This is a genomic window from Anoxybacillus ayderensis, assembly GCF_000833605.1.
In the GTDB taxonomy this organism is placed as follows: Bacteria; Bacillota; Bacilli; order Bacillales; family Anoxybacillaceae; genus Anoxybacillus; species Anoxybacillus ayderensis.
In genome coordinates, this window is the sequence record NZ_JXTG01000006.1 from 57,672 (window position 1) to 112,260 (window position 54,589).

Genomic DNA, 54,589 nt, shown 5'->3' on the forward strand with positions numbered 1-54,589 from the left:
GAAATTCAACTAGCCGACGATGTGCGCACATTACTGCAAAACATTTATAAAAAGATCGACGAAAAAGGATTTGAAATTTACGCCCTCAACAAACGCTTACTCAGAGTCGAAGCCTCTATCGAGCAACTACAATCGCAAGTGTAATCCAGCGAAGAAGCTGGTTTTTTCTTTTTTCCCATCCCCTTTTCCGTATGAGTTGTCACCTTTTCTTGTAAGTGATATGATGGTAATTAGCGACTATATAAGCAAGGGGCGTTTTTGTATGCTTGGAATGTTAAAAAAAGTGTTTGATCCGAATAAACGACAAATTGCGCGATTAGAAAAAATCGCGAATGAAATTGATGCGCTCGGTCCGCAAATGGCGCAGCTTTCTGATGACGAATTGCGTCAAAAAACAGAGCAATTTAAAGCTCGTCTTGAAAAAGGAGAAACGCTTGATGATTTGCTTGTTGAAGCGTTTGCGGTTGTTCGCGAAGCAGCAAAGCGCGTGCTTGGCATGTATCCGTATAAAGTGCAATTAATGGGAGGCATCGCGCTTCATGAAGGCAACATCGCTGAAATGAAGACTGGGGAAGGAAAAACGTTAACCGCAACGATGCCTGTCTATTTAAATGCATTAACAGGAAAAGGCGTCCATGTCGTGACGGTAAACGAGTACTTAGCTAGCCGCGACGCGAACGAAATGGGCAGATTGTATCAGTTTTTAGGCTTATCTGTCGGACTAAATTTAAGCAATATGTCGCGCGAAGAAAAACAAGCGGCTTACAACGCCGATATTACGTACGGAACGAATAACGAATTCGGTTTCGATTATTTGCGCGATAACATGGTGTTATATAAAGAACATATGGTACAACGTCCGCTTCATTATGCGATTATTGACGAAGTGGACTCGATTTTAATTGATGAAGCGCGTACACCGCTCATTATTTCAGGTACAGCGCAAAAGTCTACAAAATTGTACATTCAAGCGAATGCGTTCGTTCGCACATTAAAACGGGATGTCGATTATACGTACGATGAAAAAACGAAAAGCGTGCAGCTCACGGAAGAAGGAATGAACAAAGCAGAGCGCGCGTTTGGAATCGATAACTTATTCGATTTAAAACATGTGACGTTAAACCATCATATTAACCAAGCATTGCGTGCGCACGTTGTCATGCAGCGCGACGTCGATTATGTCGTTGAAGACGGAAAAATCGTCATCGTTGACCCGTTTACCGGTCGCCTCATGCGCGGACGCCGATATAGCGATGGGCTTCATCAAGCGATCGAAGCAAAAGAAGGGCTTGAGATTCAAAATGAATCGATGACGCTGGCGACGATTACGTTCCAAAACTATTTCCGTATGTACGAGAAGCTTGCGGGGATGACGGGAACAGCGAAAACAGAAGAAGAAGAGTTTCGCAACATTTACAATATGCAAGTTGTCGTCATCCCGACAAATAAACCAGTCATTCGTGATGATCGTCCAGACTTAATTTATCGCACGATGGAAGGAAAGTTTCGTGCAGTTGTCGAGGATATTGCGGAACGTCATGCGAAAGGACAACCTGTCCTCGTCGGTACGGTGTCGATTGAAACGTCTGAATTGTTGTCAAGCATGTTAACGAAGCGCGGCATTCGCCATAACGTATTAAATGCGAAAAACCATGCGAAAGAGGCAGAAATTATCGCCCAAGCAGGTCAAAAAGGTGCGGTAACGATTGCGACGAACATGGCAGGACGCGGAACGGACATTAAACTTGGCGAAGGTGTGCGCGAGCTTGGCGGTTTAGCGGTCATCGGGACAGAGCGTCACGAAAGTCGCCGCATCGATAATCAGCTGCGCGGTCGTTCTGGTCGTCAAGGAGATCCGGGGGTATCGCAATTTTACTTGTCGCTTGAAGATGAACTGATGCGTCGCTTCGGTTCAGAAAATATGATGGCGATGATGGATCGTTTAGGTATGGACGATTCACAGCCAATTCAAAGTAAAATCGTTTCAAAGGCGGTTGAGTCGGCACAAAAACGTGTCGAAGGAAATAACTTCGATGCACGTAAACAACTATTGCAGTACGACGACGTATTGCGTGAACAACGCGAAATTATTTATCGTCAACGTTTCCAGGTGCTTGATTCAGAAAACTTGCGCGATATTGTTGAAAAAATGATTCAATCGGTCATCGAGCGCGTCGTGCGCATGCACACGCCAGAAGATGAAATGCCAGAAGAATGGAACGTGCAAGCAATTGTTGATTATGTGCAAGCGAACCTTCTTTATGAAGGGGATGTGACGATTAACGACTTGCGCGGTAAAGATCCGGAAGAAATGATTGAATTCATTTGGAATAAAGTGCGCGCACGTTATGACGAAAAAGAAAGCCGCATTCCAGCCGAGCAAATGCGCGAGTTTGAGCGCGTCATCGTCTTGCGTGCTGTCGATATGAAATGGATGGAGCACATTGATGCGATGGAACAGCTGCGCCAAGGTATTCATTTGCGTGCGTACGGTCAAATTGATCCGTTGCGTGAATATCAAATGGAAGGATATGCGATGTTTGAAGCGATGATCGCTTCCATTGAAGAAGAAGTCGCACGTTACATCATGAAAGCGGAAATCGAAAACAACCTTGAGCGACAAGAAGTGGCAAAAGGTGAGGCGGTCCATCCGAAAGAAGGCGAAGAAGTGAAGCGCAAGCCGGTGAAAAAAGCGGTGGAAGTTGGTCGGAATGATCCGTGCCCGTGCGGAAGCGGAAAAAAATATAAACATTGTTGTGGACGATAAGTGAGGGACTTTTCCCTCGCTTTCGTTATGTTGCGTTCGTGATGACGTTTGAATACAATAATGGTTGAGGTGAATGACATGATCGATTTAGTAGAAATTAAGCAAGAGCTTGAGAAAATGGCTAAGCGATTAGCGGATATTAGGGGGTCTCTTTGACCTCGAAACGAAAGAAGCGCGCATTGAACAGCTAGAAGCACAAATGGCTGCCTCTGATTTTTGGGACGATCAAAAAGCTGCACAAGCGGTCATTAGTGAAGCAAATGCACTAAAAGATTTAGTTGGTGAGTTTCGTTCGCTTGAAGAGCGATTTGAAAATTTAGAAGTGACGTACGAGCTTGTTAAAGAAGAGCCAGATGAAGAATTGCAAAAAGAGCTCGTGTCTGAGGCGAAAAAATTATCGAAAGACTTTAGTGAATTTGAACTGCAATTGTTGTTAAATGAACCGTATGATAAAAATAACGCCATTTTAGAACTTCATCCTGGCGCAGGTGGAACAGAGTCGCAAGATTGGGCGTCGATGTTGTTGCGCATGTATACGCGCTGGGCGGAGAAAAAAGGATACAAAGTGGAAACGCTCGATTATTTACCGGGTGAGGAAGCAGGAATTAAAAGTGTCACGTTGTTAATTAAAGGGCATAATGCATACGGATATTTAAAAGCGGAAAAAGGCGTCCATCGCCTCGTGCGCATTTCACCGTTTGATGCTTCTGGTCGCCGTCATACGTCGTTCGTTTCGTGCGAAGTTGTACCTGAATTTGATGACAACATTGAAATTGATGTGCGTCCAGATGAAATAAAAGTCGATACGTATCGTTCGAGCGGTGCCGGCGGTCAGCACGTCAATACGACAGATTCGGCTGTACGCATTACACATATTCCAACAGGCATTGTCGTCACATGCCAATCAGAGCGTTCGCAAATTAAAAACCGCGAAAAAGCGATGAATATGTTAAAGGCGAAATTGTATCAAAAGAAATTAGAGGAGCAACAGGCGGAGCTCGCAGAAATTCGCGGCGAACAAAAAGAAATTGGCTGGGGAAGCCAAATTCGTTCTTACGTGTTTCATCCGTACTCGCTTGTAAAAGATCATCGGACAAATACCGAAGTCGGAAATGTGCAAGCGGTCATGGACGGAGAAATTGACGTCTTTATCGACGCATATTTACGTTCGAAATTAAAACAAGGATAAGGTGTCCGACATGGGCACCTTTTTGTGTATTGACCCCTGAAAAAAGAGCGTGATAATCTGGACATAACGAAAGGAGGGAGTAACATGGCAGTAGACAAAAAATTGCTCCATGAGATGATTGAACAGTTAAACGAATCCGATCAACAATTAGCCTACGAATTTTTATTGCATTTACTGCAAAAAGCAAAAAAAGATCATAAATGGTGGGATGAAATGGAAGAAGTAAGCGAAGAAGAAGCGTTGTTAACAGAAGAAGAAAAACGCCAGTTACAAGGAGATGAAGGATATGTGACTGGTGGTGATGCAAAACGTGAATTTGGCTTACAAATTGATTTACCGTAAGGAAGCGGTAAAATTTCTTGCTAAGCAGGAGAAAGAAGTACAAGAACGGATCGCTATAGCGTTAAAAGGATTGCTTTACATTCCTCCTCAAGGAGACATTAAAAAAATGAGAGGACACCAAGGTTTGTACCGTTTACGTGTTGGCACATACCGCATTCTTTTCCGCATTGATCACCACGAGCAAATGATTTACATCGAGGCTATTGGAAATCGAGGAGATGTATATTAACTTCACTATATTAAATCATTATTGCGTTAATTCGATGTCATTTACTTCCTATATCGGGCATGCTATACTCACGAGGGAAGGTGAGAAGCATGCGAAAAAGAAGCAACATAACAAATCCATTTGTTGAAAAAGTGCTCGAATACGTATACATTCTTGTCGGCTCGGCTGTTGTGGCCGTTGCGTTCAATTTATTTTTACTTCCGAATCGTGTTGCATCAGGTGGGGTAAGCGGCATCAGTACGATTTTACATGCGACGCTCGGTTGGCAGCCAGCATACGTACAATGGGCGCTTAACATTCCGCTATTTATCGCAGGTGTGCTATTGCTTGGAAAGCAGTTTGGTGTAAAAACGTTAGTCGGTACCGCCTTTTTACCGTTTGTCGTTTATTTGACACATGACGTGGCACCGGCAACGCACGATCCATTGCTTGGGGCACTGTTTGGCGGCATTGGCGTCGGCGTAGGACTAGGCATCGTTTTCCGTGGTCGCGCATCGACAGGTGGAACAGATTTAGCTGCTCAAATTATTCATAAATATACAGGTTTATCGTTAGGGACGTGCGTCATTTTAATTGATGGTTTAATCGTTTTAACCGCAGCGTTTGTGTTCGATTTAGAACGGGCGCTATATGCATTAATTGCGTTATTTGTAACGAGTAAAACGATTGACTTTGTCCAAGTTGGTTTTGGCAATTCAAAAATGGCGATGATTATTACAACGAAAGAAGAACAAGTGCGGGAAGCGATTTTGCATAAAATTGACCGCGGTGTGACAAAACTACATGCATACGGTGGATATACAGAAAAAGAGCGCACGATGCTTATGTGCGTTGTGGCACAAAGCGAGTTCACAAAATTGAAACAATTAGTGAAAACCATTGATCCGTCTGCATTTGTCGTCGTTATGGATGCAGCGGAAGTGCTTGGCGAAGGATTTAAACGTGCCTAACGTAAAAACGATGCGATATAATAGAAGTGTATGAAAATGTTGACAAGGGGGATTTCGTATGAAGAAGAAGCTACTTAGCTTATTTGCTGGCACAGCGATCATTTTGGCTGCCTGTGGCGGAGGGGATAGCGCGAGCGAGAAACCAGCCAACGGTGGCGGGGATACAGCTTCAGCCGCAGAAGCCGCTTACAAAAAATCATGTGCAAGCTGCCATGGACAAAACTTAGAAGGTGGCGTTGGTCCTGCACTTGATAAAGCAGGTGGAAAATTTTCGCAAGAAGAAATTAAAGATATTATCGCAAACGGTCGCGGCGGTATGCCAGGTGGTCTACTCCAAGGCGACGATGTCGATAAAGTAGCGGAATGGTTAGCAGCGAAAAAATAAAGAGGATGCCAATGGGAGCATCCTCTTTTCGTTTGTAACACTCTTGAAATATAACTGTAAATAAAATTCGCCCCCTTTTTGTCGGAAATGATGATATAATGGACGAGGTAAGAATTTTGCAGGAATATGTAGAAAAACATCGAATACTTAGGTGGTTGCTTATGATTGAAATGCAAGATGTATATAAAACGTATCCGAACGGAGTCATTGCATTAAACGGAATTTCCGTTCGTATTAAGCAAGGAGAATTTGTATATGTCGTCGGTCCGAGCGGCGCTGGGAAATCGACGTTTATTAAAATGATGTATCGCGAAGAAAAGCCGACAAGCGGAAAAATTATGATTAACGGTGTCAACTTAGCGAATATAAAAGACAGCAAAGTGCCGTTGCTTCGCCGAAACATCGGAATCGTCTTTCAAGACTTTAAGCTTCTTCCCAAGTTAACCGTATATGAAAACGTCGCGTTTGCTTTGGAAGTTATTGAAGAATCGCCAAAAAACATTCGCAAGCGCGTCATGGAAGTGCTTGACTTAGTGCGGCTAAAACATAAAGCGCGCTTTTATCCAGATGAATTATCGGGCGGAGAACAGCAGCGCGTGTCGATTGCGCGTTCGATCGTCAACAATCCGTCGATTGTCATTGCCGACGAACCGACAGGAAATTTAGATCCGGATACATCGTGGGAAATCATGGACATTTTCGAGCGCATTAACGATCGCGGAACAACGATTGTCATGGCAACGCATAACCGTGAAATCGTCAATACGATTCGCAAGCGCGTCATTGCGATTGAACGCGGGAAAATTGCGCGCGATGAAGTGAAGGGGGAATATGGCTATGAAACTTAACACCCTTCGCCGTCATTTTCGTGAAAGTTTAAAAAGTCTCGGACGAAACGGTTGGATGACGTTTGCGTCCATTAGTGCTGTCACGGTAACGCTTTTGCTTGTTGGCGTATTTCTTGTCATTATGCTCAACATTCAACATATAACGAAACAAATTGAGCGCGACGTCGAAATTCGTGTGCACGTCGATTTAAGTGCGACAGAAGCAGATAAAGATGCGCTCAGAGCGAAGTTAGAAGCTCTTTCTGGCGTCGAAAAAGTGACGTATTCATCGAAAGACGAAGAATTGCAAAAGTTGATTGAAAGTTTCGGAGAAGACGGAAAGTCATTCCGCTTATTTGAACAAGATAACCCGTTAAGCGATGTATTTATCGTAAAAGCGAAAAATCCGCTTGATACAGAAAAAATTGCAAAGCAAATTGAACCGTTGCCATCTGTCGGCAAAGTGAAATACGGAAAAGGGCAAATTGAAAAACTATTTGCCGCAACGAAAACGATTCGCAATGTCGGATTAGCGCTTATTATCGGGTTGTTATTTACAGCGATGTTTCTCATCTCGAACACCATTAAAATTACGATTTTTGCCCGCCGTCGCGAAATCGAGATTATGAGATTAGTAGGCGCGACAAACGGATTTATTCGCTGGCCGTTTTTCCTTGAAGGGCTATGGCTCGGCATTTTCGGTTCGATCATTCCGATCGCTATCGTTCTTTCCGCTTACTCGTACGTATTTGACTTGTTGTATCCAAAGTTGAAAGATACATTTTTTCAACTTCTCCCGTTTTATCCGTTTGCATGGCAGCTGGCAGCTGTGCTCGTCTTATTAGGAGCATGCATCGGTATGTGGGGAAGCATGATGTCAGTGAGACGATTTTTAAAAGTATAGAAAGAGAGAGGGGTTTACGGTGCGAAACAGATGGGGAACGATCGTGGCAGTCGTGATGCTGTTTACAAGTGTTGCTGCGCCTGCATATGCGGTAACAAATCGCGACATTCAACAAAAAAAGCAAGAAATTAAAAGCGTGCAACAAAAACAATCATCGCTCGAAAGCAAGTTAGAGCAGTCGCAACAAGAAATTGAACGGTTAAAAGCAGAACAGAAAAAACTGGATGCGGAAATTAAAAAGCTCGATTTAGCGGTAGAAGAAACGAGCGCCAACATTCGTGCGAAACAACAAAACATTGAGGAAACGAAGCAACAAATTGTTGCGCTGAAAAAAGAAATTGAAGAAGTTGCTGCCCGCATTGAACAGCGCAATGAGTTGCTGAAAGAGCGCGCGCGTTCATTGCAAGAAAGCGGCGGTGTCGTGAGCTATTTAGACGTCTTACTTGGGGCGAAAAGTTTTAGCGACTTTATTGACCGTATGAGCGCAGTTGCGACTATTTTTGAAGCAGATCGTCAAATCATTAAAGAGCAAGAAGCAGATAAGGCGTTAAAAGAAGCGAAAGAACAACAATTAAACGATCAGTTAGTTAGCTTACAAAAACAGCTAACGGAGCTTCAACAATTAAAACAGACGTTGAATGAACAAATCGCGGCAAAAGAAAAATTAATGGCGCAGTTAAAAGAAGAACAAAAACATGAAGAAGAAAAACAACTCGCTTTAGAAGAAGAAAAAGAGTTGCTTGAAAAACAAGAAGCGGCAATGAAAAGCCAATTGCAAGAAATGATTCGCCGTCAAAAAGAGCAAGAAGAAGCACGGAAACGCGCATTAGCGAGTCGCGGTTCGTCTGAAGGCGATGGGGGCAGTTTGCCGCCTGTGTCAGATGGGGCGTTCATGCGCCCAGCAAACGGTCCAATTACATCGACATTTGGGCCGCGTTGGGGTGAATTCCATTACGGCATTGACATCGGTAAACGCGGTGCTAGCGTTCCTGTCGTTGCGGCAGCTGATGGCTACGTGTATCGCTCATACTATTCATCAAGCTACGGAAACGTTATTTTTATCATGCACTATATTAATGGACAAGTATATACGACAGTGTATGCTCATTTAGAATCACGTCTTGTTGGCGAAGGACAAAACGTCAGCAAAGGACAAATGATCGGCTATATGGGCAACACTGGTCGTTCGTTCGGTGCGCACTTGCATTTTGAGTTGCATCGCGGCCCTTGGAACGCATCGAAATCAAATGCAGTAGACCCACTAAAATATATTCCATTCTAAAGCACAGCTCGTTTGCTGTGCTTTTACGTATTGGTTGAGAAAATGGCGCGATCGGTGTAAAATAAATACATCTTTATCATAGTTATGAACGGTACAAGCTACTCATATAATGAAAATAAACAGGCATCGCACACGGTGTGATGCCTTTCATGTATCGAAGGGTGAGGAGGCAAACAATGAACAAAAAAACAATCGCAGCACTCATGGCTTTATCGATGTTGTTCGGTTCAGGAGTGACGTATGTCGGCATGCAGTCGCTTTCTTCCGATACGTCAACGATGACGATCAATATCCCAACGACAACGGAGAAGCCGGCGAATGAAGAGCTTCAAAAAATTGAACAAGCATACAGCATGATTAAACAAAAATACGTTCATGATGTCGATGACAAACAGCTCATCGACGGGGCAATTCAAGGAATGATCGCGACGTTAAAAGATCCGTATTCCGTTTATATGGATAAAGAAACAGCGGAACGATTTAACGAGTCGCTCGATTCTTCTTTTGAAGGAATCGGAGCGGAAGTAAGCATGATTGACGGCAAAGTGACGATCGTTGCTCCGTTTAAAGGATCGCCGGCAGAAAAAGCCGGGCTTCGTCCGAACGATCAAATTATTAAAGTGAATGGCGAAAGTTTAGAAGGGCTTGATTTATATGAAGCGGTATTGAAAATTCGCGGGAAAAAAGGAACGATCGCTCGCTTAGAAGTCGTTCGACCGGGAGTAAGCGGCGTATTGACGATCGAAGTCGTGCGCGATGAAATTCCAATTGAAACAGTATATGCATCAATGAAAGAAGTAAATGGCAAACAAATCGGCTATATCGAAATTACATCGTTTGCGGAAAAAACAGCGGAAGATTTTAAAACGAAGTTAGCGGAATTTGAGAAAAAAGGCATCTCAGGGCTGGTCATTGATGTACGCGGCAATCCGGGCGGCTATTTACAAAGTGTGGAAGATATTTTAAAAGAGCTTGTGACAAAAGATAAGCCGTATGTACAAATTGAAGAGCGCGACGGCGATAAACAACGTTTCTTCTCAAATATGACGAAGAAAAAACAATATCCTATCGTCGTTTTGATTGATAACGGAAGCGCGTCAGCATCGGAAATTTTAGCGGCGGCGTTAAAAGAAGCGGGCGGGTATATGCTCGTTGGTGAAAACACGTTTGGAAAAGGAACAGTTCAACAAGCGTTGCCAATGAATGACGGAAGCCATATTAAATTAACGTTATACAAGTGGCTGACGCCAAATGGAAACTGGATTCATGAAAAAGGAATTGAACCGGATGTTAAAGTGAAACAGCCTGACTTTTTCTATGCGCATCCGCTTCAAATCGGTAAGCCTTTAGCATATGACATGAATAACGAACAAGTGAAAAGCGCGCAACAAATGTTAAAAGGTCTCGGTTTTGATCCAGGGCGTGAAGATGGCTACTTTAGCAAACAAACAGAACAAGCCGTTCAAGCGTTCCAAAAAGCAAACGGTTTACAAGCGACAGGGAAAATTGATAAGCAAACAGCGAATATGTTGCAAACAAAAGTGATGGAAGCAGTTCGCGACGAACGATACGACGAACAATTGAAAAAAGCATTACAACTCATTGGAAAGTAAACAAACTCCCCCTCGCCTTCATAGGCAGGGGGAGTTTTTATAAAAAGAAGCTGATGATGCCGCGTCGTTTTTGTTTTGTTGGTTGTTCGATGATCGGTTCGGTTTGTTTTTGCCGTTCAAGTTCAACAATGCGTTGTTCGAGCTGTTGGATATATTGGAGCATTTCTTCCATTTCGCGTCGATGTTGCAGCAATTGAAAAGAGACGACGTCATCTGCTTTTTGTTCTATTTTTCGTTCAAGTTCATCGAGCCGTTGTTCTATGTGTTCTTTTTCTTCTTCATCCACGCCGAGAAATTTATATTTTTCTAATTGTTCGATCGCTTCGTTCGTAAATACATAATGTCCTGCTTCATTTTTTGTGCAAGGAATGTTATATTTTTTCACCCATCGTTGTACCGTTTTCGTCGACACCCCAAGACGCTTCGCTACTGCGCTCGTTTTTAACTCCATCGTTCCACGCTCCTTCCGATCATATATGAACAAACAGTTAGACACTTTTCATAAAATTCCTTGTTCGTTGACAAAACTAGTGTTCATTCGGCAAAGAAAGTGAATTTTCGTCAACCATAAACGTTTGAAATTTGTTACAATACAAAATAGACGATCGGAAAAAATGGAGATGATGGAAATGGAATGGGGATTGGCATGGCTGAAAGCGTTCGGAACGTTTTGGCTACAACCGTTATTATATTATGCGGTCATATTTGCATTGTTTATTGGCTGGCGTCGCGTGCAACGAGAACGGCGAGATTTTCATACGCGCGTGTACCGAACATCGCGTGAGTGGCGTGCCCTGATTCGCTCGCGTAGCTGGTTCGCGCTCATTTTTTCGCTTGTGACTGTTGGGGCTGGGGTTGTTCTCCCGAATGATACGCTCGTCTTTTGGGCAATGGTGACGATCGTATGCAGTTTGTTTATGCAGCTTCGGTTGTTGTCGGCTGCATATGTCGGAAGCATCGTCATATTTACCGTTAGTTTTTTTGCGCAAACAGAGTGGGCGCAGCCGTTTTTTGCGCGTTTTTTCCCACATATGACAGAAACGAATGTGACGGCTGTCGCGTTTCTGATCGGGTTGCTTTTGTTTATCGAAATGTGGCTCGTTCATCGGGAAGGAGCAGAGTTAAGTTCTCCTCGTCTTGTGACGAGTAAGCGAGGGCTTGTCATCGGTGAACAGTTCGTTCAGCGGCTTTGGCTTGTGCCGTTGATCATCCCTGTGCCGGGGGATGGCGTGCAATCGTTTGCGGCGTGGTGGCCAATTATTTCTGGTGGCGATACGTATTCGTTCGTGCTCGTTCCGTTTTTAATTGGTTTTTCACAACGTGTGCAAACGGGACTACCTGTCCATTTAGCGAAATGGACGGCAAAACGCATCGGTTGGTTAGCGTGTGTCGTCAGTTTATTGGCGATCGGTAGCTACTGGGTGAAGCCGCTCGCGATCGTTGCTGCAGTAGTAGCTATTTTATGGAGAGAATGGATCGCTTTATCAGCGAAGTTATATGAACAAAAATTTCCGCCATATTTTACGAAGCGAATGAGCGGACTTGTCATTTTAGGGGTGTTGCCGAACACGCCAGCGCATAAAATGGCGCTCTCAGTCGGGGAAGTGATTGTAAAGGTGAACGGCACACCAGTCGCAACGGAAGATGAGTTTTACGCGGCGTTGCAACAAAATCGAGCGTTTTGTAAGCTAGAAGTACTAAACGAAAGCGGGGAAGTTCGTTTTGCGCAAACGGCTTTATTTGAAGGCGAACATCACGAACTCGGACTGTTATTCGTAAGAGATGAGGGATAGCTATGTGGTTTGTGTTAGCATTAATTGTACCGGCGTTGTTAGTCATTTTGTTTACGCGGGTTACGTATAACCATTATGTCGGTACGTTGCTTACTGTCGCTTTGTTAGTGGCGTCATACGTGAAAGGATATACGGATCAGTTGTATGAAATTGTTGCGGATTTGGCGTCGCTCATTGTCGGATTTTTATATGCAAAACAAATGGTCGAGAAACAAAAACAATCGTAAACCTGTCCAAATGGGCAGGTTTTTTCATAGAATATCTGTTCGTATTTTTCGCTTTTCGTTTCATTTGTATGGTACAATACGAAGTAGAAATGAAGTGGAGGGACCGTTGTGAGCACATTTCAATTAGTATCCGCTTATGAGCCGCGTGGCGATCAGCCGAAAGCGATTGAGAAGCTTGTCGAAGGAATTCAGCAAAGGAAAAAGCATCAAACGTTGCTTGGGGCAACAGGAACAGGAAAAACGTTTACGATTTCAAACGTCATTCAACAAGTAAATAAACCGACGTTAGTCATCGCTCATAATAAAACGTTAGCGGGTCAGTTATATAGCGAGTTTAAACAGTTTTTCCCGAACAACGCTGTTGAATATTTTGTTAGCTACTACGATTATTATCAGCCGGAAGCGTACGTGCCGCAAACGGATACGTACATTGAAAAAGATGCGAGCATTAACGATGAAATTGATAAATTGCGCCATTCCGCGACGTCTGCGTTATTTGAACGGCGCGACGTCATTATTATCGCAAGCGTTTCATGCATTTACGGTTTAGGTTCGCCGGAAGAATATCGTGAACTTGTCGTTTCGCTTCGCATCGGTATGGAGATGGAGCGCGATCATTTGCTTCGTCGGCTTGTCGACATTCAATACGAACGAAACGATATTGATTTTCGTCGTGGGACGTTTCGGGTGCGCGGAGACGTCGTCGAAATTTTCCCAGCTTCTCGCGATGAACATTGTATTCGCATTGAATTTTTTGGTGATGAAATTGAGCGTATTCGCGAAGTAGATGCGTTGACGGGACATGTGATGGCGGAACGAGAACATGTGGCGATTTTTCCAGCCTCTCACTTCGTTACGCGCGAAGAAAAAATGAAACTGGCGATTGAAAATATTGAAAAAGAACTAGAAGAGCGGCTTCGCGAACTGCGCGAGCAAGGAAAATTGCTTGAAGCGCAACGGTTAGAACAGCGGACGCGCTACGATATTGAAATGATGAAAGAAATGGGCTTTTGTTCAGGTATCGAAAACTATTCGCGCCATTTAACGTTGCGACCGCCTGGTTCGACGCCTTATACATTATTAGATTATTTTCCTGACGACTTTTTAATTGTCATTGATGAATCGCATGTGACATTGCCGCAAATTCGTGGCATGTATAACGGCGATAAAGCGAGAAAAGAAGTGCTTGTCGAACATGGCTTCCGCTTGCCGTCAGCGTTAGATAACCGTCCGCTCACGTTTGAAGAATTTGAGCAAAAAGTAAATCAAGTCATTTACGTTTCTGCCACACCGGGTCCGTACGAGTTGGAACATTGTCCAGAAGTTGTCGAGCAAATTATTCGTCCGACAGGGTTGTTAGATCCGACGATTGATGTGCGACCGATCGCAGGGCAAATAGACGACTTAGTTGATGAAATTCAAAAGCGCATCGCTCGCAAAGAACGGACGCTTGTGACGACATTGACGAAAAAGATGGCGGAAGACTTAACCGATTATTTAAAAGATATTGGCATTCAAGTTGCTTACTTGCATTCCGAAATTAAAACGTTAGAGCGAATTGAAATTATTCGCGATTTACGATTAGGCAAATACGATGTGCTTGTCGGCATTAACTTATTGCGTGAGGGGCTTGATATTCCAGAAGTATCGCTCGTTGCTATTTTAGATGCCGATAAAGAAGGATTTTTACGCTCTGAGCGTTCGTTAATTCAAACGATTGGACGGGCAGCGCGCAACGCAAACGGTCATGTCATCATGTATGCCGATACGATCACAAAATCGATGGAAATCGCGATAAACGAAACGAAGCGGCGTCGCGCCATTCAAGAAGCGTACAATCGCAAGCATGGCATCGTGCCAAAAACGATTCAAAAAGACATTCCAGATGTCATTCGTGCGACGTTTGCTGCGGAAGAAAAAGAAACGTATGAAACAAAAGACGTTCGCCATTTATCGAAAGAAGAACGTATTGCGCTCATCGCCAAACTGGAACAAGAAATGAAAGAGGCAGCGAAAGCTCTTCATTTTGAACGGGCTGCTGAGCTGCGCGATCTCATTTTAGAATTGAAAGCTGGGGTGTAACGAATGGATCATATTGTCGTCAAAGGAGCGCGTGCGCACAATTTAAAAAATATTGATGTCGTCATTCCGCGCAACAAACTTGTTGTGTTGACGGGGTTATCTGGCTCTGGAAAATCATCGCTTGCGTTTGACACCATTTATGCGGAAGGACAACGGCGCTATGTCGAGTCGTTATCGGCGTACGCCCGCCAATTTTTAGGGCAAATGGACAAACCAGACGTCGATTCGATTGAAGGGCTGTCGCCTGCCATTTCCATTGACCAAAAAACGACGAGCCGCAATCCGCGTTCAACGGTCGGAACGGTGACGGAAATTTACGATTATTTACGTTTACTGTTTGCGCGCATCGGTCGCCCTGTTTGTCCAACGCATGGCATTGAAATTACGTCGCAAACGATTGAACAAATGGTTGACCGCCTTATGCAATATCCAGAGCGGACGAAGATGCAAATATTAGCGCCTATCGTTTCCGGACGAAAAGGAACGCATGTGAAAACGTTAGAAGAAATAAAAAAACAAGGGTATGTGCGCGTTCGCGTCGACGGAGAATTGCGTGACGTATCGGAAGACATCGTGCTTGAGAAAAATAAAAAACATTGTATTGAAGTCGTCGTAGATCGCATTGTGATGAAAGAAGGTATTCAGCCACGCCTTGCCGATTCGCTTGAAACGGCGTTAAAGCTTGCAGAAGGCAAAGTGCTCGTCGATGTGATCGGACAAGAAGAATTGTTGTTTAGTGAACATCACGCTTGTCCGCATTGCGGCTTTTCGATTGGCGAACTAGAGCCGCGCCTATTTTCATTTAACAGCCCGTACGGCGCATGTCCATCATGTGACGGATTAGGGGCAAAGCTTGAAGTCGATCTCGATTTAGTCATTCCTAATAAAGAGCTGACGCTTCGTGAACATGCGCTTGCTCCATGGGAACCGCAAAGCTCGCAATATTATCCGCAATTGTTAGAAACGGTATGTCGACATTACGGCATCGATATGGACGTGCCTGTAAAACAGTTGCCGAAAGAACAGCTCGACCTTTTATTGTACGGATCAAATGGCGAAAAAATATATTTTCGTTATGAAAACGACTTCGGTCATGTGCGTGAAACGTATGTGGAATTTGAAGGGGTCGTGCGAAACGTTGAACGCCGTTATCGTGAAACGACGTCCGATTACGTACGGGAGCAAATGGAAAAATATATGACCGAACAGCCGTGTCCGACGTGTCATGGCAACCGTTTGAAAAAGGAAAGTTTAGCTGTGTTCGTTGGCGGCAAACATATTGGCGAAGTGACAGCGATGTCGGTGAACGAAGCGTTAACGTTTTTTGAAACGCTTCACCTAACGGAAAAAGAACAAAAAATCGCCCATTTGATTTTACGTGAAATTGTTGAACGGCTCGGTTTTTTAAAAAACGTCGGACTCGATTATTTAACGTTAAATCGCGCTGCAGGAACGCTTTCGGGAGGAGAAGCGCAACGCATTCGACTAGCGACGCAAATTGGCTCGCGCTTAACGGGTGTATTATACGTGTTAGACGAACCTTCTATTGGTCTTCATCAGCGCGATAACGATCGATTAATTGCGACATTGCAAAGCATGCGCGATTTAGGGAACACGCTCATTGTCGTTGAGCACGATGAAGATACGATGCTTGCGGCAGATTATTTAATTGACATCGGGCCGGGAGCCGGAGCACACGGCGGACAAGTCGTTGCCGCTGGAACACCGGAAGAAGTAATGAACGATTCGCATTCATTAACGGGCCAATATTTATCAGGGAAAAAATTTATTCCGCTTCCGATTGAACGGAGAAAGCCAGACGGTCGTTGGCTTGAAGTAATCGGGGCGCGAGAAAACAATTTGAAAAACGTCGATGTTCGCATTCCGCTCGGACTGTTTGTTGCGGTGACAGGCGTATCCGGTTCAGGAAAAAGCACGCTCATTAATGAAATTTTGCATAAAGCGTTAGCGCAAAAATTACATCATGCGAAAGTGAAGCCGGGAGAACATACAGACATTCGCGGCATCGACTATTTAGATAAAGTGATCGACATTGATCAGTCGCCAATCGGGCGGACGCCGCGCTCGAACCCTGCGACATATACAGGCGTCTTCGATGATATTCGCGATTTATTTGCGACGACGAACGAAGCGAAAATGCGCGGATATCAAAAAGGGCGGTTTAGCTTCAATGTAAAAGGCGGTCGTTGTGAAGCGTGCCGCGGGGATGGAATTATTAAAATTGAAATGCACTTTTTGCCTGATGTGTACGTGCCGTGTGAAGTATGTCACGGGAAACGGTACAACCGCGAAACGTTGGAAGTGAAATATAAAGATAAAAACATTGCGGAAGTGCTTGATATGACAGTCGAAGAGGCGTTGACGTTTTTCGAAAATATCCCGAAAATTAAACGAAAGCTACAAACGCTTTACGATGTCGGGCTTGGCTACATGCAACTCGGGCAGCCGGCCACGACGCTTTCTGGAGGCGAGGCGCAGCGGGTGAAGTTAGCATCGGAGCTACATCGCCGTTCAACAGGAAGAACGTTATACATTTTAGACGAACCGACAACGGGTTTGCATGTTGATGATATTGCCCGTTTATTAAACGTTTTACAGCGGCTCGTTGAACAAGGGGATACGGTGCTCGTCATCGAACATAACTTGGACGTCATTAAAACGGCAGATTATATTATCGACCTTGGACCAGAAGGTGGAGATGGCGGCGGACAAATCGTTGCGGCAGGTACGCCAGAACAAGTTGCACAAATAGAGCAATCATATACAGGACGGTACTTACTACCGATTTTACAACGCGACCGCGAACGCATGCGTCAACGTATACCGAGCGTATAATGCGCTCGGTTTTTTTACGAAACTTTCTTTTCCATCAATCGTATATATAAGTAAAGGGAAAGGGGAAGATATGGATGGAAGGAAATAAATTGCTTGCGGCGTTATGTTATTTCAGTGTATTTTTTGCTCCGTTTTTATTTCCGATTATCGTTTATTTTGTCACGAAACATGAACGAGTAAAAGAGCATGCGAAAAAATCATTATTGTCTCATCTCATCCCTATTGCGATTGTCATGATAGCGTTTGGATTGTTTTTTATATTCACAATCGTTGGAGTAGACGGATGGATCGGCCTTCCGTTTATCGGGATCGTTGTTGGCGGCATTGTACATGTGATTGTCATTGTTTGGAATGTTATAAAAGGTATACAAGTGATACAGGAAGCGGGAGGGATATATGAATGAAAAAGCTTGTGCGACCTCGTCATCATCGCATGGTTGCGGGCGTGTTGAGCGGATTAGCAGCTTACATGAACATGGATGCAACCGTCGTTCGTTTATTGTTTGTCGCGTTATTATTGATTACCGGCGTCATGCCGTTTGCGATTTTATATGCGCTTGCAGTGTTAATTATTCCAAGTGAGGAGAACATTGTATGAGATGGGTTGCACATATCGCAATCAACGCTGTTTTATTGCTGGCGCTAGCCGGATATTTTGACTCCATTTATTTATCAGGCGTTGGGGCAGCGCTCGTTGCCAGTGTCCTTTTGTCTTTTCTCAATACGTTCGTTCGACCGCTACTTGTTTTACTAACGCTTCCTGTCACTGTATTGACGTTTGGATTGTTTTTGTTCGTCATTAACGCAATCACATTAGCGATGACAGCATGGCTCATGGGAAGTTCGTTTCAAATTGGCGGCTTTCGTACTGCATTATTTGCATCGCTTGCTATTTCTTTATTTCACTTAATCATTGAGTCAGTGAGAAAAGAAAAGTAAAACGTTCCGCTTCGTGCGTGAGCGTTTTTATTTTTACGTGAAAGTGTTACAATGAGAAAAGGAAGAAGGAGGGATTCATATGCCGAAAGTGCGGACAAAAGATTTAATTGATGAGTTTCAATTTGAACTTGTAAGCGGGGCGGAAGGGATTCATCGCCCGATTACAACGAGTGATTTATCTCGTCCGGGCATTGAAATGGCCGGCTATTTTGCATATTATCCAGCGGAACGTGTACAATTGCTCGGCATGACAGAACTATCGTTTTTTGAACGATTAACACCTGTAGAAAAGCGATTGCGCATGGAAAAGTTATGTACCGATATTACCCCTGCGATTATCGTCTCACGCGGATTAGAAGTGCCAAAAGAACTGATTGAAGCATCAGAGAAAAAAGAAGTGCCGGTGATGCGTTCAACGATGAAGACGACGCGGCTTGCTAGCCGTCTGACAAACTATTTAGAAAGTAAGTTAGCACCGACGACAGCTGTGCACGGTGTGCTCGTCGATGTGTACGGTGTCGGCGTGCTCATTACAGGGAAAAGCGGTGTCGGAAAGAGTGAAACGGCGCTTGAGCTCGTGAAGCGCGGACATCGCCTCGTGGCAGATGATTGCGTCGAAATTCGCCAAGAAGATGAAAACTTATTGATTGGTAGCGCACCAGAACTGATTGAACATTTACTTGAAATTCGCGGACTTGGCATCATTAACGTCATGACGCTATTTGGAGCAGGAGCGGTGCGCCCGCATAAACGTATTTCGCTCATCATTGATTTAGAATTATGGGATCCAAACAAACAATATGATCGTCTCGGTCTTGAAGAAGAAAAGGTAAAAATTATTGATACGGAAGTGACGAAATTGACGATCCCTGTTCGCCCGGGACGAAATTTAGCGGTCATTATTGAAGTGGCGGCGATGAATTTCCGTCTAAAACGGATGGGCGTGAATGCGGCGGAAGAATTTTCTGCTCGTCTGGCGGATGCGATTGGCGATGCGGAACATGATTATGAATGAGAGGATGAGTAGGAATGTTCATGCATATTGAACCGCTCGATCGTGTTTTTTTCCAGCTCGGTCCAATTACAATTTACTGGTACGGTGTCATTATTGCGACGGGTGTATTGCTTGGACTTTGGCTAGCTACGCGAGAAAGCGAGCGGTTAGGTATACGAAAAGAAACGTTTGTTGATCTTGTATTAATTGCTGTGCCGATTGCGATTTTATGCGCACGTGCGTATTACGTTATTTTTCAATGGGACTACTATTCCAAACATATAAGTGAAATTCCGCAAATTTGGCACGGTGGCTTGGCCATTCATGGCGGTTTAATTGGTGCAATTGTGACAGGTGTCATTTTTGCGAAAAAGCGAAAATTGTCGTTTTGGAAATTAGCTGATATTGCAGCCCCGAGCATTATTTTAGGGCAGGCGATCGGACGTTGGGGCAACTTTATGAATCAAGAGGCGCACGGTGGGCCGGTGTCGCGTGCGTTTTTAGAAAGTTTACATTTGCCAGATTGGATCATTAATCAAATGTACATACAAGGGCAATATTATCATCCGACATTTTTATATGAATCATTATGGAACATGCTCGGTTTTCTCCTTTTGCTTGCGTTGCGGAGAAGAAATTTAAGGCGAGGAGAGTTATTTTTCACGTACATCATTTGGTATTCAATCGGGCGCTTTTTCATTGAAGGATTGCGCACAGATAGCTTAATGTTGACGGAAACGATTCGTATGGCGCAGTTTATTTCACTGTTGCTTATTGCATTTGCGGTTGGAATGATCGTTTTGCGCCGCATGCGCGGCTTAGCAAACGAGCGGTACAACGATTAAGGGGGAGAGCGGCATGTTTCAAAGGGGTTTGTTTGTTGGATTGAAAACGACATGGACGCTCGGAAAAGTCATTTTTCCGATTACCGTCATTGTGACATTGCTACAATACTCCCCCGTTTTGCCTTGGGTGACAAACATGTTGACGCCGATAATGCGTTGGATCGGTTTACCGGGGGATGCTGCACTCGTTTTAGTGCTCGGCAATTTTTTAAATTTATACGCTGGCATTGGTGCGATGTTAACGATGGATTTGACAGTGAAAGAAGTGTTTATTTTGGCTGTCATGTTGTCGTTTTCGCACAATATGCTCGTTGAGTCTGCCGTTGCCGCGCAAGTAGGTGTTCGTGTTTGGTGGACGGTTGTGGTTCGCGTCGGGTTAGCGTTTAGTGCTGCTTGGCTCATTCACGTCTTATGGGACGGCGGACAACAAATGGCGAAATACGGACTTGTACCGCAGGCTTCAACCACGCCGAATACGTGGGGGGAAATCGCTTGGACAGGAATCGAAAAAGCGTTATACGGCATTGGACAGCTTGCGTTGATCATTATTCCGTTGATGATTGCCATTCAAGTGTTAAAAGAATTAAAGTGGCTGGATACGTTTTCGAAATGGTTATCCCCGTTTGCGCGTTTACTCGGCATTCGTGAAAATGCATCGCTGACGATGGCGGCAGGTTTATTGTTTGGGCTCGCTTATGGTGCGGGTGTGATGATTCAAGCGGTGAAAGAAGATGGGGTGTCTAAAAAAGATTTAACGTTAACGTTTTTATTTTTAGTGGCGTGCCATGCGGTTGTAGAAGATACGCTATTGTTTGTGCCGCTTGGTATTCCCGTCTGGCCGCTTCTTATCATTCGGCTTGTCACAGCTATTTTATTGACGGCTACGCTCAGTTTCATTTGGAATCGCATGGAACATCGAAAAAGAAAGGAAGCAACGTATGAATATTAATACGATTTTGTTTGACTTAGATGGAACGCTTATTAATACGAATGACTTAATTATTGAATCATTTTTGCATACGCTCAACCATTACTATCCAAATCAATATACGCGCGAAGATGTACTTGCTTTTATTGGTCCGCCATTACGTGATACGTTTGAAGCGATCAATCCAGAGCGCGTCGATGAAATGATTGAAACGTATCGGGCGTTTAACCATGCCCATCATGATGCGTTAGTGAAAGAATATGAAACGGTATATGATACGGTACAAACGTTACACGAACAAGGGTTTAAACTCGGCATTGTGACGACGAAAATTCGTCATACAGTCAATATGGGATTGAAGTTAACAAAGTTAGACTCGTTCTTCCAATGCATCATTACGCTCGATGACGTTGAGCATGCGAAGCCGCATCCGGAACCGATTGAAAAAGCGCTCGCTTGTTTGCAAGCGAAGCCGGAAGAAACGTTAATGGTCGGGGATAATCACCATGACATTTTAGCAGGAAAACATGCGGGGACAAAAACGGCAGGGGTGGCTTGGACGATTAAAGGACGCGAGCATTTAGCTAAATACGAGCCGGATTTTATGCTTGAGAAAATGAGCGATTTGTTAAGTATTTTAGGGGTGATTGGCGTTGAGAAAAACTGAACGCCATGCTGTACAAGGGGCAAACTCTTTATGGCAACTATATCGAACCGTTTCGTTTTGGAAAGTATTGAAAAATGTCATTATCATTTTCATCGGGCGGTATACTCCTTTTTTTCCGCTGAAAAACTGGTTGTATCGCACGTTTTTACGCATGGAAATTGGCGAACATACGGCGCTCGCGTTCATGGTGATGCCAGATATTTTGTTCCCAGAAAAAATTCGCATTGGCAATAACACAATTATTGGTTATAATACGACGATTTTAGCGCATGAATATTTAGTGAACGAGTATCGGCTTGGAGACGTTATCATCGGCGACGATGTCATGATTGGAGCGAATACAACCATTTTGCCAGGTGTGACGATCGGGGATCGTGCCGTTGTTTCCGCAGGTACGCTCGTACATCGCGATGTGCCAGCTGGCGCATTTGTTGGCGGCAATCCGATGCAAATCATTCGTCTTAGCGAACGCTAAGGCGTTTTTTTATTAAATAGAAAGGATTCAAGTTGAAAAACATCGAATGAGTTTGTAGTTGACGAAACGAAAAACGGGGAGTAAACTACAAATAACAAGCTTTACTTTGCTAATATATTAGCGAACTAAAGTAAAAGAAGGACGGGACGAAAATGAGAGTATTTATGTTTGAGAAGCCGCTCGGCATGCGGGATACGTTGCCGGATGTATATAAAACAAAACGTCTGTTGCGCGAAGCGATGATGGCAGAAATCGAAACGTGGGGATATTCGTTTATTGAAACGCCGACGTTAGAATATGACGAAACGGTTGGAAAGGCATCGGCTATTTTAGATCAGCAACTATTTAAGCTGCTTGATCGTGAAGGACATACGCTCGTATTGCGTCCAGATATGACTGCCCCCATCGCTCGTTTAGCGGCATCGAAGCTGTATGAGGAAGGTTGCCCGCTCCGTTTAGCGTATGCAGCAAATGTATTTCGCGCTCAACAGCGGGAAGGAGGACGACCGGCAGAGTTTGAGCAAGTAGGTGTGGAATACATCGGAGACGGCACGATGTATGCCGATGCGGAAGTCATTAGTTTAATGATTTTTGCGTTAAAGCGGGCAGGGCTACGTGATTTTACGGTAACGATTGGTCATATTGGTTACGTTGATGCGTTGTTTTTTGATATTTTGCGTCAAGAACAACGAGTAGAAACGTTACGTCGCTTTTTATATGAAAAAAATTATGTCGGTTATCGAGAGCATGTCAAGTCATTGCCGCTTTCTTCGATTGATCGCGATCGCCTTTTACGCCTTTTAACATTACGAGGTGGAAAGGAAGTCGTTGCAGAAGGAAAAGCATATGCGACGACAGAAGCGGAGCGACGCGCTCTTGATGAATTAGAACAATTATGGACGTATGTTGACCAGTATGGCGTTACCGATATGGTGAAATTAGATACGAGCTTAGTGAGCCATATGAGCTACTATACTGGTGTTCTTTTTGAAGTGTACGCCAAAAACGTTGGATTTTTACTTGGAAATGGTGGACGATACGATGAATTGCTAGCGAAATTTCATCGTCCATCACCTGCGACTGGTTTTAGCGTGCGGCTCGATCGTCTGATGGAAGCGATTGGGGAGCAACAGCGTGGAGAAAAAACGACGTGCATTATTTTTAGTCAAGAACGTTTCACTGAGGCATATGCGAAAGCAGCGGAAATGAGGCGAAAAGGAGAAAACGTTGTATTGCAGCACATCGCAGGTATTCAAAATATGGATCAATTTACTGCATCGTTTGATGATGTCGTGTACGTATTAGGGAAGCGCGGAAAGGATGAACAATGATGCTGACGGTTGCGATGCCAAAAGGACGTATTTTTACGGAGGCGCTCGTATTGTTAAAACGAGCCGGATATGACATTCCTGATGATTTAGAACATTCACGAAAATTGATGATTGACGTGCCGAACGAGCAGCTGCGCTTTATTTTAGCAAAGCCAATGGACGTAGTGACATATGTGGAACACGGGGTTGCCGATGTCGGCATTGCTGGGAAAGATGTGCTTCTTGAGGAAGAGCGTGATGTGTATGAAATGTTAGATTTGCGCATTAGCCCTTGTTATTTGGCGGTGGCAGGGCTACCGAACACGCGCGTTCATCCGATCGCCCCGAGAGTCGCAACAAAGTATCCAAATATCGCATCGACATATTTTCGTGAACAAGGGGAACAAGTGGAAATTATTAAACTAAATGGTTCTGTTGAATTAGCACCGCTCATTGGTTTAGCGGAACGAATCGTCGACATTGTTTCGACAGGGCGAACATTAAAAGAAAATGGGCTCATTGAGCTTGAACGAATTGTTCATGTAACGTCGCGTTTTATTGTCAATCCAGTAAGTTATCGTATGCAAGATCGGGCGATTGAACATATGGTTGATCGTTTAACATATGCGATTGAGAAAGCGGGGGAGAGCAATGAGAATTGAACGTGTACAAGGGACGGTTTCGCTTCGGCGGACGATTGAAAGCGGAACGGAAGAGCAAAGACAAGCGGTGAAGCGAATGATTGATGAGGTGCGAAATAACGGAGATGCCGCGCTAAAAAAATATACGGAAATGTTTGACGGCATTTCACTTCATACGCTAGCAGTTACGCAAGAAGAAATTGAAGAAGCGTATTGGCTCATTGATGAAGAAATTGTTCATATTATTCGCGAAGCGGCACAAAACATTCGCGAATATCACGAGCGGCAACGCGCGACGTCATGGTTTATGACGCGCGAAGATGGAACGATTCTCGGACAAAAAGTAACTCCGCTTGATGCGGTCGGTTTATATGTGCCGGGCGGAACAGCGGCTTATCCGTCATCGGTACTGATGAATGTCATTCCTGCGCAAGTGGCTGGAGTAAAGCGTATCGTCATCGTTTCCCCGCCAAATGAGCGTGGAACGTTGCCGGCTGCTGTGCTTGTTGCGGCATGTGAGCTCGGCGTTCAAGAAATATATAAAGTTGGTGGCGCTCAAGCGATTGCTGCATTAGCGTACGGCACGGAGACGATTGAGCCGGTCGATAAAATTTTTGGACCTGGAAACATTTATGTCGCACTCGCGAAAAGGGAAGTGTTCGGCCAAGTCGACATTGATATGATTGCGGGACCGAGTGAAATTGTTGTGCTAGCGGATGAGACGGCAAAGCCGAATGAAATTGCGGCGGATTTATTATCGCAGGCGGAACATGATGAACGAGCGGTTAGCATATTTGTTACCCCGTCTTTACAGCTTGCGTTAAAAGTAGAAGAAGAAGTCGAAAAGCAATTAGCTACCCTCCCGCGAAAAAACATCGCACAAAAAGCAATTCGCGATTACGGTGTCATTTATGTGACCGATACGATGAAGCAAGCGATCGATGTCGTAAACGAATTAGCGCCAGAACATTTAGAAATTATGACGGCCGAGCCGTTTGAGCAATTAAGTGACATTCGACATGCAGGTGCGATATTTTTAGGTCCGTACAGCTCTGAACCGGTTGGAGATTATTTTGCGGGAACGAATCATGTATTACCGACAAATGGTACCGCTCGTTTTTCTTCTGGGCTAACAGTCGACGCATTTATGAAAAAGTCAAGCATCGTTTTTTATAGCGAGCAAGCATGGAAACAACATGTGGAAAAAATTGCAGCGTTTGCGCGGTTAGAAGGGCTTGAAGCACATGCGCGAGCAGTAGAGGAACGATTGAAAAGGAGAGAAAAATGATGCGAACAGCGACAATTAAACGAGTGACGAATGAAACACAAATTGAGCTTTCGTTTACGATTGATGGGGAAGGAAAGGCGGAGTTGGAAACAGGGGTTCCGTTTTTAACACATATGCTTGATTTGTTTACAAAACATGGACATTTTAATTTATCTGTTCACGCAAAAGGAGATACGCACATTGACGATCATCATACGACAGAAGATATTGGCATTTGTTTAGGGCAAGCGATTCGAGAAGCGCTCGGTGATAAAAAAGGGATCAAACGATACGGAAATGCGTTCGTTCCGATGGACGATGCGCTTGCCCAAGTCGTGATTGATGTAAGCAATCGTCCACATCTTGAGTTTCGCGGCCAGTTTCCGAGTGAAAAAGTAGGGACATTTGATGTCGAGCTCGTGCACGAATTTTTATGGAAACTCGCATTAGAAGCACGAATGAATGTACATGTCATCATCCATTACGGTCGCAATACGCACCATATGATTGAAGCAGTATTTAAAGCGCTCGCTCGTGCGCTCGATGAGGCAACGATGATCGATCCGCGCGTGAAATCGGTACCGTCGACGAAAGGGATGTTGTAAATGATCGGCATCATTGATTATGGAATGGGAAATTTATATAGCGTCAGTAAAGCGTTAGAACGGCTAAACGTGCCGTATATTGTTGAAAGTGATCAAGATAAATTGCGCCAAGCAGATGGCTTCATTTTACCGGGCGTTGGATCATTTAAAGATGCGATGCACATATTGACGGAAACGAAGCTAGACTCATTTATTCACGAACAAGTAGCAAAAGGAAAGCCGATTCTCGGCATTTGCTTAGGGATGCAACTATTGTTTGAAGAAAGCGAAGAAAACGGTTTGACGGCTGGATTAAAGTTGCTTCCAGGCCGCGTCGTTCGTTTTAGCGGTATGACAAAAGAGGGAAAACGGTATAAAGTGCCACATATGGGATGGAATGAGCTCATTTTTCATCAACCATCTCCCCTTTTTGATGGTGTTGACCGAGGGCATGTATATTTCGTTCATTCGTATTATGTGCAAACGAATGAACCAACGGTTGTGCTAGCTAGCGCCCAATATGATGTGGAAGTTCCTGCGGTTGTTGGACGTGGCACAATATTTGGTACACAATTTCATCCCGAGAAAAGCGGAACGCTCGGTATGCGTCTATTGCAAAACTATGCGAGGATTGTAGAAAGGGAGAGGGGCTAATGTTTACCATTTATCCAGCGATCGATATGCGCAACGGAAAGTGCGTTCGTCTTATACAAGGAGATTACAATCAAGAAACAGTATACGGACATTCCCCGGTTGAAATGGCTCGTTCGTTTGTTTCGCAAGGTGCGACATGGATTCATATGGTCGATTTAGATGGAGCAAAAGAAGGGAGACGAGTGAACGATGCGTTCGTCGTTGAAGTATCAAAGACGCTTGGAGTAAACGTTCAAATTGGTGGTGGCATTCGCACGGAAGAAGATGTTGCCTATTATTTAGAGCAAGGTGTGGCGCGCGTCATTTTAGGGAGCGCAGCCATTTCCAATCCTCCGTTTGTGAAAGCGATGCTTCGCACATATGGTGAGCGCATTGTCATCGGCATTGATGCGAAAAATGGGTTTGTTGCGACAGAAGGATGGACGCATACATCAACGATCGAAGCGGTTGAACTTGGCAAACAGCTTGCGGAAGCTGGAGCGGAAACATTTATTTTTACGGATATTGCGACAGACGGCATGTTATCAGGGCCAAATATCGATGCGGTCGTTCGATTAGCGAAAGAAACGAACAAACGTGTTATCGCCTCCGGAGGCATTCGCTCGCTTGATGATTTACGCGCTTTAAAACAATTCGAAAACGACGGAGTATGTGGAGCAATTGTCGGCAAAGCGTTATATACAAATCAGTTTACCATCGCTGAGGCGTTAAAGGCGGTGGAGAAATGATTACAAAACGTATTATCCCTTGTTTAGATGTGAAAGATGGTCGCGTCGTAAAAGGTGTACAATTTGTTTCGTTGCGCGATGCGGGCGATCCGGTTGAGCTTGCGCGCATATACGATGAACAAGGGGCGGACGAGCTTGTGTTTTTAGATATTTCCGCATCACATGAAGGACGAAAAACGATGGTAGACGTCGTTCGGCGCGTTGCTGCTCAGCTTGCGATCCCGTTTACTGTCGGAGGCGGCATTCGCACATTAGAAGATATGAAAACGATTTTGCGTGCGGGTGCGGACAAAGTGTCTGTCAATACATCGGCATTGTTGCGTCCAGAGCTTATTACAGAAGGGGCACAATTTTTTGGTTCGCAATGTATTGTTGTGGCGATTGACGCAAAGTACGATCCAACGATGCAATCGTGGCGTGTTTATACGCACGGCGGTCGACGTCCGACGGATTGGGAAGTCGTGGCATGGGCGAAAGAAGCTGTGAAACGCGGAGCAGGAGAAATTTTATTAACAAGCATGGATCGCGATGGCGGAAAAGACGGCTTTGATTTGGCGTTGACGAAACGAGTAAGTGAAGCGGTATCCGTCCCTGTTATTGCATCGGGAGGGGCAGGGTGCGCTCAACATTTTGTCGATGTGTTTCAAACGGCTCAAGCAGATGCCGCATTAGCTGCTTCGATTTTTCATTATAAAGAAACGTCTGTCCAGCAAGTGAAACAATACGTGCGCGAAAAGGGGGTAAACGTTCGATGAATATTCGATTTAATGAGCAAGGGCTTGTGCCGACAATCGTACAAGATGCACATAGTAAAGAAGTGTTGACATTAGCATATATGAACGAGCAATCGTTACAAAAAACGTTAGAAACGAAAGAAACATGGTTTTATAGCCGCTCGCGGCAAGAGTTATGGCATAAAGGAGAAACGTCCGGAAACGTACAAAAAGTTGTTGATATTCGCTACGACTGTGATGCAGATGCGCTTCTTATTCTTGTTGAGCCGAAAGGACCGGCATGCCACACAGGAGAGTACTCTTGTTTTCATCATCGGTTGCAAGGTGAAAAGCCTGTTGTTAAACCAGATCGTTTTGCGGTGCTAAATGTGTTAGAATCGGTCATTGCGGAGCGTGAAGCGAAACGTCCAGAAGGATCGTATACAACATATTTATTTGAAAAGGGAATTGATAAGATCGCAAAAAAAGTTGGAGAAGAATCCGCAGAAGTCATTATTGCAGCAAAAAATCGTTCAAAAGAAGAACTGCGATGGGAAGTAGCCGATTTATTATATCATTTGCTCGTTTTGTTGCGTGAGCAGCGCGTATCGCTCGATGATGTGCTTTCTGTATTAGCGGAGCGTCATCGCTGATCCTTTTTTCCCCATCCATGTTGTTCTGAAGCGAAAATGTGGTATACTTTCTTTCGGTGAAAGAAATCAACATGGAGGGTTCGATGGAAAAACATTTGCAAAAACGTGTCGGAAAAGTCATTCCGTTTATTCAAGACGGTACGTACTTTTTTAATAAAGGATTAACATGTTATCGTCGCCGGGATTTGCATAAAGCGAAAGCATATTTGCAACGGGCGGTGCAACTTGAACCAGAACAAAGCACATTTGCGTGCCAATTGGCGATTGTATTGTCAGAATTGGGGGAATATGCGCAATCGAACGAATGGTTATTGCGCGTTATTGAACATGATAGTCATTTAACGGAATGTTTTTATTTTTTAGCAAACAACTATGCCCACTTAGGGTTATTTGGCGAGGCGGCGAAGTATGCTGAACAGTATATGGAACGCGAGCCAGATGGGGAGTTTGCGGAATATACGCTCGATTTATTAGATATTTTAACGATTGAACAAGATGACGATGAGTGGCTCAATTACGATGAGATGTTAATGAAACAAGAACGAGCTCGCGCGTTGCTTGAAAAAGGTGAATTTCAGGAAGCGATTGCTTTGTTTGAAGAAATGATTGAACAACATCCAGAAAATTGGGCTGCTTATAACAATTTAGCGCTCGCTTATTTTTATCAAGGGAATGTCGAAAAAGCAAGACAAACGATCGCATACATTTTGCAACAAAATCCAGGCAATTTGCATGCCCTTTGCAACGATGCGGTGTTTTCGTATTATTTACAAGAGCAAGAGCGATTGTTTTCACTTACCCAATCGTTGCAAGGGGTATATCCGATTTCACTCGAGCATCGTTACAAGCTTGGAGTGACGTTTGCGATTGTCGGACGCTATGATTTAGCGTTTCAATGGTTTCGTCAATTGCAACGGCGCGGCTTTGAAGGAGATGCACCGTTTTATTATTGGTATGCATATGCTGCATATCATATGGGATATCGCACGTTAGCGGAGTCGATGTGGCAAAAATTAATTGCGCTTCATCCAGATAAAAAAGGAAGCGAGCCGTGGCGCTATCGTGAACAGACGATTGAACATATTCAATCTTTATTTGAAAAGCAAGATGTGGCTTCTTCATTTTATGCGCTATATTTAATTAGCAAATCGTTTATAGCAGACGATTGTCCGTTTCCAAAGCAAGCGTGGTCTCATCCGCTTTTACAACAGTGGAGCGATTACGTATATGATCATGACCGCCAAAAGCCTATGGTAGATGCGCACCGCATTGTCACGTTACTTGTTCAACATAACGGTTTTGAATATGAGCCTTTATATATTGCTTGGTTTTCTTTCTTCGTTGAGACAATGAAGGAAATTGATTCGTTTTCTAATCACGAAGCGTGGGCGGCGGCGTTTGAATATATGTTTCGTAAACATCGTGGTGAGCGTGTGACGCAGCGAATGATGGCAGAACGTTATGGGGTGTCCGTTGCAACGATCGGAAAGTATGTGAAAGTGATTAAACAGAAGTGGCACGAATGAGCAAGTTAATAGACCCTTTTGTTTTGTTGTATTACGATAGAAATATGGAAACGATAAAATGGAGAAGCATGCAGAAAGGGTGGAAGAAACGTGTCACAAGAAAAAATTTATGATGTCATTATTATCGGTGCAGGTCCGGCAGGAATGACGGCAGCGGTATACACATCGCGGGCGAATTTATCGACGCTTATGCTTGAGCGCGGAGTTCCTGGTGGTCAAATGGCAAATACAGAAGAAGTAGAAAACTATCCAGGTTATGACCATATTCTTGGACCGGAATTGGCGACAAAAATGTTTGAACATGCGAAAAAATTCGGCGCTGAATATGCATACGGCGATGTGAAAGAAGTGATTGATGGCGAACAATATAAAACGGTTGTAACAAGCAACCAACAATATAAAGCGCGTGCGATTATTATTGCGACAGGAGCGGAGTATAAAAAGCTTGGCGTTCCTGGTGAAAAAGAATTAGGGGGACGCGGCGTTTCATATTGTGCAGTATGTGACGGAGCGTTTTTCAAAGGAAAAGAGCTTGTCGTCGTTGGCGGTGGAGACTCGGCAGTAGAAGAAGGCGTATATTTAACACGCTTCGCAAGCAAAGTGACGATCGTTCATCGCCGCGACCAGTTGCGTGCACAAAAAATTTTACAGCAACGCGCGTTTGCAAATGAAAAAATTGATTTCATTTGGAATCATACAGTAAAGCAAATTAACGAAAAAGATGGTCGTGTCGGCAGCGTGACGCTCGTTCATACGCAAACAGGGGAAGAGCGTGAGTTTCCATGTGATGGAGTGTTTATTTACATCGGTATGGTGCCATTAACAAAGCCGTTTGCTTCGCTCGGCATTACGAATGAAAATGGCTACATTGAAACGAACGAATTGATGGAAACAAAAGTGCCTGGCATTTTTGCAGCGGGGGATGTTCGTGAAAAGTCGCTTCGTCAAATTGTTACCGCAACAGGAGACGGAAGTATTGCGGCACAAAGCGCACAACATTACGTAGAAGAACTAAAGGAAAAGCTTAACATTAAGTAATAAAAACGTAATGTTGCTTTAATTGAACTGTAACACGCTTGAAACAATAAAAGAGTATGATAAAAGTAAGTAATTGACCCCCTTTTTATATACACTTGTTGGCACGGGCTTTCGTCCCGTGCTTTCTTTTTTATGTGATGAAAACGTTTCAAAATTTATACTTTGTGACCGTTTGTAAGAAATAGTATAATGAAAAAAACATATTCATTATTGAGGTGAACGGACGTTGCAACGAGTAACGAACTGCGTATTAGTGAAAGACGGACACGTTCTATTGTTGAAAAAGCCTCGGCGTGGCTGGTGGGTGGCGCCGGGTGGAAAAATGGAGCAAGGAGAATCAGTACGAGAAGCTTGTGTGCGCGAATATCGCGAGGAAACAGGCATTTATATTAAAAACCCGCAATTAAAAGGGGTATTTACATTTGTCATGAAACGAGGAGAAGAAGTCGTTTCGGAGTGGATGATGTTCACATTTTTTGCGGAACATTTTGATGGTGAAAACGTATTACAATGTGAAGAAGGGGAACTTGCTTGGCATCCAATTGAGCACATTCCAACGCTTCCAATGGCGCCGGGCGATTACCATATTATTGATTATGTTATTAAAGGAACAGGAATCATGTACGGCACGTTTACGTATACAGAGGAATTTGAGCTGTTGTCTTACCGACTGGATCCGAGTTAAAGAAAGGGGAGAGAAAGATGAGCACAGGTTCAGCGCACATTCAAATGGTTATTATTACCGGTATGTCAGGGGCAGGAAAAACGGTAGCTATCCAAAGTTTTGAAGATTTAGGCTATTTTTGTGTCGATAATTTACCGCCGACCTTATTGCCGAAGTTTCTTGAATTAATTCGTGAATCAGGAAATAAAATGAATAAAATTGCACTCGTCATGGATTTGCGGAGCCGTGACTTTTTTGACCGTCTCTTTGCCGCGCTAGATGATTTAGCAGAAACATCATGGGTGACTCCACAAATTTTATTTTTAGATGCAAGCGATGCGACGCTCGTCAGCCGTTATAAAGAAACGCGCCGTTCTCATCCCCTTGCGCCAAGCGGATTGCCGCTTGAAGGAATTAAGTTGGAGCGCGAGTTGCTTGAAGAATTAAAAGGGCGCGCACAAATGATTATTGATACGTCTAACTTAAAACCGCGGGAGCTGCGTGAAAAAATTGTTCAAACATTTGCAACGCCAGCAACGACAACTTTTTCTGTCAATGTTGTTTCATTCGGGTTTAAATACGGTCTACCGATTGATGCCGATCTCGTTTTTGATGTTCGTTTTTTACCGAATCCGCATTATATTGAACATATGCGCCCAAAAACAGGATTAGATGAAGAAGTATCATCTTACGTATTAAAATGGACGGAAACGCAAAAATTTATTGAAAAAATAACAGATTTGCTGGCGTTTATGCTCCCTCACTATAAACGAGAAGGGAAAAGTCAAGTGGTAATTGCGATCGGATGTACAGGCGGACAGCATCGGTCTGTTACGTTAGCGGAGTATATCGGGCGTTATTTTGCAGACGAATATACAACGCACGTGTCACATCGAGATATTGCGAAAAGAAAGGATACGCACCAATGAAAAAAATCGTTGTGATTGGTGGAGGAACGGGGCTTCCTGTATTGCTTCGCGGGTTAAAGCAATATAATGTTGACTTAACAGCGATCGTGACTGTTGCAGACGACGGTGGCAGTTCAGGAAGATTGCGCGATGAACTCGATATGCCTCCACCTGGAGATATTCGAAATGTGCTTGCTGCTCTTTCAGATGTGGAGCCGCTAATTATTGAATTATTTCAACATCGCTTTGAAAACGGAAATGGGTTATCAGGTCATTCGCTCGGCAACTTAATTTTAGCGGCCATGACGTCAATTACTGGCGATTTCGTGCGCGCGGTTCGTGAAATGGGAAAAGTATTAAATGTGCGTGGAAAAGTGTTGCCGGCAGCAAATGAAAGCGTTGTGTTGCATGCGGAAATGGAAGACGGGACAATTGTATCAGGTGAGTCGAAAATTCCGTATTCCGGAAAGAAAATAAAGCGTGTATTTTTAACTCCGGCAAACATTGAACCGCTAGATGAAACGATTGCCGAATTGCGAACAGCTGATTTAATCGTCATTGGTCCAGGGAGTTTGTACACAAGCATTTTACCGAACTTACTCGTTCCTAAACTTGGCGAAGAGGTATGTCAATCCAAAGCGAAAAAAGTATATATATGCAACGTCATGACTCAGGCGGGAGAAACGTTAAACTATACAGCGAGCGATCATGTGAAAGCGCTGTATGATCATATGGCGTGTGCATTTTTAGATGCAATCATTGTAAACGATGCGCCGATTTTGCCAGAAACAAAGGAGCGATATGCAAAAGAATTGGCTGCGCCTGTCGTTTGTGATACGGCAAAGTTAGAAGCGCTCGGTTTACAAGTCATTTGTGATGCGATCATCGATGAGCGAGATGGAACGGTGCGTCACGATACAAAAAAAGTAGCGGCGTTGCTCGTTTCGCTCCTTGCACCTCCTTCGCACGGCACATATTCATAGGAGGTGAGATTGTTGTCGTTTGCATCGGAAACAAAAAAAGAATTGACGAATATCGAAGTAAAAACGTGTTGTTTAAAAGCGGAATTGTCCGCCTTAATTCGAATGAACGGTTCGATTTCGTTTTCCAATCGCCGTTTATTGTTAAATATTCAAACGGAAAATGCCGCGATTGCAAGGCGAATTTATACGTTATTAAAAAAAGGGTACGACGTAGCGGTCGAACTACTTGTTCGTAAAAAGATGCGCCTGAAGAAAAACAACGTGTATATTGTACGCGTGGTAGAAGGGACGCATGAGTTATTGTCAGATTTAAAAATTATGGAAGAAGGATTTTCTTTCGTCCGTTCCATTTCACCAGAGCTTGTGCAAAAAAAATGTTGCAAGCGCTCGTATTTGCGTGGTGCCTTTTTAGCAGGGGGATCCGTCAACAATCCGGAAACATCGTCTTATCATTTAGAAATCTTTTCATTGTATCGTGAGCATAACGAATCGCTTTGTGAACTGATGAACACGGCTTTTCATTTACATGCCCGCACATTAGAAAGAAAAAAAGGATTTATTACGTATTTAAAAGAAGCGGAGAAAATTGCCGAGTTTTTAAGCGTTATCGGAGCACATCAAGCGTTACTGCGATTTGAGGATGTGCGCATCGTGCGCGATATGCGTAATTCTGTCAATCGTCTTGTCAATTGCGAAACAGCGAATTTAAACAAAACGATTGGCGCAGCGTTACGTCAAGTCGAAAACATTCGTTATATTGATGAAACGATTGGCCTTGATCAACTACCTGAAAAACTTCGTGAAATTGCAAAATTGCGCATCGAATATCAAGATGTAACGTTAAAAGAGCTCGGGGAAATGGTTTCTGGGGGGAAAATTAGTAAATCTGGCATTAACCATCGTCTGCGCAAATTAGATGAAATTGCGGAACGGCTTCGCGCCGGTCAGCCGATTGATTTTCATAAATCTTTGTAAACTATGGGAGGAATGCATAATGGTAGAAAAACAAGTGGAAGTACGCTTAAAAACAGGACTGCAAGCGCGTCCAGCCGCGTTGTTTGTTCAAGAAGCGAACCGCTTTTCAGCTGATGTATATATCGAAAAAGATGGAAAAAAAGTGAATGCGAAAAGTATTATGGGTGTCATGAGTTTAGCGATTCATACAGGGGCGGTCATTACGATTTATGCGAATGGATCCGATGAACAAGAGGCGTTAAACAAGCTCGTTCAATATGTTGAACAAGAATCATAAAAAAACAAGGCGGGATGGCCGCCTTGTTTTACTTTTCATCGACGCGTGTCAATACACGGTCAATTAAGCCGTATTCTTTTGCTTTTTCTGCTGTCATAAAGTTGTCGCGGTCTGTGTCGCGCTCAATGACTTCAATTGGTTGCCCTGTATTTTCAGACAAAATACGATTTAATTTATCGCGCAAGAATAAAATGCGTTTTGCCGCAATTTCGATTTCTGTCGCTTGACCTTGCACGCCACCAAGCGGCTGATGAATCATAATTTCACTATTTGGCAATGCGAAACGTTTTCCTTTGGCACCTGCCGCAAGTAAAAACGCCCCCATAGAAGCCGCCATACCGATACAAATGGTCGATACGTCTGGTTTAATAAATTGCATCGTATCGTAAATTGCCATGCCTGCTGTAATCGATCCACCAGGGCTGTTAATGTAAAGAGAAATGTCTTTCTCAGGATCTTCAGCTGCTAAAAATAAAAGCTGAGAAACGATCGAGTTGGCGACATGATCGTCAATCGGGCTTCCTAAAATAATAATGCGGTCTTTTAATAAACGGGAGTAAATGTCATAGGCGCGCTCCCCGCGGCTTGTTTGTTCAATAACTGTAGGAATTAAGTTCATACTCTTCCTCCTCCGATCATTCGTTTTTTTTATGTACTTTTATCATACAAAAAAGGTCAATAAAGGTCAAATGAAATCCCTTTTGCTTATATGTATTCGCGTTTTTTGTTCATCATCCCTTCTTTCATCGTTTCCGCTTTCCGAAATTTTAAACGTCATGGCTATTGCATTTTTTTTTCTTCTTCACTATAATGGTAAGTGCATTTATCGTTATGCCCTCGTAGTGTAGTGGATAGCACGAGAGATTCCGGTTCTCTTAGCGTGGGTTCGAATCCTGCCGAGGGCGTTATGAAACCCTGCTTGCGTCGCAAGCAGGGTTTTTGTTTACAAAAATAAAGTCCGGTGTGCCGCACCGGACGAATAGATGAATGTTGCGAGGCTTGCTCGCTTGTTCTATAAGAATGATAACATGCCTTCGATGCATATGCATAGTAGAAAAAACATCCAATATGTTTTTATCGTCTCTTTCTGATCGAGATGATAAAATGAGGATGAAGGGAGATGGCATGAATGGAGATGCAATTAACGCAAAGACAAGAACTAAAAGTTGCGTTGACAAAAGAGCTTGTCCAAGCGATTGAATTGTTGCAATATTCGACAGTAGAATTGCAATCGCTTTTACACGAACAAGCGCTTGAAAATCCATTTATCGAGCTGCGCGAGCGAAAACGGCCGATTCATAGGCGGCGTGAGCAAACAGATCGGATGGATTATATCGAAAATGTAAGCGCTTTTAAACATTCGCTTCCTTCCCATTTGCATGCCCAACTTGTCGGTATGCGTGTATCGAATGAGCATAAAAAAGCGCTCGATTATTTAATTGCTTCGCTTGATGAATGGGGTTACTTGCATACGACGATTGCGGAGGCGGCTTGCCATCTTCAATTGGAAGAAACGGTTGTGTCAAATGCTCTGCATATGTTACGTTCACTTGATCCAGCGGGAGTAGGAGCGGAAAATTTGTCACATTGTTTATATTTACAACTCATTCGTCTTCCAAAAAGGGATGAGTTAGCGGAGACCATTGTCACGGAGTATTTTGAACCGTTTGTCAATAAAAAGTGGAAAGAAATAAAAGCGAAACTAGGTGTGGAATTAAGCGATTTACAACGAGTGTGGGAACTGATTCGCACGCTTCATCCACGTCCAGGAAGTTTATATAATGATGAGCAAATGACGTACATTGTACCGGATGTCATCGTTTCATACGATAACGGAACATGGACGGTGACGATGAATGAAGAAATCATTCCAACGGTTGTATGGAATGAAGCGTATGAACGGAAAGTACAGACGGACGATCCGCATGTTCGAAAATATATCGAAGAAAAAAGGCAGCAGTTTCAGTGGATTCAGCGGTGTTTAACTCAACGAGCGACGACGATGGAGAAAATTACGCTCGAGTTAATCGATAAGCAACGCGATTATTTTGAAAAAGGTTCGCTCCATATGAAACCGCTCACGATGCGTGATGTTGCTGCTTCATTAAACATGCATGAATCGACAGTTAGTCGCGCAGTAAAAAATAAATATATGCAAACGCCTCATGGGTTAATTGAAATGCGTCGCTTTTTCACTAGTGGTGTGGATGATGCGTCGCAAGAAAAAGTAAAAAGTTTAATTGCTGAACTGATTAAACAAGAAAATAGCCAAAAACCTCTTTCTGATCAAAACATTGCTGATTTACTTGAACAACGTTACAATATTTGTGTTGCACGGCGGACGGTTGCAAAATATCGCGAACAGCTTCACATTCCGCCAGCTTCGAAACGAAAGCAATATGCGTAAGAGGGGAAAAACATGAAAGTGATCGTATATTCGAAAGAAAATTGCTGTCTTTGTGATGAGGCGAAAGCGATTCTTCGAGAGTTACAAGTGGAATGGGAAGAAGTCGATATTTACAAAGACGAACAATTGCTTGAGCAGTATCATCTCATCATTCCGGTCATTGAAGTCGATGGAGAGATGATTGCATATGGCCGCATTCACAAAGATGTCATAAGAAAGCGATTACAACAAAAATGAAGCAGTTGAACAATGTTTCACTTCCTGTTACAATGAAGTTGTAGCAGGGGTGAATTTTTTTACACAAAGTGGGACACAATACGTCATGGTGGGACTTAAAACGTCCTACAAAAGAAAAAGAGAGTAAAGAAGGAAGAAAAGAGCATGCGACAATGGATTGATGTTCAACGAAAATTGTTGCCTGATCTTCTCGTGATTATGCAAAAGCGATATGAAATTTTGCAGCACATTCGGTTAATGCAGCCGATCGGACGACGAACGTTGTCGCTCAACTTAGGCATTAGCGAGCGCGTTTTACGTTCGGAAGTGCAGTTTTTAAAAGAGCAACATTTACTTGATATTACAGCTGCAGGCATGAGCATTACAGCTGAAGGAAATGATGTGCTCATACAGCTAGAAGATATGATGCGAGAAGTATTAGGGCTGAAAGAATTAGAAAGAAAAATAAAAAAGAAGCTTCCTGTCGAAGACGTCATTGTCGTTGCTGGTGATAGCGACCAGTCTCCTTGGGTGAAAAGAGAAATGGGAAGAGCTTGTGTCTCACGAATAAAACATTCGCTAAAAGGGAATGACATTGTTGCGGTGACGGGTGGAACAACCCTTGCTGCTGTTGCTGAAATGATGACACCCGACCTAAAATATCGCGATGTGTTATTCGTTCCAGCACGCGGTGGGCTTGGAGAAGATGTAACAAACCAAGCGAACACGATTTGTGCGCGCATGGCTGAAAAAGCGATGGGGCATTATCGTTTGTTACATGTTCCTGACCAGCTAAGTGCTGAAACGTATCAATCGATTATTGAAGAACCTGCGATTCGAGAAGTACTAGAATTAATTAAATCATCAACGATCGTCATTCACGGAATTGGCGATGCGAAAACGATGGCGGAACGAAGAAAAACGCCGCCAGAAGAAATGAAAAAAATTGAACAAAACGAAGCGGTGGCGGAAGCGTTTGGATATTACTTTAATCAGCACGGAGACGTCGTGCATAAAGTAAATACAGTTGGCATTCAGCTCGAAGATGTACGCCACGTTCCTTGCGTGATCGCGGTTGCAGGAGGAGCTTCGAAAGCAAAAGCAATTCAAGCGTATATAAAACAGGCGAATCAGTGCATCTTAATTACAGATGAAGGTGCAGCAAAACAGTTAGTACGGGATGATTCATCCCTCTAAAATATATCCTTACAATTCCAAAGGAGGACAAAAACGATGGCAGTAAAAATTGGTATTAACGGTTTTGGTCGTATCGGCCGCAACGTATTTCGTGCAGCATTAAAAAATCCTGAAATTGAAGTAGTAGCAGTAAACGACTTAACAGATGCAAAAACGTTAGCACATCTTTTAAAATATGACTCTGTTCACGGCACATTAGATGCAGAAGTGTCTGTAAACGGAAATAACATCGTTGTAAACGGAAAAGAAATTATCGTAAAAGCAGAACGTGACCCAGCAAACTTAGGATGGGGCGATCTTGGTGTTGACATCGTTGTTGAATCAACAGGACGCTTCACAAAACGTGAAGATGCAGCGAAACATTTAGAAGCAGGTGCGAAAAAAGTAATCATTTCTGCACCAGCGACAAATGAAGACATTACAATCGTAATGGGCGTAAACCAAGACAAATATGACCCAGCAAACCATCATGTGATTTCAAACGCATCTTGTACAACAAACTGCTTAGCGCCATTTGCAAAAGTATTGCATGAAAAATTCGGTATTATCCGCGGAATGATGACAACTGTTCACGCATATACAAACGACCAACAAATTCTTGACTTACCACATAAAGACTTGCGTCGTGCGCGTGCAGCGGCGGAATCAATCATTCCAACATCAACAGGTGCAGCGAAAGCCGTAGCACTTGTATTGCCTGAATTAAAAGGAAAATTAAACGGTATGGCAATGCGCGTACCAACACCAAACGTTTCTGTTGTTGACCTTGTTGCTGAACTCGAAAAAGAAGTAACAGTTGAAGAAGTAAATGCAGCATTAAAAGCGGCGGCAGAAGGTGAATTAAAAGGTATTCTTGCTTACAGCGAAGAGCCACTTGTTTCTCGTGACTACAACGGCTCAACAGCTTCTTCAACAATCGATGCACTTTCAACAATGGTTATGGAAGGTCGCATGGTGAAAGTTCTTTCTTGGTACGATAACGAAACAGGATACTCTCACCGCGTTGTTGACCTTGCTGCATACATTGCGTCAAAAGGCTTATAATTTTTTGGATTGTTTGCCCAAAACGGTTTATAATAAATAGTTGGAAATACCGAGAAGGGGAGCGGGGATCATCCCCACTCCCTTTCTATGTACCACACGAATAAGGAGGCCTTTCCATGAACAAAAAAACAGTTCGTGACATTGATGTGAAAGGGAAACGTGTCTTTTGTCGCGTCGACTTTAACGTGCCAATGCAAAACGGTGTCGTTACTGACGATACGCGTATTCGCGCCGCGCTTCCAACCATTCAATATTTGATGGAGCAAGGAGCGAAAGTCATTTTAGCAAGCCATCTCGGCCGTCCGAAAGGGAAAGTTGTTGAAGAAATGCGTTTAAATGCTGTGGCAGAACGTTTGAGCGAACTGCTTGGCAAGCGCGTCGTAAAAACGGATGAAGCGTATGGCGATGCGGTGAAAGCTGCGATTGCACAAATGAATGAAGGCGATGTGTTATTGCTTGAAAACGTTCGCTTCTATCCTGGTGAAGAGAAAAACGATCCAGAGTTAGCGAAAGCATTTGCAGAACTCGCTGACGTATACGTTAACGATGCGTTTGGTGCCGCTCACCGTGCACATGCATCAACGGAAGGGATTGCTCATCACTTACCTGCTGTGGCTGGCTTCTTAATGGAAAAAGAAATCGAAGTATTAGGAAAAGCATTGTCAAATCCAGATCGTCCGTTCACCGCAATTATCGGTGGTGCGAAAGTAAAAGATAAAATCGGGGTAATCGAAAACTTATTAGACAAAGTTGACAATTTAATTATTGGTGGCGGGTTAGCTTACACGTTTGTCAAAGCGCTTGGCCACGAAATCGGAAAATCATTATTAGAGGAAGATAAAATCGAACTTGCAAAATCTTTTATGGAAAAGGCGAAAGAAAAAGGCGTGAACTTCTATATGCCTGTTGACGCAGTCGTTGCGGACGATTTTTCAAACGATGCAAACAAAAAAGTAGTGAACATCGATGAAATTCCAAGCGACTGGGAAGGACTTGATATCGGTCCGAAAACACGTGAATTGTACCGCGACGTCATTTTAAAATCAAAACTTGTCATTTGGAACGGCCCGATGGGCGTATTCGAAATGGATGCGTTTGCGGAAGGGACAAAAGCAGTTGCTCAAGCGCTTGCTGATGCAGAAGGTACATATACGGTCATCGGTGGCGGCGATTCGGCAGCGGCAGTTGAGAAATTTGAACTTGCAGACAAAATGGATCACATTTCAACAGGTGGCGGTGCGTCGCTTGAATTTATGGAAGGAAAACAACTTCCAGGTGTCGTCGCGTTGAACGATAAGTAAGAAAGGGGTTAAAAGCGATGCGAAAGCCGATTATTGCAGGAAACTGGAAAATGCATAAAACGCTACAAGAAGCGCTTCAATTTATTGAAGAAGTGAAGCATGCCGTTCCTTCAAACGAACAAGTCGATACGGTTGTATGTGCTCCAGCGCTCTTTTTAGCTCATTTAGTAGAAGCGGCAAAAGGAACGAATGTAAAAATTGGTGCGCAAAATATGCATTTTGAAGATCAAGGCGCATTTACAGGGGAGATTAGCCCTGTTGCATTAAAACATATCGGTGTAGAGTATGTCATCATCGGTCATTCAGAGCGCCGTGAAATGTTTGCAGAAACAGATGAAACAGTAAATAAAAAAGTACTTGCGGCATTTAAACATGGACTTGTACCGATCGTTTGTTGCGGTGAGACGTTAGAAGAACGGGAAAGCAATCGTACAAACGAAGTGGTCGGCGCACAAGTTGAAAAAGCGCTTGCTGGTTTAACAGAAGAGCAAGTGAAACAAGTCGTTATTGCTTACGAACCAATTTGGGCGATTGGAACAGGAAAATCGTCTACAGCGGAAGATGCAAACAACGTATGCGGCTATATTCGTCAAGTGATTGCCAATGCATTTTCACAACAAGCTGCTGATGCGGTGCGCATTCAATACGGTGGTAGCGTGAAACCGGAAAATATCGGTGCATTTTTAGCAGAAGAGCATATTGACGGTGCACTCGTTGGCGGTGCAAGCTTACAACCACAATCGTTTTTACAACTCGTGGAGGCAGGAAAATGAGCAAAAAACCAGTAGCATTAATTATTTTAGACGGATTTGCTCTTCGTGAAGAAACGTTTGGTAACGCGGTTGCACAAGCGAAAAAGCCAAACTTTGATCGATATTGGAATGAATATCCACATGCGACGTTAACGGCGTGCGGTGAAGCGGTTGGACTTCCTGAAGGACAAATGGGGAACTCGGAAGTTGGCCATTTAAATATCGGGGCCGGTCGCATTGTGTACCAAAGCTTAACGCGCGTCAACATCGCCATTCGTGAAGGCGAATTTGAGCGCAACGAAACGTTTTTAGCAGCGATGGATCATGTGAAAAAGAATGGAACGAATTTGCACATTTTCGGACTTCTTTCAGACGGCGGCGTGCATAGCCATATTAATCATTTGTTCGCCCTCTTGAAGCTAGCAGCAAAAGAAGGCGTCAAACATGTGTATATTCACGGCTTTTTAGATGGACGCGACGTCGGTCCACAAACAGCGAAAACGTATATTCAACAGTTAAATGAACAAATTGCACAAATTGGTGTGGGCGAAATCGCTACGCTATCTGGTCGTTATTATTCCATGGACCGCGACAAACGTTGGGAGCGCGTAGAAAAAGCGTATCGCGCGATGGTATATGGTGAAGGTCCATCATACCGTGATCCGCTTGCGTGCATCGATGATTCTTACGCAAATGGCATTTATGACGAATTCGTCTTGCCATCTGTTATCGTTCGTGAAGATGGATCACCAGTCGCGACGATTCAAGATAACGATGCGGTCATTTTCTACAACTTCCGTCCTGACCGTGCGATTCAAATTTCAAATACGTTTACGAACGATGATTTTCGTTCATTTGATCGCGGACCGAAACATCCGAAAAACTTGTTTTTCGTATGCTTAACACACTTTAGTGAAACAGTAAAAGGGTACGTGGCATTTAAGCCAACGAACCTTGATAATACGCTCGGTGAAGTATTATCACAAAACGGGTTAAAGCAATTGCGTATTGCAGAAACGGAAAAATATCCACATGTTACTTTCTTCATGAGCGGCGGTCGTGAAGAAAAGTTTCCTGGCGAAGAGCGCATTTTAATTGACTCGCCAAAAGTGGCAACATACGACTTAAAACCAGAAATGAGCGCATACGAAGTGACAGAAGCGCTATTAAAAGAAATTGAAGCGGACAAATTCGATGCGATCATTTTAAACTACGCAAATCCTGATATGGTTGGCCACTCTGGAATGTTAGAACCGACAATTAAAGCAGTTGAAGCGGTCGACGAATGTTTAGGAAAAGTTGTTGATGCAATCATCGCTAAAGGCGGTATTGCGATCATTACGGCAGACCACGGAAATGCAGATGAAGTATTAAATCCAGATGGCAGCCCAAATACGGCGCACACGACAAATCCGGTGCCGGTCATCGTCACGAAAAAAGGCATTACGCTTCGCCAAGACGGTATTTTAGGCGACTTGGCGCCAACGATGCTCGATTTACTCGGCTTACAACAACCAAAAGAAATGACAGGAAAAACGTTAATTCAAAAATAAACTAAAGGAGAGATGAACGATGCCAACAATTATTGACATTTATGCTCGTGAAGTATTAGACTCTCGCGGTAATCCGACAGTAGAGGTAGAAGTATACACAGAATCTGGTGCATTTGGACGCGCGCTCGTTCCAAGCGGAGCATCAACAGGAGAATACGAAGCTGTTGAATTGCGCGATGGCGACAAAGGTCGTTACCTCGGAAAAGGGGTATTACAAGCGGTGAAAAACGTAAACGAAGTGATCGCGCCAGCGTTAATCGGTAGCTACGATGTAACAGAGCAAGTAGCGATTGACCGCGCATTAATCGCTTTAGATGGTACAGAAAATAAAGGAAAATTAGGTGCGAACGCCATCCTTGGCGTATCGATGGCTGTCGCGCGCGCAGCTGCCGATTACTTAGGTATTCCTTTATATCAATATTTAGGCGGATTTAACGCAAAAACGTTGCCAGTGCCAATGATGAACATTTTAAATGGCGGTGCGCATGCAGATAACAACGTTGACATTCAAGAATTTATGATTATGCCAGTTGGCGCACCAAACTTCCGTGAAGCGCTTCGTATGGGTGCGGAAATTTTCCATAGCTTAAAATCGGTATTAAAAGCAAAAGGTTACAATACAGCGGTTGGTGATGAAGGTGGATTCGCACCAAACTTAAAATCAAATGAAGAAGCGCTTGAAACAATTATTGAAGCGATCGAAAAAGCAGGATACAAACCAGGCACAGAAGTCATGCTTGCGATGGACGTTGCTTCTTCTGAACTTTACAACAAAGAAACAGGCAAATACCATTTAGAAGGCGAAGGCGTTGTAAAAACGTCTGAAGAAATGGTTGCTTGGTATGAAGAGCTTGTTAACAAATATCCGATCATCTCGATCGAAGACGGCTTAGATGAAAACGACTGGGCTGGTCATAAGTTATTAACAGAGCGCCTTGGCAAAAAAGTACAACTTGTTGGTGACGACTTATTCGTAACAAATACGAAAAAATTAGCGCAAGGTATTGAACAAGGTGTAGGGAACTCGATCTTAATTAAAGTGAACCAAATCGGTACGTTAACAGAAACGTTTGAAGCGATTGAAATGGCAAAACGCGCAGGCTATACAGCGGTTATTTCTCACCGTTCTGGTGAAACAGAAGATAGCACAATCGCTGACATCGCGGTCGCAACAAACGCGGGTCAAATTAAAACAGGTGCTCCTTCACGCACAGACCGCGTGGCGAAATACAACCAATTGCTTCGCATTGAAGACCAATTAGGCGAAACAGCGGTGTACGATGGAGTAAAAACGTTCTACAACTTGAAGAAGTAAAAAATAAGGATGCCTTCGCACGAGGGCATCCTTTCTTTCAAGTTTTTCTTTTGGATATATTACTGTAAATTATCATTTTATTCGGGGATAAAATGATAATTTACACTACCGAGAGATCCTTCGCCAATGTATGCGAAAATGGGAACGAAATACGCCACGAGCACGAGCTATTGGTTCCGTCTCAGTGCCTATGATGCGGACGGTGAGACCATCTTTTCGAGCCAGGCATTCACGGTCAAAATTCCTGAGGCGGTTGAATATTTAGGGGAGGAAGATTACTGGTCGATCATCGATGTGCCGTATGGGAGCGTCAATGCCGCTACGGGTAATCTCATGATAGATGAACAAGATGTTTCTATTTCAGGTAGGGGGCCAGGACTTGCTCTATCAAGAACCTACAATAGCTTGTCTCCATGGACCGGTTTATTCGGAAAAGGCTGGCACAGCGATGCGGAAATGAACATCGTCGCGCAAGGAAATGAAGCGCGATTTACGGATGAAGACGGGACGCTTCACATATTTATGAAACGAGCCGACGGAACGTATCAAGCGCCAACCGGTGTTTATTTGGAGCTAAGCGAGACCGCCACTGAGTGGATCGTGAAGTCGAAAGATCAAGCGAAAATGTATTTTAATAAAAGCGATGGCAAGTTAACCAAAATTGTCGACGGTCATGGGAACGCAACGACGTACGGTTATTCGAATGGAAAGCTTACGTCGATTACGGACGCATCGGGAAGAAAATTAGACATTCAGTATCGTCCGGACGGAAAGATCGAAAAAATCATAGGCCCGATGAATCGGACGGTGACATATGGCTACACGAATGATTTGTTAACGACGGTGACTCAGACGGGCGGAGAAGTGACAAGATATGAATACAATGAGATTGATCGTCTAGTAAAAGTATTCGAGCCGACACATACGGAGGAACAGCCAGTTGTCAATCAGTTCGTGTACGATGGTGACAGGCTCCATCAAGTACGAGATTCCGAAGACCATGTATACACATTGACCTATGATCCAACGGAACGGCGATTGCTCATACAAAAGCCGAATGGCCGCCAAACCCAATATACTTTCAACGAGGCGGGTAATCCGATTGAGGTTGTGGATGACGTAGGCGGCTTAAATATTACAACGAAATATTTGTATGAAGGCAACAATTTAAAGGAATCATACGATCCGAATGATGTTGGGGCCACTACACCGACGGAATCATATACGTACGATGCGAATGGAAATGTGTTAACAGCGAAGGATCGCTATGGGACTGAAACCTACCAGTATAATCCAAATAACGATGTCATCTCCATGACAGATACAGAAGGAGACAAGACAACGGTCGCGTATGATGGCTTAAATCCAGTATCCGAAACCGATCAATCGGGAAAAACGTCTTCTGTAGCGAAGTACGATTCCTATGGAAATGTAATTGAAGAAAGTGACGCATTGGGCAGTGCGACCAATTTACTCTCTAATCACGGCTTTGAACAGGGAACGACCGCTTGGACTCTGCTTCGTTCGTATGATTCCGGACAGTTACAGGAAGATACGAATGTTTATAATGGGTTGACGGGACGAAAGACGTTAAAAATCACCGTGAATTCGACGTCGCCTAGTACAGAAGCCGGTTATGTGGCCGCTACGCAAGAAATTGCGGTAAAACCGAATGTGACATACACATTCAGTGGAAAAATCAAAACAAATTTAACGAAAGCCAGTGCGTTCTTTAATGTTGAATTTTTAGATAGCCAAAATCGTCGAATTTCTTGGGCGGACAATCGTTATAGTCAATTGGCAGGCACAAGACCTTGGACAGAGCGGCAAGTGACGTTTACCACTCCTTCGAACGTGGCGAAAGTACGCGTCTATTTAGAGGTCGAGCATCAATCACCAACCGCATCAGGGGAAGCATGGTTTGATAATGTTCAATTAGAGGAAGCCCAAGTTTCTTCCAGCTATAATCCCGTGTTAAACAGCAGCTTCGAAGGAAGCGTGACGAATTGGAGCGGAACGGGCGGAAGCGTCGATCATACGGAGTCGTTCGACGGGGCTTACTCTCTCAAAATATCGAGAACCAGCACCACACAATCAGCTAGTGAATATAAGCAGACGGTGATCGTAGGGCAAACTTCAAGCGATGCGCCGCTTCGTCTGACACTCACAGGTCTTTCCAAAGCGCAGGATGTCAAAGCCAATGGTACCGTGAGTGCAAGCGATTATTCCATTACCGCGAAAGTGTATTTTGTAGACGGAACGACTCAAACGTATACGGCTGATTTTCCGATCGGTACGCAAGATTGGAACCGTGCGGCCATTTCGATCCATCCGTCGAAGCCGATTGACAAAGTGGACATATCCGCTATGTTCCGCGGAAACTACACAGGAACGGTCTGGTTTGACGCCATTCGCTTGATGGAAGGTAACGTCGTAACGAAAAACAAGTATGACGCCAATGGCAACTATGTGGAGGAAGAAACAGATGAAGCCGGGTATGTCACGAAAAAGAACTATGATGCCGTAGGAAATCTGTTGAGCGAATACGATGAGAAGGGAAATCAAAAACAGTACAAGTATGACCCATCCAATCGTTTAAAACAACTCCTATTGGCGAACGGAACTTCTGTCAACTATGACTATGACTGGAACGGTCACATGACTTCTAAAGTCATTCAAACGAGCAGCGGTCCGTCACAAAGATTTACCTATTCTTATGATAAGACGGGAAAACTTCTGAAAACGGTCGGTCCGCTTAACGATGTGACAACCAATGAATATGATGCGAACGGCAATAAAATGAAAACCGTCTTGCCGAAAGGAAATACAATTCAATGGACGTACGACGGAACGGAACGGGTCGACACGATTTCTTACAATGGAGTTCCGTATTACGAATTCCGTTACGACAAAAACGGAAACGAACTGTCTGTGCAATATGTAAAGGATGGCACGACGAAGACAAGAAAATTTGACTCGGCGAATCGGGTCATCGAACAGTCCGACCGCGGGGGATTGCAAAAATGGACGTATCCGACCACCTCGGATAAATTGCAACAGTTCCTATTCTCGCACGGATCGTTTAGCCAAACGGTTACGTACCAATACAACGCCTTGGACCAAAATACCATCGTTCAAGACGGAGCGTATACGTATCGCTTTGATTATGACGAGAGAGGACACGTTCGCACGTTTACGACTGGAAATGGAGCGGGCGCTACCTTCACGTATGATGACCGCGGCTTGGTGAAAAGTCTGTCAGTGGGGACGGCAGATGGAACCGAGTTATTGGCGGAAACGTACCGTTATGACGAAAACGGCAATCGGACGAAAATCGAGTCCCCAACAGGAGAAGCGATTGTTTACCGTTACGATGCGCTCGATCAACTAGTGGAAGAGCAATGGCCGGATGGAACGACGATCGCGTATATGTACGATGGATTCGGCAATCGCAAGCAAATCGTGAAAACGAAAGACGGACTATCCACGACGATCACGGCCGGTTATAATGCGGCGAATCAATTGGTTCGTTTCGGCGAGGAAACGATCACGTACGATGCGAACGGCAATCGGATCGAAGACAGCCAGTATCGATATGAATGGAACGCCGCCGATCAGCTTGTCTCTATCACTCGAAAAGGCGAAAGCACGCCGTTTGTGACCTACCAATACGATGAAGACGGCCGCCGTATTCAAAAGACCGTGAATGGCGTGGTGACGAACTACCACTACCAAGGCGACAGTCTCAACGTTCTGTATGAAACCGACGCGAGCGGAAATGTGGTACAATCGTATGTATACGGAGAAAACGGCCAGCTGTTGGCGATGAAAAAAGGCGGGGCGACGTACTTCTACCACTACAACGCGCATGGTGATGTCATCGCCTTAACCGATGCGCAAGGAAACGTGGTCGCTCGTTACGAGTACGACACATGGGGCCGGCTTCTTTCAAAATCCGGTGAGATGGCAGACGAAAACCCGTATCGCTACGCGGGATACCAATATGACGAAGAGACCGGGCTCTACTACTTGATTGCCCGATACTACCACCCAACCCATGGCGTGTTCTTGTCCATGAACCCAGACCCAGGCGATGCCGATGACATCTTGACACAGAACGGGTATACGTATGCGAACAACAACCCGGTGATGATGGTCGATCCGGATGGGCATTTTGTGTGGATGGTCGTTAATGCGGGATTGGCGGCGTATGAAGGGTATAAGGCGTACAAGGCAGGAAAAGGATGGATAGGTGTCGCAGCTGCGGCAGCTATTGGTTTTGTTGGTGGAGGAAAATTTAAACTTGTTAAAAATACAGGTAAATTTAGTAAGTATGGTGTAGGATTATATAAAGAAATAAAAGGTGTACCGGGGTTAGATGCACATCATGTTGGACAAAAAGCAATTATGAAAAAATTCATTCGAAATTATGATCCAAATAATGCACCAGCAATATTAGTACCAAAAGCTGGACATACAAGAAAAGGTCCTAGGGGAATAGTTTCGAGAAGTTCAAAAGGAATTGAGAGTGCAAGACAATTATTAGCAAGAGATATAATGGAGTTAAGAAGAGTATATCCAGACATTCCTAATTCTCAACTTCGAAAATTAATTGAATTAAATAAACAATTGTATCCAGAGATGAGAAGGAGATGAGATATATGAATAAAGAAGAGTTTGTTAAACTTTTACATCAGTCAATTATAAAAGAAAATCGTAATTTTTATCGAGATATATTCAATAATACTGATATTAATGAAGTTACAGACCCCTATTGGAAAGAAGCATTGATGTTTTATTCAGAACTATCAGATAAAAATAAAGAAATATTATTTAAAATAATCGAACAAGTAGAAGTGGATGCTGTATCTAATATTTTAGGGGTGTTAGATGGGGTAGTATCAATAGGAGAAGAGGATATTGAGTTTAAAGTGACAATTAACGATAATAATGAACCAATTAATGGAGATTTACAAGACCTATTTTTGGAGTATGATGAAGAGAATAGGTAACAAGTTTAGAGATATGATTTTGTATTTGCTAAAATACCATTTATAACTTTCTTTTAAAGTAATTTGTGAATTTGAGATACAATGTATCAGTGGAACAAAAAGAAGGCTTCTAATAAATTATATTACCTTGATTGGCTTTATGCCTTTCAAGGTTTTTATTTTAAAACTATATAGATTCAGATTAATTTTCCGACATAACTATCTGTCCAATGCGTTGGAGCACTTTTTCTGGAAATTGAGTGAGATGCTCCAAGAACGAAACAATCGATTCCCGCAACTCTTTTCGATTGGCATGAAACCGATTGGCAATCACGCTCTCTTTCAGCCATCCCCAAATCCGTTCGACCAAATTTAAATTCGGTGAATACGGGGGTAAGAATATCAAAGTCAACCGTTCTTCGTGCTCATGTAGAAAAGGCTGAAGAATTTTGGCGCGATGAATTTTTGCGTTATCCAAGACCATCACGACATGTTTATCCGGATACTGGTCCAAGAAGGTGTATTGGAGAAATTGCAGAAAAGCCTGTGCATTGCATTGATTGGTTTCCATACGGTGAAATTCTCCCGTTTCGATATTCACACCGCCTAATAAGCTAACGGTTGCGTGATGTCCATGACAAGAGTGCCTGTGCACTGCGATCCGAAAAGTAGACAGTATAAATTCAGTTAACGTGAAGGAATCAGAGTGATAAAACTCTGGTTCCTTTCCTTTTCTCGTCGTTTTCCTAGTGTCTCAGAACCCCGTGAAACTGTCAAGGAGAGCACTTGACAGCCCCACGGAGTTCTGAGGAGAGGTTGGTAAGACGAGAAGGAGGAAATATAGCCCACTGGTGCTCGTTGTTAACTAGCCTTTGCATATTGAGTCGGTGTCTGATAACGAAGAACACCTTGTATCCGTTGGTGGTTGTAATAGCGAATGTAATCATGGATAAGCTGTGTTGCCTCTTCCACACTTTTCGTACGTCGCAAGTCCTGTTCCATCTCTGTTTTAAGGTAGGAGAAAAAGCTTTCTATGCATGCGTTATCAAGCGCATTCGCTTTTCTCGACATACTTGGTGTGATTGAAAATGTATCCATCAGCGTTTTCCATCTTGTTGATCGATATGGCATTCCTTGATCTGAATGAAGAATTAAAGAATCCTTGATGTGTCTGATTTCTAATGCATACAATAGGGAATCTTCCACAAGTTGAACATCGTGTGTTGATGAAATCTGATGCCCAATAATTTCATTGTTGTGTAAATCCATAACGGCAGAAACAAATAGTTTTTTATCTTCCACGGCAATTTCTGTGACATCTGTGACCCATTTTTCATTTAAACGTGTCGTGGAAAAGTTTCTTATTTAATAGGTTTTCATAAATATATCCAGCGGAAGTTGCTTTTTTCACTTTGACTGGCTGTTTTCGTTTCATGCGAGATTGACATTTTAATCCTAATTCTCTCATTAGTCGACGTACCACTTTTTCACTTACAGGTAGTTGATATTGATTGTTTAAAACTGCGTGAATTTTGCGATATCCATATCTCCCTTTGTGTTCATGGAAAATCAAAGAGATATATTCTTTTAATGATTGGTCTTTCTTAGATTCTTTTTTCTTCTTACCCTTCGTTTTCAAGTATTTATAGTAACCAGATTTTGAAATCTGTAGTTTTTCACATATTTTAACGACTGGATATTTTGTTTTGAGCTCGTCTACTACTTTGAATTTCGCTGTTTTCCCTCCCTTTTCAGAATTTGCAGATACTTTTTTAAAATTTCATTCTCCATCTCTAGTTCTTGTATGATGAAATCCTTGTCCATTTCAGAATGATTTCTAACTTTTCGTTTTAGTCCTACTTCCCCGTACATTTCATACTGATCTATCCATTTATAAATATAGTCAGGATCTGTAATCTCAAGATGATGTGCAATGACTTTTACACTCTCCCCCGCCAAGGCTCTTTGAACGGCTTCCAGCTTCAATTCTGAAGAATAGCTTTTATAAGTTCTTTGTTTTTTCGACATGTTCATCGGCTCCTTCCTGTCTTCTGTATGGACATCTTTTTCCCGATTTATACATGTCTACTTTTAAAGGCTCACTCCAACCGTACTGGCGTATTTTTGTTATTGGCTGTGTTAAAGGTTAATGTTGATATAGCACAAAAATTTAGGAACTTCGGAGTTAAGAAAGTTCTTCTTTTCTTGAAATAACGCCATCGTTAGCTGATACAGATTATTATTTAACAGCGTATATTGCCTCTTGTAATTTTAACATTACGTCCCTAAGATTTTTTACTTTATTATCATTTTCTGTCTCATCTTCTAAGTAAAAATCTGCAAAAGACTGATTTTCGTATCTTGGTACAATATGCATATGATAATGGGTTAATTCATTAAAAATACCACCATTTTGACAAATTGTAATACCATCAGGTTTATACAATAACTTAATAGCCTTTGAAACAAGTATAGATGCCTTCATAATTGCATTTGCTGTATCCACATTGAGTTCTTCCACTTCTTTAAAATGTTTCTTTGGTAGTATCAAAGTATGTCCATCATTAAAGGGAGCGTGGTCTAAGATACAAGTCACATACTCATCTTCGTACACAACATAAACTGGTAGTTTTTTGTTTGCTAATTCACATCCTAAACAATACTTTTCTTGTGGCATATGTTTCCCCCTTTTTCTTCGTAATCTGTTTAGTTAGTCGGAAAAGAAAACTTTATTCATAAATTACACACTGAATTTAGATAAACGTAAACTATCATAAGTATCGGTCATTTCAAATACAAATGAGGATAGTAGGAACTCTTTGATATTGTGTTTTGTGCTTTCATTACTGCGACTATCTATAAACAAGAACCAAGCAAGGTAATTATCAAGATATTTTGTAGCCACACCTTTAAAACGGTCAATCCACTTCTTCATCCGAGAATGAAAACTGTTGACATTTTGAATGTGATATAAGCCTTTTATAACGTGCTTTCCATCATCGGATTTGATTCGGTAATGCTTTAACCCTTTTTCTTTTGCATAGGTTTTGTATGCTCTCCAAGCATCTGTAACAAGCACATTGTCAGACGATAGTTTAGTACCAATGATAGTTTCAATTTTGGTTTTTACAATACGCCCCATACAAGATACTTTGGAGACGGTTGCTTTTGTACGGTCTCTTGCAACAAGAACACATACTTGTTCGTGGCTGATTCCTCTGTGTTTGGATTTTCCTCCACGTTTTCGAGGCTTCCGTTCTGTAATGCCACGTTGCCCTTTTTGAGAGTACAAGAAATAGGTCTCGTCAACTTCAACGATACCTTCAAAATGGTCAAAATCCATTTGCTTTAAGGCGGATAGCAGTTTATGTCTCCAGTAAAAAAGTGTAACCCAAGTAACCCCTACGATTTCAGCCGATTTACGCAGGGAGTAGCCTTTGAACATACAATCCACAAATGTAATCCATTCATCACCTTTTCGGGTGCGATAAAGAACGGTGTTAGTCGTATCCGTAAAGGTTTTAAGGCAACTTTTACAACGATACCGTTGACGACCCTTGACTTTTCCGAATCGAACAACGTGTTCAGATGTACAATGGGGACACTCGAAACCATCTTTAAAACGAGTTTCCCTCATTTCGTTAATCAATCTACCACCAACGGAAGAGGTCGGGTCAACATAACGTTTTACCCATTGATATACTTGTTCCTTTTTAGTATGGGGTAACTTGTCGATGTATTTTAATAGGTTACTGAACGCTTTGTCCATCATTAACGATCCCGAACATTTGTTCTAATTGTAATTATAGCAAGAACTTGGTTGGGTTTCAAATATCAACAATGTTCTTTAACAGAGCCTTGTTATTAAAAAGAAGTATTTACAAAAATTAATTAACAATAAAAGTAATAAAAATATTATAAAAAAACATTTACTTTCCTTTGGTGTGAATTCTGTTTGCATTTTTTTGTTGCCTCACTATCTAATAAACTGTAGCTGAGTAATTATCGTTGAAATAATTACCATATAAAACACCCATGAGGAAGTTTTTCTCGCCCCCCAAGCATGAAAATAACGGTTCATAAACCATTTATCTTCACAGAAAATAAAATTTTAGATTTTTTAGGGACTCAAAAAATGGTTTCTGTTCATTTGCATCACCCCTCTCTTTATTCGAATTGTAAAACAAAATCAAGGGGGGAAAAAGATGTTTTCGACAAATTTTGCAATCTTGCTGTGGCTTTTTATTTGTCTGTTGTTTCGGAAAATCATCATGACTAAAGTTTTATCCCGTATCTTTTGTATGAGTAAAATGTTTGTGGGAGAAAAGAAAGCAGATTCCTAATTCAGTATAATTAGGAATCTGTTGGATGTGAAAGCAAAATAGATGAAAAATGGGCCCTCCTCCTGTAAGGTAGTAAGTGCGAAAAAACAACCAAAGAAAGGAGTAGAGCCCATGCAGGATTATATCACAAATGGAGTCACATTGAAAGACATTGAACAATCTTTGTTTCGGCATATGCAAAAAGAATATGGTCAACTGCTTCAACAGTTGTTGGAGGACATCGATCACACATTAGCGGAAAAACGAGATAAAAAG

General features: G+C 43.1%; 55 protein-coding genes, 1 tRNA gene and 1 pseudogene (1 of these 57 running past the window's edge). 49 read left to right on the forward strand and 8 right to left on the reverse strand.

Going from position 1 to position 54,589, the window contains the following annotated elements; genetic code table 11:
• The 11 genes from JV16_RS07545 to JV16_RS07595 all read left to right on the forward strand — a co-directional run.
• Positions 1–144 carry the end of a coiled-coil domain-containing protein gene (locus tag JV16_RS07545; RefSeq protein WP_021093732.1) on the forward strand. The gene continues 435 nt to the left of window position 1, outside the view, so the window shows 144 of its 579 coding nt (coding positions 436–579); the start codon falls outside the window, past its left edge; it ends in the stop codon at positions 142–144.
• Positions 145–262: 118 nt separating this feature from the next.
• Positions 263–2,767: a preprotein translocase subunit SecA gene (gene secA, locus JV16_RS07550; RefSeq protein WP_021093731.1), complete on the forward strand. Its 2,505-nt coding sequence runs from the start codon at positions 263–265 to the stop codon at positions 2,765–2,767.
• An 81-nt stretch (positions 2,768–2,848) separates the two neighbouring features.
• Positions 2,849–3,956, forward strand: a protein-coding gene (gene prfB / locus JV16_RS07555) for a peptide chain release factor 2 (protein ID WP_108912075.1) whose coding sequence is annotated in 2 segments (ribosomal slippage) — positions 2,849–2,920 and positions 2,922–3,956 — 1,107 coding nt in all. Because the reading frame shifts where the segments join, the coding sequence is not laid out codon by codon here.
• 84 nt (positions 3,957–4,040) lie between these two features.
• Entirely contained in the window at positions 4,041–4,298 is a 258-nt protein-coding gene (locus JV16_RS07560) for a hypothetical protein (RefSeq protein ID WP_021093729.1), read from the forward strand.
• On the forward strand, positions 4,267–4,527 hold the full coding sequence (locus JV16_RS07565) for a type II toxin-antitoxin system RelE family toxin (RefSeq protein ID WP_035062848.1): 261 nt from the start codon (positions 4,267–4,269) through the stop codon (positions 4,525–4,527). The genes JV16_RS07560 and JV16_RS07565 overlap by 32 nt, the downstream gene beginning before the upstream one ends.
• Positions 4,528–4,616: 89 nt before the next feature.
• Positions 4,617–5,477, forward strand: coding sequence for a YitT family protein (locus JV16_RS07570; RefSeq protein WP_009362326.1), 861 nt, complete (start codon positions 4,617–4,619; stop codon positions 5,475–5,477).
• A gap of 58 nt (positions 5,478–5,535) precedes the next feature.
• Positions 5,536–5,862 carry a cytochrome c551 gene (gene cccB / locus JV16_RS07575; RefSeq protein WP_021093727.1) on the forward strand — a complete coding sequence of 109 codons (327 nt, stop codon included), beginning with the start codon at positions 5,536–5,538 and terminating at the stop codon, positions 5,860–5,862.
• Between the two features lie 161 nt (positions 5,863–6,023).
• Positions 6,024–6,710, forward strand: a complete 687-nt coding sequence (gene ftsE / locus JV16_RS07580; protein ID WP_021093726.1) for a cell division ATP-binding protein FtsE — start codon at positions 6,024–6,026, stop codon at positions 6,708–6,710.
• Positions 6,700–7,593, forward strand: a complete 894-nt coding sequence (gene ftsX / locus JV16_RS07585; RefSeq protein WP_041639043.1) for a permease-like cell division protein FtsX — start codon at positions 6,700–6,702, stop codon at positions 7,591–7,593. The genes ftsE and ftsX overlap by 11 nt, the downstream gene beginning before the upstream one ends.
• A gap of 19 nt (positions 7,594–7,612) precedes the next feature.
• Positions 7,613–8,875 carry a murein hydrolase activator EnvC family protein gene (locus JV16_RS07590; RefSeq protein ID WP_021093724.1) on the forward strand — a complete coding sequence of 421 codons (1,263 nt, stop codon included), beginning with the start codon at positions 7,613–7,615 and terminating at the stop codon, positions 8,873–8,875.
• 176 nt (positions 8,876–9,051) lie between these two features.
• Positions 9,052–10,488 (forward strand): S41 family peptidase, encoded by a 1,437-nt coding sequence (locus JV16_RS07595; RefSeq protein ID WP_042535033.1) that lies wholly within the window; start codon positions 9,052–9,054, stop codon positions 10,486–10,488.
• A gap of 37 nt (positions 10,489–10,525) precedes the next feature.
• On the opposite strand, the gene JV16_RS07600 is transcribed toward JV16_RS07595, so the two are convergent.
• Entirely contained in the window at positions 10,526–10,939 is a 414-nt protein-coding gene (locus JV16_RS07600; protein ID WP_021093722.1) for a MerR family transcriptional regulator, read from the reverse strand.
• Positions 10,940–11,117: 178 nt separating this feature from the next.
• Between JV16_RS07600 and JV16_RS07605 the strand changes: the two genes are divergently transcribed.
• The 27 genes from JV16_RS07605 (at position 11,118) to JV16_RS07735 (ending at position 35,215) form a co-directional block, all read left to right on the forward strand.
• Positions 11,118–12,281: a PDZ domain-containing protein gene (locus JV16_RS07605; protein WP_420864986.1), complete on the forward strand. Its 1,164-nt coding sequence runs from the start codon at positions 11,118–11,120 to the stop codon at positions 12,279–12,281.
• A gap of 2 nt (positions 12,282–12,283) precedes the next feature.
• Complete coding sequence (locus tag JV16_RS07610; protein WP_021093720.1) at positions 12,284–12,508, forward strand: CsbA family protein; 225 nt, start codon at positions 12,284–12,286, stop codon at positions 12,506–12,508.
• Positions 12,509–12,616: 108 nt separating this feature from the next.
• Positions 12,617–14,590 (forward strand): excinuclease ABC subunit UvrB, encoded by a 1,974-nt coding sequence (uvrB, locus tag JV16_RS07615; protein ID WP_042535037.1) that lies wholly within the window; start codon positions 12,617–12,619, stop codon positions 14,588–14,590.
• Between the two features lie 3 nt (positions 14,591–14,593).
• Complete coding sequence (gene uvrA, locus JV16_RS07620) at positions 14,594–17,446, forward strand: excinuclease ABC subunit UvrA (RefSeq protein ID WP_042535040.1); 2,853 nt, start codon at positions 14,594–14,596, stop codon at positions 17,444–17,446.
• Positions 17,447–17,520: 74 nt separating this feature from the next.
• Positions 17,521–17,850 carry a magnetosome magnetite crystal formation protein family gene (locus JV16_RS07625; RefSeq protein WP_021093717.1) on the forward strand — a complete coding sequence of 110 codons (330 nt, stop codon included), beginning with the start codon at positions 17,521–17,523 and terminating at the stop codon, positions 17,848–17,850.
• On the forward strand, positions 17,847–18,044 hold the full coding sequence (locus JV16_RS07630) for a PspC domain-containing protein (protein WP_021093716.1): 198 nt from the start codon (positions 17,847–17,849) through the stop codon (positions 18,042–18,044). Before JV16_RS07625 ends, JV16_RS07630 begins: the two co-directional genes overlap by 4 nt.
• Positions 18,041–18,385, forward strand: a complete 345-nt coding sequence (locus JV16_RS07635; protein ID WP_042535042.1) for a phage holin family protein — start codon at positions 18,041–18,043, stop codon at positions 18,383–18,385. Before JV16_RS07630 ends, JV16_RS07635 begins: the two co-directional genes overlap by 4 nt.
• A gap of 79 nt (positions 18,386–18,464) precedes the next feature.
• Entirely contained in the window at positions 18,465–19,400 is a 936-nt protein-coding gene (hprK, locus tag JV16_RS07640) for an HPr(Ser) kinase/phosphatase (protein ID WP_021093714.1), read from the forward strand.
• Positions 19,401–19,414: 14 nt separating this feature from the next.
• The gene (gene lgt, locus JV16_RS07645; protein WP_035062833.1) at positions 19,415–20,224 is read left to right on the forward strand and encodes a prolipoprotein diacylglyceryl transferase; all 810 of its coding nucleotides are present in this window, start codon (positions 19,415–19,417) and stop codon (positions 20,222–20,224) included.
• Between the two features lie 13 nt (positions 20,225–20,237).
• Entirely contained in the window at positions 20,238–21,173 is a 936-nt protein-coding gene (locus tag JV16_RS07650) for a nucleoside recognition domain-containing protein (protein WP_042535045.1), read from the forward strand.
• Complete coding sequence (ppaX, locus tag JV16_RS07655) at positions 21,163–21,819, forward strand: pyrophosphatase PpaX (RefSeq protein ID WP_042535047.1); 657 nt, start codon at positions 21,163–21,165, stop codon at positions 21,817–21,819. The genes JV16_RS07650 and ppaX overlap by 11 nt, the downstream gene beginning before the upstream one ends.
• On the forward strand, positions 21,806–22,294 hold the full coding sequence (locus JV16_RS07660; protein ID WP_009362308.1) for an acyltransferase: 489 nt from the start codon (positions 21,806–21,808) through the stop codon (positions 22,292–22,294). Before ppaX ends, JV16_RS07660 begins: the two co-directional genes overlap by 14 nt.
• A 152-nt stretch (positions 22,295–22,446) precedes the next feature.
• Positions 22,447–23,625, forward strand: coding sequence for an ATP phosphoribosyltransferase regulatory subunit (locus JV16_RS07665; protein ID WP_021093709.1), 1,179 nt, complete (start codon positions 22,447–22,449; stop codon positions 23,623–23,625).
• Entirely contained in the window at positions 23,625–24,266 is a 642-nt protein-coding gene (gene hisG, locus JV16_RS07670) for an ATP phosphoribosyltransferase (RefSeq protein ID WP_165551134.1), read from the forward strand. The genes JV16_RS07665 and hisG overlap by 1 nt, the downstream gene beginning before the upstream one ends.
• The gene (hisD, locus tag JV16_RS07675; RefSeq protein WP_042535049.1) at positions 24,256–25,533 is read left to right on the forward strand and encodes a histidinol dehydrogenase; all 1,278 of its coding nucleotides are present in this window, start codon (positions 24,256–24,258) and stop codon (positions 25,531–25,533) included. The genes hisG and hisD overlap by 11 nt, the downstream gene beginning before the upstream one ends.
• Positions 25,530–26,117, forward strand: coding sequence for an imidazoleglycerol-phosphate dehydratase HisB (gene hisB / locus JV16_RS07680; protein ID WP_042535051.1), 588 nt, complete (start codon positions 25,530–25,532; stop codon positions 26,115–26,117). Before hisD ends, hisB begins: the two co-directional genes overlap by 4 nt.
• Positions 26,118–26,750, forward strand: a complete 633-nt coding sequence (gene hisH / locus JV16_RS07685; protein ID WP_009362303.1) for an imidazole glycerol phosphate synthase subunit HisH — start codon at positions 26,118–26,120, stop codon at positions 26,748–26,750.
• Positions 26,750–27,478, forward strand: coding sequence for a 1-(5-phosphoribosyl)-5-[(5-phosphoribosylamino)methylideneamino]imidazole-4-carboxamide isomerase (hisA, locus tag JV16_RS07690; protein ID WP_042535053.1), 729 nt, complete (start codon positions 26,750–26,752; stop codon positions 27,476–27,478). Before hisH ends, hisA begins: the two co-directional genes overlap by 1 nt.
• Positions 27,475–28,233 carry an imidazole glycerol phosphate synthase subunit HisF gene (gene hisF, locus JV16_RS07695; RefSeq protein ID WP_009362301.1) on the forward strand — a complete coding sequence of 253 codons (759 nt, stop codon included), beginning with the start codon at positions 27,475–27,477 and terminating at the stop codon, positions 28,231–28,233. Before hisA ends, hisF begins: the two co-directional genes overlap by 4 nt.
• On the forward strand, positions 28,230–28,844 hold the full coding sequence (gene hisIE / locus JV16_RS07700; protein WP_042535055.1) for a bifunctional phosphoribosyl-AMP cyclohydrolase/phosphoribosyl-ATP diphosphatase HisIE: 615 nt from the start codon (positions 28,230–28,232) through the stop codon (positions 28,842–28,844). The genes hisF and hisIE overlap by 4 nt, the downstream gene beginning before the upstream one ends.
• Positions 28,845–28,927: 83 nt before the next feature.
• Positions 28,928–30,370, forward strand: coding sequence for a tetratricopeptide repeat protein (locus tag JV16_RS07705; protein ID WP_009362299.1), 1,443 nt, complete (start codon positions 28,928–28,930; stop codon positions 30,368–30,370).
• A gap of 90 nt (positions 30,371–30,460) precedes the next feature.
• Positions 30,461–31,408 carry a thioredoxin-disulfide reductase gene (gene trxB / locus JV16_RS07710; protein WP_009362298.1) on the forward strand — a complete coding sequence of 316 codons (948 nt, stop codon included), beginning with the start codon at positions 30,461–30,463 and terminating at the stop codon, positions 31,406–31,408.
• A gap of 226 nt (positions 31,409–31,634) precedes the next feature.
• Positions 31,635–32,093: an NUDIX hydrolase gene (locus tag JV16_RS07715; RefSeq protein ID WP_009362297.1), complete on the forward strand. Its 459-nt coding sequence runs from the start codon at positions 31,635–31,637 to the stop codon at positions 32,091–32,093.
• Between the two features lie 17 nt (positions 32,094–32,110).
• Complete coding sequence (gene rapZ, locus JV16_RS07720; protein ID WP_019417458.1) at positions 32,111–33,001, forward strand: RNase adapter RapZ; 891 nt, start codon at positions 32,111–32,113, stop codon at positions 32,999–33,001.
• Positions 32,998–33,963, forward strand: a complete 966-nt coding sequence (locus JV16_RS07725; protein WP_042535058.1) for a gluconeogenesis factor YvcK family protein — start codon at positions 32,998–33,000, stop codon at positions 33,961–33,963. The genes rapZ and JV16_RS07725 overlap by 4 nt, the downstream gene beginning before the upstream one ends.
• Positions 33,964–33,975: 12 nt before the next feature.
• Entirely contained in the window at positions 33,976–34,938 is a 963-nt protein-coding gene (whiA, locus tag JV16_RS07730; RefSeq protein WP_042535060.1) for a DNA-binding protein WhiA, read from the forward strand.
• A gap of 19 nt (positions 34,939–34,957) precedes the next feature.
• Positions 34,958–35,215: an HPr family phosphocarrier protein gene (locus JV16_RS07735; RefSeq protein WP_009362293.1), complete on the forward strand. Its 258-nt coding sequence runs from the start codon at positions 34,958–34,960 to the stop codon at positions 35,213–35,215.
• A gap of 28 nt (positions 35,216–35,243) precedes the next feature.
• On the opposite strand, the gene clpP is transcribed toward JV16_RS07735, so the two are convergent.
• The gene (clpP, locus tag JV16_RS07740; RefSeq protein WP_272947709.1) at positions 35,244–35,867 is read right to left on the reverse strand and encodes an ATP-dependent Clp endopeptidase proteolytic subunit ClpP; all 624 of its coding nucleotides are present in this window, start codon (positions 35,865–35,867) and stop codon (positions 35,244–35,246) included.
• A gap of 181 nt (positions 35,868–36,048) precedes the next feature.
• On the opposite strand from clpP, the gene JV16_RS07745 reads away from it, so the two are divergent.
• The 11 genes and pseudogenes from JV16_RS07745 to JV16_RS07795 all read left to right on the forward strand — a co-directional run bounded on the left by JV16_RS07745 (position 36,049) and on the right by JV16_RS07795 (position 50,012).
• Positions 36,049–36,120, forward strand: a tRNA-Arg gene (locus JV16_RS07745).
• Positions 36,121–36,344: 224 nt separating this feature from the next.
• The gene (gene rpoN / locus JV16_RS07750; protein WP_042535063.1) at positions 36,345–37,622 is read left to right on the forward strand and encodes an RNA polymerase factor sigma-54; all 1,278 of its coding nucleotides are present in this window, start codon (positions 36,345–36,347) and stop codon (positions 37,620–37,622) included.
• 12 nt (positions 37,623–37,634) lie between these two features.
• Entirely contained in the window at positions 37,635–37,859 is a 225-nt protein-coding gene (locus tag JV16_RS07755; protein ID WP_009362291.1) for a glutaredoxin family protein, read from the forward strand.
• A 144-nt stretch (positions 37,860–38,003) separates the two neighbouring features.
• Entirely contained in the window at positions 38,004–39,035 is a 1,032-nt protein-coding gene (locus JV16_RS07760; RefSeq protein WP_009362290.1) for a sugar-binding transcriptional regulator, read from the forward strand.
• A gap of 36 nt (positions 39,036–39,071) precedes the next feature.
• Complete coding sequence (gene gap, locus JV16_RS07765; protein ID WP_009362289.1) at positions 39,072–40,079, forward strand: type I glyceraldehyde-3-phosphate dehydrogenase; 1,008 nt, start codon at positions 39,072–39,074, stop codon at positions 40,077–40,079.
• Positions 40,080–40,195: 116 nt separating this feature from the next.
• On the forward strand, positions 40,196–41,380 hold the full coding sequence (locus tag JV16_RS07770) for a phosphoglycerate kinase (RefSeq protein WP_042535065.1): 1,185 nt from the start codon (positions 40,196–40,198) through the stop codon (positions 41,378–41,380).
• Positions 41,381–41,397: 17 nt separating this feature from the next.
• Positions 41,398–42,153: a triose-phosphate isomerase gene (tpiA, locus tag JV16_RS07775; protein WP_009362287.1), complete on the forward strand. Its 756-nt coding sequence runs from the start codon at positions 41,398–41,400 to the stop codon at positions 42,151–42,153.
• Positions 42,150–43,685, forward strand: a complete 1,536-nt coding sequence (gene gpmI, locus JV16_RS07780; protein WP_009362286.1) for a 2,3-bisphosphoglycerate-independent phosphoglycerate mutase — start codon at positions 42,150–42,152, stop codon at positions 43,683–43,685. Before tpiA ends, gpmI begins: the two co-directional genes overlap by 4 nt.
• A 19-nt stretch (positions 43,686–43,704) precedes the next feature.
• On the forward strand, positions 43,705–45,000 hold the full coding sequence (gene eno / locus JV16_RS07785) for a phosphopyruvate hydratase (RefSeq protein WP_009362285.1): 1,296 nt from the start codon (positions 43,705–43,707) through the stop codon (positions 44,998–45,000).
• 105 nt (positions 45,001–45,105) lie between these two features.
• Positions 45,106–49,341, forward strand: a pseudogene (locus tag JV16_RS07790) (RHS repeat-associated core domain-containing protein); the annotation flags it as partial.
• 320 nt (positions 49,342–49,661) lie between these two features.
• The gene (locus JV16_RS07795; protein WP_006324125.1) at positions 49,662–50,012 is read left to right on the forward strand and encodes a transposase; all 351 of its coding nucleotides are present in this window, start codon (positions 49,662–49,664) and stop codon (positions 50,010–50,012) included.
• Between the two features lie 181 nt (positions 50,013–50,193).
• Here the strand turns inward: JV16_RS07795 and JV16_RS07800 are convergent, their stop codons facing one another.
• The 6 genes from JV16_RS07800 to JV16_RS07820 form a co-directional block, all read right to left on the reverse strand.
• Complete coding sequence (locus tag JV16_RS07800) at positions 50,194–50,646, reverse strand: IS630 family transposase (protein WP_275451380.1); 453 nt, start codon at positions 50,644–50,646, stop codon at positions 50,194–50,196.
• 206 nt (positions 50,647–50,852) lie between these two features.
• Positions 50,853–51,356 (reverse strand): IS3 family transposase, encoded by a 504-nt coding sequence (locus JV16_RS15520; RefSeq protein ID WP_152616118.1) that lies wholly within the window; start codon positions 51,354–51,356, stop codon positions 50,853–50,855.
• Positions 51,325–51,630 carry a helix-turn-helix domain-containing protein gene (locus tag JV16_RS16180; protein WP_160289322.1) on the reverse strand — a complete coding sequence of 102 codons (306 nt, stop codon included), beginning with the start codon at positions 51,628–51,630 and terminating at the stop codon, positions 51,325–51,327. Before JV16_RS16180 ends, JV16_RS15520 begins: the two co-directional genes overlap by 32 nt.
• Before the next feature lie 80 nt (positions 51,631–51,710).
• The gene (locus JV16_RS07810; protein WP_042535081.1) at positions 51,711–52,019 is read right to left on the reverse strand and encodes a helix-turn-helix domain-containing protein; all 309 of its coding nucleotides are present in this window, start codon (positions 52,017–52,019) and stop codon (positions 51,711–51,713) included.
• Positions 52,020–52,230: 211 nt separating this feature from the next.
• On the reverse strand, positions 52,231–52,668 hold the full coding sequence (locus tag JV16_RS07815; RefSeq protein WP_013401174.1) for an HIT family protein: 438 nt from the start codon (positions 52,666–52,668) through the stop codon (positions 52,231–52,233).
• Between the two features lie 63 nt (positions 52,669–52,731).
• Positions 52,732–53,760 (reverse strand): IS1595 family transposase, encoded by a 1,029-nt coding sequence (locus tag JV16_RS07820; RefSeq protein WP_042535070.1) that lies wholly within the window; start codon positions 53,758–53,760, stop codon positions 52,732–52,734.
• Positions 53,761–54,589: the final 829 nt, after the last annotated feature.

What these genes read in the sequence shown, in the direction of transcription:
- secA (WP_021093731.1), top strand. Translation starts at nt 263, where the DNA reads ATGCTTGGAATGTTAAAAAAAGTGTTTGATCCGAATAAACGACAAATT.
- JV16_RS07560 (WP_021093729.1), top strand. Translation starts at nt 4,041, where the DNA reads ATGGCAGTAGACAAAAAATTGCTCCATGAGATGATTGAACAGTTAAAC.
- JV16_RS07570 (WP_009362326.1), top strand. Translation starts at nt 4,617, where the DNA reads ATGCGAAAAAGAAGCAACATAACAAATCCATTTGTTGAAAAAGTGCTC.
- cccB (WP_021093727.1), top strand. Translation starts at nt 5,536, where the DNA reads ATGAAGAAGAAGCTACTTAGCTTATTTGCTGGCACAGCGATCATTTTG.
- ftsE (WP_021093726.1), top strand. Translation starts at nt 6,024, where the DNA reads ATGATTGAAATGCAAGATGTATATAAAACGTATCCGAACGGAGTCATT.
- ftsX (WP_041639043.1), top strand. Translation starts at nt 6,700, where the DNA reads ATGAAACTTAACACCCTTCGCCGTCATTTTCGTGAAAGTTTAAAAAGT.
- JV16_RS07595 (WP_042535033.1), top strand. Translation starts at nt 9,052, where the DNA reads ATGAACAAAAAAACAATCGCAGCACTCATGGCTTTATCGATGTTGTTC.
- JV16_RS07600 (WP_021093722.1), bottom strand. Translation starts at nt 10,939, where the DNA reads ATGGAGTTAAAAACGAGCGCAGTAGCGAAGCGTCTTGGGGTGTCGACG.
- JV16_RS07605 (WP_420864986.1), top strand. Translation starts at nt 11,118, where the DNA reads ATGGAATGGGGATTGGCATGGCTGAAAGCGTTCGGAACGTTTTGGCTA.
- JV16_RS07610 (WP_021093720.1), top strand. Translation starts at nt 12,284, where the DNA reads ATGTGGTTTGTGTTAGCATTAATTGTACCGGCGTTGTTAGTCATTTTG.
- uvrA (WP_042535040.1), top strand. Translation starts at nt 14,594, where the DNA reads ATGGATCATATTGTCGTCAAAGGAGCGCGTGCGCACAATTTAAAAAAT.
- JV16_RS07625 (WP_021093717.1), top strand. Translation starts at nt 17,521, where the DNA reads ATGGAAGGAAATAAATTGCTTGCGGCGTTATGTTATTTCAGTGTATTT.
- JV16_RS07630 (WP_021093716.1), top strand. Translation starts at nt 17,847, where the DNA reads ATGAAAAAGCTTGTGCGACCTCGTCATCATCGCATGGTTGCGGGCGTG.
- JV16_RS07635 (WP_042535042.1), top strand. Translation starts at nt 18,041, where the DNA reads ATGAGATGGGTTGCACATATCGCAATCAACGCTGTTTTATTGCTGGCG.
- hprK (WP_021093714.1), top strand. Translation starts at nt 18,465, where the DNA reads ATGCCGAAAGTGCGGACAAAAGATTTAATTGATGAGTTTCAATTTGAA.
- lgt (WP_035062833.1), top strand. Translation starts at nt 19,415, where the DNA reads ATGTTCATGCATATTGAACCGCTCGATCGTGTTTTTTTCCAGCTCGGT.
- JV16_RS07650 (WP_042535045.1), top strand. Translation starts at nt 20,238, where the DNA reads ATGTTTCAAAGGGGTTTGTTTGTTGGATTGAAAACGACATGGACGCTC.
- ppaX (WP_042535047.1), top strand. Translation starts at nt 21,163, where the DNA reads ATGAATATTAATACGATTTTGTTTGACTTAGATGGAACGCTTATTAAT.
- JV16_RS07665 (WP_021093709.1), top strand. Translation starts at nt 22,447, where the DNA reads ATGAGAGTATTTATGTTTGAGAAGCCGCTCGGCATGCGGGATACGTTG.
- hisG (WP_165551134.1), top strand. Translation starts at nt 23,625, where the DNA reads ATGCTGACGGTTGCGATGCCAAAAGGACGTATTTTTACGGAGGCGCTC.
- hisD (WP_042535049.1), top strand. Translation starts at nt 24,256, where the DNA reads ATGAGAATTGAACGTGTACAAGGGACGGTTTCGCTTCGGCGGACGATT.
- hisB (WP_042535051.1), top strand. Translation starts at nt 25,530, where the DNA reads ATGATGCGAACAGCGACAATTAAACGAGTGACGAATGAAACACAAATT.
- hisH (WP_009362303.1), top strand. Translation starts at nt 26,118, where the DNA reads ATGATCGGCATCATTGATTATGGAATGGGAAATTTATATAGCGTCAGT.
- hisA (WP_042535053.1), top strand. Translation starts at nt 26,750, where the DNA reads ATGTTTACCATTTATCCAGCGATCGATATGCGCAACGGAAAGTGCGTT.
- hisF (WP_009362301.1), top strand. Translation starts at nt 27,475, where the DNA reads ATGATTACAAAACGTATTATCCCTTGTTTAGATGTGAAAGATGGTCGC.
- hisIE (WP_042535055.1), top strand. Translation starts at nt 28,230, where the DNA reads ATGAATATTCGATTTAATGAGCAAGGGCTTGTGCCGACAATCGTACAA.
- JV16_RS07705 (WP_009362299.1), top strand. Translation starts at nt 28,928, where the DNA reads ATGGAAAAACATTTGCAAAAACGTGTCGGAAAAGTCATTCCGTTTATT.
- rapZ (WP_019417458.1), top strand. Translation starts at nt 32,111, where the DNA reads ATGAGCACAGGTTCAGCGCACATTCAAATGGTTATTATTACCGGTATG.
- JV16_RS07725 (WP_042535058.1), top strand. Translation starts at nt 32,998, where the DNA reads ATGAAAAAAATCGTTGTGATTGGTGGAGGAACGGGGCTTCCTGTATTG.
- JV16_RS07735 (WP_009362293.1), top strand. Translation starts at nt 34,958, where the DNA reads ATGGTAGAAAAACAAGTGGAAGTACGCTTAAAAACAGGACTGCAAGCG.
- rpoN (WP_042535063.1), top strand. Translation starts at nt 36,345, where the DNA reads ATGGAGATGCAATTAACGCAAAGACAAGAACTAAAAGTTGCGTTGACA.
- JV16_RS07755 (WP_009362291.1), top strand. Translation starts at nt 37,635, where the DNA reads ATGAAAGTGATCGTATATTCGAAAGAAAATTGCTGTCTTTGTGATGAG.
- JV16_RS07760 (WP_009362290.1), top strand. Translation starts at nt 38,004, where the DNA reads ATGCGACAATGGATTGATGTTCAACGAAAATTGTTGCCTGATCTTCTC.
- gap (WP_009362289.1), top strand. Translation starts at nt 39,072, where the DNA reads ATGGCAGTAAAAATTGGTATTAACGGTTTTGGTCGTATCGGCCGCAAC.
- JV16_RS07770 (WP_042535065.1), top strand. Translation starts at nt 40,196, where the DNA reads ATGAACAAAAAAACAGTTCGTGACATTGATGTGAAAGGGAAACGTGTC.
- tpiA (WP_009362287.1), top strand. Translation starts at nt 41,398, where the DNA reads ATGCGAAAGCCGATTATTGCAGGAAACTGGAAAATGCATAAAACGCTA.
- gpmI (WP_009362286.1), top strand. Translation starts at nt 42,150, where the DNA reads ATGAGCAAAAAACCAGTAGCATTAATTATTTTAGACGGATTTGCTCTT.
- eno (WP_009362285.1), top strand. Translation starts at nt 43,705, where the DNA reads ATGCCAACAATTATTGACATTTATGCTCGTGAAGTATTAGACTCTCGC.
- JV16_RS07795 (WP_006324125.1), top strand. Translation starts at nt 49,662, where the DNA reads ATGAATAAAGAAGAGTTTGTTAAACTTTTACATCAGTCAATTATAAAA.
- JV16_RS07810 (WP_042535081.1), bottom strand. Translation starts at nt 52,019, where the DNA reads ATGTCGAAAAAACAAAGAACTTATAAAAGCTATTCTTCAGAATTGAAG.
- JV16_RS07815 (WP_013401174.1), bottom strand. Translation starts at nt 52,668, where the DNA reads ATGCCACAAGAAAAGTATTGTTTAGGATGTGAATTAGCAAACAAAAAA.
- JV16_RS07820 (WP_042535070.1), bottom strand. Translation starts at nt 53,760, where the DNA reads ATGGACAAAGCGTTCAGTAACCTATTAAAATACATCGACAAGTTACCC.